Annotated in this window: 54 protein-coding genes, 1 tRNA gene, 2 rRNA genes and 3 pseudogenes (2 of these 60 running past the window's edge); 37 read left to right on the top strand and 23 right to left on the bottom strand. The window is 58.6% G+C overall.

Going from position 1 to position 56,369, the window contains the following annotated elements; translation table 11 throughout:
* On the top strand, positions 1–278 hold the 3' portion of the coding sequence (locus BLU01_RS17920) for an acyl-homoserine-lactone synthase (protein WP_092278039.1). Its footprint begins 370 nt before the window's first position; 278 of the gene's 648 nt are visible here — the last part of the coding sequence; its start codon lies beyond the left edge, outside the window; it ends in the stop codon at positions 276–278.
* A gap of 12 nt (positions 279–290) precedes the next feature.
* Here BLU01_RS17920 and BLU01_RS17915 read toward each other — a convergent pair whose 3' ends face one another.
* The gene (locus BLU01_RS17915; RefSeq protein ID WP_231987093.1) at positions 291–1,019 is read right to left on the bottom strand and encodes a helix-turn-helix transcriptional regulator; all 729 of its coding nucleotides are present in this window, start codon (positions 1,017–1,019) and stop codon (positions 291–293) included.
* A 301-nt stretch (positions 1,020–1,320) separates the two neighbouring features.
* Positions 1,321–1,959 (bottom strand): glutathione S-transferase family protein, encoded by a 639-nt coding sequence (locus tag BLU01_RS17910; RefSeq protein ID WP_092278035.1) that lies wholly within the window; start codon positions 1,957–1,959, stop codon positions 1,321–1,323.
* Positions 1,960–2,064: 105 nt separating this feature from the next.
* On the opposite strand from BLU01_RS17910, the gene BLU01_RS17905 reads away from it, so the two are divergent.
* Positions 2,065–3,201, top strand: coding sequence for a transketolase-like TK C-terminal-containing protein (locus BLU01_RS17905; protein WP_092278033.1), 1,137 nt, complete (start codon positions 2,065–2,067; stop codon positions 3,199–3,201).
* 9 nt (positions 3,202–3,210) lie between these two features.
* On the opposite strand, the gene BLU01_RS17900 is transcribed toward BLU01_RS17905, so the two are convergent.
* Positions 3,211–3,663, bottom strand: coding sequence for a MarR family winged helix-turn-helix transcriptional regulator (locus tag BLU01_RS17900; protein ID WP_092278031.1), 453 nt, complete (start codon positions 3,661–3,663; stop codon positions 3,211–3,213).
* A 172-nt stretch (positions 3,664–3,835) separates the two neighbouring features.
* Here BLU01_RS17900 and aceE point away from each other — a divergent pair, with 172 nt between their 5' ends.
* On the top strand, positions 3,836–6,505 hold the full coding sequence (gene aceE, locus BLU01_RS17895; RefSeq protein ID WP_092278029.1) for a pyruvate dehydrogenase (acetyl-transferring), homodimeric type: 2,670 nt from the start codon (positions 3,836–3,838) through the stop codon (positions 6,503–6,505).
* Positions 6,506–6,595: 90 nt separating this feature from the next.
* Here the strand turns inward: aceE and BLU01_RS28030 are convergent, their stop codons facing one another.
* The 4 genes from BLU01_RS28030 to BLU01_RS17875 form a co-directional block, all read right to left on the bottom strand.
* Positions 6,596–6,718: a hypothetical protein gene (locus tag BLU01_RS28030; protein ID WP_231987171.1), complete on the bottom strand. Its 123-nt coding sequence runs from the start codon at positions 6,716–6,718 to the stop codon at positions 6,596–6,598.
* Between the two features lie 216 nt (positions 6,719–6,934).
* Positions 6,935–7,711, bottom strand: coding sequence for a TSUP family transporter (locus BLU01_RS17885; protein WP_092278027.1), 777 nt, complete (start codon positions 7,709–7,711; stop codon positions 6,935–6,937).
* The gene (locus BLU01_RS17880; protein ID WP_092278025.1) at positions 7,711–7,908 is read right to left on the bottom strand and encodes a hypothetical protein; all 198 of its coding nucleotides are present in this window, start codon (positions 7,906–7,908) and stop codon (positions 7,711–7,713) included. The genes BLU01_RS17885 and BLU01_RS17880 overlap by 1 nt, the downstream gene beginning before the upstream one ends.
* 237 nt (positions 7,909–8,145) lie before the next feature.
* Positions 8,146–9,363 (bottom strand): MFS transporter, encoded by a 1,218-nt coding sequence (locus tag BLU01_RS17875; RefSeq protein WP_092278023.1) that lies wholly within the window; start codon positions 9,361–9,363, stop codon positions 8,146–8,148.
* 333 nt (positions 9,364–9,696) lie between these two features.
* On the opposite strand from BLU01_RS17875, the gene BLU01_RS17870 reads away from it, so the two are divergent.
* From BLU01_RS17870 to BLU01_RS17765, 21 genes are all read left to right on the top strand, one after another.
* Positions 9,697–11,754, top strand: a complete 2,058-nt coding sequence (locus tag BLU01_RS17870) for a methyl-accepting chemotaxis protein (RefSeq protein WP_092278021.1) — start codon at positions 9,697–9,699, stop codon at positions 11,752–11,754.
* A 116-nt stretch (positions 11,755–11,870) separates the two neighbouring features.
* Positions 11,871–11,947, top strand: a tRNA-Met gene (locus BLU01_RS17865).
* 170 nt (positions 11,948–12,117) lie between these two features.
* Positions 12,118–13,359, top strand: coding sequence for a tyrosine-type recombinase/integrase (locus BLU01_RS17860; RefSeq protein WP_092278019.1), 1,242 nt, complete (start codon positions 12,118–12,120; stop codon positions 13,357–13,359).
* A gap of 175 nt (positions 13,360–13,534) precedes the next feature.
* Complete coding sequence (locus BLU01_RS17855; RefSeq protein ID WP_092278017.1) at positions 13,535–14,059, top strand: hypothetical protein; 525 nt, start codon at positions 13,535–13,537, stop codon at positions 14,057–14,059.
* A gap of 104 nt (positions 14,060–14,163) precedes the next feature.
* On the top strand, positions 14,164–14,433 hold the full coding sequence (locus tag BLU01_RS17850) for a helix-turn-helix transcriptional regulator (protein ID WP_092278015.1): 270 nt from the start codon (positions 14,164–14,166) through the stop codon (positions 14,431–14,433).
* Positions 14,433–14,732 (top strand): helix-turn-helix domain-containing protein, encoded by a 300-nt coding sequence (locus BLU01_RS17845; RefSeq protein WP_092278013.1) that lies wholly within the window; start codon positions 14,433–14,435, stop codon positions 14,730–14,732. Before BLU01_RS17850 ends, BLU01_RS17845 begins: the two co-directional genes overlap by 1 nt.
* Complete coding sequence (locus BLU01_RS17840; protein ID WP_092278011.1) at positions 14,729–15,202, top strand: Rha family transcriptional regulator; 474 nt, start codon at positions 14,729–14,731, stop codon at positions 15,200–15,202. Before BLU01_RS17845 ends, BLU01_RS17840 begins: the two co-directional genes overlap by 4 nt.
* A gap of 478 nt (positions 15,203–15,680) precedes the next feature.
* Positions 15,681–15,977, top strand: a complete 297-nt coding sequence (locus tag BLU01_RS17835; RefSeq protein ID WP_092278009.1) for a hypothetical protein — start codon at positions 15,681–15,683, stop codon at positions 15,975–15,977.
* Complete coding sequence (locus tag BLU01_RS17830; RefSeq protein ID WP_092278007.1) at positions 15,974–16,297, top strand: hypothetical protein; 324 nt, start codon at positions 15,974–15,976, stop codon at positions 16,295–16,297. The genes BLU01_RS17835 and BLU01_RS17830 overlap by 4 nt, the downstream gene beginning before the upstream one ends.
* Complete coding sequence (locus BLU01_RS17825) at positions 16,294–16,791, top strand: hypothetical protein (protein ID WP_092278005.1); 498 nt, start codon at positions 16,294–16,296, stop codon at positions 16,789–16,791. The genes BLU01_RS17830 and BLU01_RS17825 overlap by 4 nt, the downstream gene beginning before the upstream one ends.
* 4 nt (positions 16,792–16,795) lie before the next feature.
* Entirely contained in the window at positions 16,796–17,083 is a 288-nt protein-coding gene (locus BLU01_RS17820; RefSeq protein WP_092278003.1) for a hypothetical protein, read from the top strand.
* Complete coding sequence (locus BLU01_RS17815) at positions 17,076–17,303, top strand: hypothetical protein (protein WP_092278001.1); 228 nt, start codon at positions 17,076–17,078, stop codon at positions 17,301–17,303. The genes BLU01_RS17820 and BLU01_RS17815 overlap by 8 nt, the downstream gene beginning before the upstream one ends.
* Positions 17,300–18,181, top strand: coding sequence for a toprim domain-containing protein (locus BLU01_RS17810; RefSeq protein WP_092277999.1), 882 nt, complete (start codon positions 17,300–17,302; stop codon positions 18,179–18,181). The genes BLU01_RS17815 and BLU01_RS17810 overlap by 4 nt, the downstream gene beginning before the upstream one ends.
* On the top strand, positions 18,168–19,970 hold the full coding sequence (locus tag BLU01_RS17805) for a DUF927 domain-containing protein (protein ID WP_092277997.1): 1,803 nt from the start codon (positions 18,168–18,170) through the stop codon (positions 19,968–19,970). Before BLU01_RS17810 ends, BLU01_RS17805 begins: the two co-directional genes overlap by 14 nt.
* 336 nt (positions 19,971–20,306) lie before the next feature.
* Positions 20,307–20,618, top strand: coding sequence for a hypothetical protein (locus BLU01_RS17800; RefSeq protein WP_092277995.1), 312 nt, complete (start codon positions 20,307–20,309; stop codon positions 20,616–20,618).
* A complete protein-coding gene (locus tag BLU01_RS17795; protein WP_092277993.1) occupies positions 20,615–21,220 on the top strand; it encodes a hypothetical protein in 606 nt (201 codons plus the stop codon). The genes BLU01_RS17800 and BLU01_RS17795 overlap by 4 nt, the downstream gene beginning before the upstream one ends.
* 501 nt (positions 21,221–21,721) lie before the next feature.
* Positions 21,722–22,345 (top strand): tail assembly protein, encoded by a 624-nt coding sequence (locus BLU01_RS17785; RefSeq protein ID WP_092277989.1) that lies wholly within the window; start codon positions 21,722–21,724, stop codon positions 22,343–22,345.
* Positions 22,342–22,989, top strand: a complete 648-nt coding sequence (locus BLU01_RS17780) for a tail assembly protein (RefSeq protein ID WP_092277987.1) — start codon at positions 22,342–22,344, stop codon at positions 22,987–22,989. Before BLU01_RS17785 ends, BLU01_RS17780 begins: the two co-directional genes overlap by 4 nt.
* Positions 22,990–23,038: 49 nt before the next feature.
* Positions 23,039–23,395: a hypothetical protein gene (locus BLU01_RS17775; protein ID WP_092277985.1), complete on the top strand. Its 357-nt coding sequence runs from the start codon at positions 23,039–23,041 to the stop codon at positions 23,393–23,395.
* A 170-nt stretch (positions 23,396–23,565) separates the two neighbouring features.
* Entirely contained in the window at positions 23,566–23,952 is a 387-nt protein-coding gene (locus tag BLU01_RS17770; protein ID WP_231987092.1) for a response regulator, read from the top strand.
* An 883-nt stretch (positions 23,953–24,835) separates the two neighbouring features.
* Positions 24,836–26,290 (top strand): TrkH family potassium uptake protein, encoded by a 1,455-nt coding sequence (locus BLU01_RS17765; RefSeq protein WP_092277983.1) that lies wholly within the window; start codon positions 24,836–24,838, stop codon positions 26,288–26,290.
* 707 nt (positions 26,291–26,997) lie between these two features.
* Here the strand turns inward: BLU01_RS17765 and BLU01_RS17760 are convergent.
* Entirely contained in the window at positions 26,998–27,240 is a 243-nt protein-coding gene (locus tag BLU01_RS17760; protein ID WP_157720170.1) for a hypothetical protein, read from the bottom strand.
* Here BLU01_RS17760 and BLU01_RS17755 point away from each other — a divergent pair.
* The 3 genes from BLU01_RS17755 to BLU01_RS17745 all read left to right on the top strand — a co-directional run bounded on the left by BLU01_RS17755 (position 27,239) and on the right by BLU01_RS17745 (position 29,363).
* On the top strand, positions 27,239–27,565 hold the full coding sequence (locus BLU01_RS17755; protein ID WP_157720169.1) for a hypothetical protein: 327 nt from the start codon (positions 27,239–27,241) through the stop codon (positions 27,563–27,565). The two genes, BLU01_RS17760 and BLU01_RS17755, sit on opposite strands and share 2 nt — an antisense overlap.
* 384 nt (positions 27,566–27,949) lie before the next feature.
* Positions 27,950–28,174 (top strand): hypothetical protein, encoded by a 225-nt coding sequence (locus BLU01_RS17750; protein ID WP_092277980.1) that lies wholly within the window; start codon positions 27,950–27,952, stop codon positions 28,172–28,174.
* Between the two features lie 988 nt (positions 28,175–29,162).
* A complete protein-coding gene (locus tag BLU01_RS17745; RefSeq protein ID WP_092281642.1) occupies positions 29,163–29,363 on the top strand; it encodes a hypothetical protein in 201 nt (66 codons plus the stop codon).
* Between the two features lie 222 nt (positions 29,364–29,585).
* Here the strand turns inward: BLU01_RS17745 and BLU01_RS28025 are convergent, their stop codons facing one another.
* A complete protein-coding gene (locus BLU01_RS28025) occupies positions 29,586–29,906 on the bottom strand; it encodes a hypothetical protein (protein ID WP_092277979.1) in 321 nt (106 codons plus the stop codon).
* A gap of 744 nt (positions 29,907–30,650) precedes the next feature.
* On the opposite strand from BLU01_RS28025, the gene ggt reads away from it, so the two are divergent.
* Both ggt and BLU01_RS17730 read left to right on the top strand, forming a co-directional pair.
* A complete protein-coding gene (ggt, locus tag BLU01_RS17735) occupies positions 30,651–32,483 on the top strand; it encodes a gamma-glutamyltransferase (RefSeq protein WP_092277978.1) in 1,833 nt (610 codons plus the stop codon).
* A 186-nt stretch (positions 32,484–32,669) separates the two neighbouring features.
* A pseudogene (locus BLU01_RS17730) lies at positions 32,670–32,849 on the top strand (transcriptional regulator); the annotation flags it as partial.
* A 19-nt stretch (positions 32,850–32,868) separates the two neighbouring features.
* Here the strand turns inward: BLU01_RS17730 and ddlA are convergent.
* On the bottom strand, positions 32,869–33,963 hold the full coding sequence (gene ddlA / locus BLU01_RS17725) for a D-alanine--D-alanine ligase (RefSeq protein WP_092277977.1): 1,095 nt from the start codon (positions 33,961–33,963) through the stop codon (positions 32,869–32,871).
* Positions 33,964–34,114: 151 nt separating this feature from the next.
* On the opposite strand from ddlA, the gene BLU01_RS17720 reads away from it, so the two are divergent.
* Entirely contained in the window at positions 34,115–35,365 is a 1,251-nt protein-coding gene (locus BLU01_RS17720) for an MFS transporter (protein WP_092277976.1), read from the top strand.
* A gap of 383 nt (positions 35,366–35,748) precedes the next feature.
* On the opposite strand, the gene BLU01_RS17715 is transcribed toward BLU01_RS17720, so the two are convergent.
* The 3 genes and pseudogenes from BLU01_RS17715 to BLU01_RS28325 form a co-directional block, all read right to left on the bottom strand.
* Positions 35,749–36,348, bottom strand: a complete 600-nt coding sequence (locus BLU01_RS17715) for a flavin reductase family protein (RefSeq protein WP_092277975.1) — start codon at positions 36,346–36,348, stop codon at positions 35,749–35,751.
* A gap of 55 nt (positions 36,349–36,403) precedes the next feature.
* Positions 36,404–36,832 (bottom strand): annotated as a pseudogene (locus BLU01_RS28330) (methyl-accepting chemotaxis protein); the annotation flags it as partial.
* Between the two features lie 159 nt (positions 36,833–36,991).
* Positions 36,992–37,630: pseudogene (locus BLU01_RS28325) on the bottom strand (PAS domain-containing protein); the annotation flags it as partial.
* Between the two features lie 370 nt (positions 37,631–38,000).
* Here BLU01_RS28325 and BLU01_RS17705 point away from each other — a divergent pair.
* Positions 38,001–39,419: a short-chain fatty acid transporter gene (locus tag BLU01_RS17705; protein WP_092277973.1), complete on the top strand. Its 1,419-nt coding sequence runs from the start codon at positions 38,001–38,003 to the stop codon at positions 39,417–39,419.
* A 37-nt stretch (positions 39,420–39,456) separates the two neighbouring features.
* Here the strand turns inward: BLU01_RS17705 and BLU01_RS17700 are convergent, their stop codons facing one another.
* Both BLU01_RS17700 and BLU01_RS17695 read right to left on the bottom strand, forming a co-directional pair.
* The gene (locus BLU01_RS17700; protein WP_092277972.1) at positions 39,457–39,801 is read right to left on the bottom strand and encodes a HepT-like ribonuclease domain-containing protein; all 345 of its coding nucleotides are present in this window, start codon (positions 39,799–39,801) and stop codon (positions 39,457–39,459) included.
* A complete protein-coding gene (locus BLU01_RS17695; RefSeq protein WP_092277971.1) occupies positions 39,798–40,088 on the bottom strand; it encodes a nucleotidyltransferase family protein in 291 nt (96 codons plus the stop codon). Before BLU01_RS17695 ends, BLU01_RS17700 begins: the two co-directional genes overlap by 4 nt.
* Before the next feature lie 271 nt (positions 40,089–40,359).
* Here BLU01_RS17695 and BLU01_RS17690 point away from each other — a divergent pair, with 271 nt between their 5' ends.
* Together BLU01_RS17690 and BLU01_RS17685 are read left to right on the top strand one after the other, a co-directional pair.
* Complete coding sequence (locus BLU01_RS17690) at positions 40,360–40,680, top strand: hypothetical protein (RefSeq protein WP_092277970.1); 321 nt, start codon at positions 40,360–40,362, stop codon at positions 40,678–40,680.
* A 180-nt stretch (positions 40,681–40,860) separates the two neighbouring features.
* Positions 40,861–42,033: a hypothetical protein gene (locus tag BLU01_RS17685; protein ID WP_092277969.1), complete on the top strand. Its 1,173-nt coding sequence runs from the start codon at positions 40,861–40,863 to the stop codon at positions 42,031–42,033.
* 84 nt (positions 42,034–42,117) lie between these two features.
* Here BLU01_RS17685 and can read toward each other — a convergent pair whose 3' ends face one another.
* Complete coding sequence (gene can, locus BLU01_RS17680) at positions 42,118–42,762, bottom strand: carbonate dehydratase (protein ID WP_092277968.1); 645 nt, start codon at positions 42,760–42,762, stop codon at positions 42,118–42,120.
* A 182-nt stretch (positions 42,763–42,944) separates the two neighbouring features.
* On the opposite strand from can, the gene BLU01_RS17675 reads away from it, so the two are divergent.
* On the top strand, positions 42,945–43,349 hold the full coding sequence (locus BLU01_RS17675; RefSeq protein WP_092277967.1) for a serine kinase/phosphatase: 405 nt from the start codon (positions 42,945–42,947) through the stop codon (positions 43,347–43,349).
* 120 nt (positions 43,350–43,469) lie between these two features.
* Here the strand turns inward: BLU01_RS17675 and rimI are convergent, their stop codons facing one another.
* A complete protein-coding gene (gene rimI / locus BLU01_RS17670; RefSeq protein WP_092277965.1) occupies positions 43,470–43,922 on the bottom strand; it encodes a ribosomal protein S18-alanine N-acetyltransferase in 453 nt (150 codons plus the stop codon).
* Positions 43,915–44,667: a P-loop NTPase family protein gene (locus BLU01_RS17665; RefSeq protein WP_092277963.1), complete on the bottom strand. Its 753-nt coding sequence runs from the start codon at positions 44,665–44,667 to the stop codon at positions 43,915–43,917. Before BLU01_RS17665 ends, rimI begins: the two co-directional genes overlap by 8 nt.
* Before the next feature lie 219 nt (positions 44,668–44,886).
* Here BLU01_RS17665 and mksB point away from each other — a divergent pair, with 219 nt between their 5' ends.
* Genes mksB through mksF form a run of 3 tightly spaced genes read left to right on the top strand, consistent with a single transcriptional unit; the run spans position 44,887 to position 49,692 of the window.
* Entirely contained in the window at positions 44,887–46,164 is a 1,278-nt protein-coding gene (gene mksB / locus BLU01_RS17660) for an Mks condensin complex protein MksB (protein WP_167370435.1), read from the top strand.
* Entirely contained in the window at positions 46,154–46,855 is a 702-nt protein-coding gene (gene mksE / locus BLU01_RS17655) for an Mks condensin complex protein MksE (protein WP_092277959.1), read from the top strand. The genes mksB and mksE overlap by 11 nt, the downstream gene beginning before the upstream one ends.
* On the top strand, positions 46,852–49,692 hold the full coding sequence (mksF, locus tag BLU01_RS17650; protein ID WP_092277957.1) for an Mks condensin complex protein MksF: 2,841 nt from the start codon (positions 46,852–46,854) through the stop codon (positions 49,690–49,692). Before mksE ends, mksF begins: the two co-directional genes overlap by 4 nt.
* A 204-nt stretch (positions 49,693–49,896) precedes the next feature.
* Here mksF and BLU01_RS17645 read toward each other — a convergent pair whose 3' ends face one another.
* From BLU01_RS17645 to BLU01_RS17625, 5 genes are all read right to left on the bottom strand, one after another.
* Positions 49,897–52,200, bottom strand: coding sequence for a PqiB family protein (locus BLU01_RS17645; RefSeq protein WP_092277955.1), 2,304 nt, complete (start codon positions 52,198–52,200; stop codon positions 49,897–49,899).
* On the bottom strand, positions 52,193–52,816 hold the full coding sequence (locus tag BLU01_RS17640; RefSeq protein WP_092277953.1) for a paraquat-inducible protein A: 624 nt from the start codon (positions 52,814–52,816) through the stop codon (positions 52,193–52,195). Before BLU01_RS17640 ends, BLU01_RS17645 begins: the two co-directional genes overlap by 8 nt.
* Complete coding sequence (locus tag BLU01_RS17635; protein WP_092277951.1) at positions 52,803–53,462, bottom strand: paraquat-inducible protein A; 660 nt, start codon at positions 53,460–53,462, stop codon at positions 52,803–52,805. The genes BLU01_RS17640 and BLU01_RS17635 overlap by 14 nt, the downstream gene beginning before the upstream one ends.
* Positions 53,463–53,611: 149 nt before the next feature.
* Positions 53,612–53,727, bottom strand: a 5S ribosomal RNA gene (rrf, locus tag BLU01_RS17630).
* 169 nt (positions 53,728–53,896) lie between these two features.
* Positions 53,897–56,369, bottom strand: a 23S ribosomal RNA gene (locus tag BLU01_RS17625) (it continues 419 nt past the right edge of the window).

Here is a 56,369-nt window from a genome sequence, read left to right as displayed (position 1 = left end):
TGCTCTTGCTGGCGATGCACACCTACGCCGCCCGCGCCGGTCTGGAATCGATCATCACGGTGGTCAGTCAGGCCATGTCGCGCATCGTGCGCAAGGCCGGCTGGCACTACGAAATTCTCGACAGCGGCGAAGCCTCGCCAGGTGAGAAGGTGCTGCTGCTGAATATGCCGGTTTCGCGCGAAAACGATCAGCGCCTCGTCGAGGCGATCGAGGCGAAGAACGGCCAGCCGCTGAGCGCGGTGGTGGACATCAATTGCCAGCCAGCGGCGCCCAGGTAAGCGGCCTGCCGGTCAGACCAGGCCCAGGCTGACGGCCTTGTAGACTGCCTGCTTGGCGTTGCGCACCTGAAGTTTGTGAACCACGTTGGACATGTGAAACTTCACGGTGCGCACGGAAATCGCGTGCATCGCTGCGATCTCTCGATAAGCCTTGCCCATCACCACCCACTTGAGTACGCCCATTTCGCGGTCCGACAGGCTGGTATCCGCCGACGCGGGAAACAGCTCGTTCGGCGCAAAAGTGGCGGTCAGGCTGTTGTGAAACTGGATCAGGGTCATCTGGATTTCTGCCGCGCGCTGCTTCATGACTTGCTCGAAATCGACGCGGCGCTCGGTGTTGCAAATGCTCAGCGCGGCGAACAACCCGTTGGAGTCATGCAGGTTGAAGGTGTAGCCCATCGAGATCTGGTACTTCTGCGACAAGGCGAATACATCATCGCTCTGGGCTGACTCCTTGGCCTCGAGCGCTTCTCGCCAGGAGAACGGCGCCACGCATTTCAGCCCGTGATTGATCACCGGGTCGATCAAATGATAGTTGGCAGCTCTATAAGCCCTGAGCCAACGCTCAGGGTAGTTGGAAATGATTCGCGGTTTGACGTCCAGGCCTTTATGCGTAACAAAATACGCATAGTGACAACCATTGAGAGACTGCAAGTGCTTTTCAAAGGCACAACGCAATTGGTAATCCGGCTCAGACTCGTGCTTGGCCATAACGTCGCAATTTAATAATCGAGTACTCATCAGAAATCCTGTTTTCTTATAGTATTCAGATTCTTGAATCCCCGTTTGGCATCGATTATGTTTCGATATCCAACCCAAGAGTCCTTCTTGTAGTAAAGATAAATGATCACTACCTAATTGCGTTCAAGCGGGATCGCCGCAATAGCATGGTTGCACACTGAACGTATTAACTTCGGGCTGATCATTAATCGAATAAAAGCATACGCTAATTGATTGTGTAAATACTTCAAATAACAGAGCCGCCCTTTCCCGACGGGATAACGCGGCTCTCGGACATCAGGCTCGTGTTGAATGTAGGACGTTAACTTGCGCGCGTTTCCCGCGAGTCAGCCAGCCCGGCCTGCACGGCCGGTCGCGACTCGATGGCCTGCAACCAGCGGTTGACGTGGCTGAACGATGAGATATCCAGCGCGAGCTCTTCGTGGGTGCGCAACCAGGGAAACGCTGCGATGTCGGCAATCGAATAGTTGTCCGAGGCCAGATAGGTGCTTTTCGCCAATTGCTTGTCGACCACGCCATAGATGCGCAACGCCTCGTTGCGATAGCGCGTGATCGCCTGCTCATTCGCCGATGTAGTGCCGTGTAAAAACCACCACAACTGGCCCAGCATCGGGCCAATGGCGCCGACCTGAAAGTACAGCCATTGCTGCACGACAAGCTGCTCTGCGGCGGATTTTGGCTGCAGGCAATCGAACTTCTGCGACAGATAACCGAGGATGGCCGCCGATTCAAAAACCGACACTCCGGCTTCATGATCAACGATTGCCGGGATTTTGCCGTTCGGGTTGATCTGCAGGTATTCCGGCGAATGCTGGCGCCCTTCGGACAGATTGAATTTCACCTGTTCGCAGTCGATGCCGGCCTCTTTGAGGAAAATACTGATCTTCTGCCCATTGGGCGTATCGGCGGTGTAGAGCGTGAGTGGGTAAGACGTATTCATCGGACAAAACTCCGTTTGGCGGCGTTGAATGTCATTGCATTTGCAATCATATTGAGGCGTGCAGTATGGTGCAAGGACGACGGAACGCACGGAGCGAGTTGAAATATGATCGGTTTTTCCAGCTTCAACACCACCCGCGAGACCGGCCTGGCAGCCCAGGCCTGCATCGAAAAAATCCAGGCCCTCGCCGATCAATCCCACGCGCAATGCGCTTCGCCGCTCTACACCATGATCGATATCGCTGACCGTCTGGAACGCGATCCGCAGACTTCAAAGAACGTCTGGGTGGTCCGATCCAACCAGCCACCGGGCGTCGAAAGCAGCCCTGACCAGACCCATACCCACACCCGCATCAGCGCCTGGCCGCTGCGCTTCAGCCCACAAGCCTGCGCCAGCGAAAAACCCTTGTTGTACCTGACCAGCTCGGCGACGTCGGCCGAACTGTGCGCGTTATCGAGCGAAGCGGCGCAACGCGGGATTGTCTGCAATGACATCGAAACACTGTCCAGCGCCTGGCCCAAAGGCGCGCACCCGTGGGTGCCGCTGTGGCTCGCGGCCAACCCGCAATGTCTGCCGTTCGACCCGGCCAGCGGCGCCGAAGCCCGGGCGATTGCGATTGCCGCGTTGCAGAGTCTGTATGTCGAGGGCAGCGACGGGTTTTATTACATGGCGCTGCACGATGAGCCCAACGATTTCACCGGGCCGATGAGCAACCACAGCGCACACCAGGCCTTCAAAGGCATGTACAAAATCAGCGAAACCGTGGGCAACGCCGAGCAGCCGAAAGTGCGCCTGCTTGGCGCCGGACTGGCCTTGCGTTCAGTGATTTCTGCCGCGCAGATGCTGCGCGAGGATTGGGGCGTGGCCAGCGAATTGTGGAGTTGCCCCAGCTACACGCGCCTGGCGCGGGATGCCGATAGCGCGCAACGCTGGAGTCGCGTGCATCCGGACGTGCCCCGGCGCTCTTCGCATCTGCGCGAATGCCTGAACGCCGGGAATTCCCCAGTGATTGCGGTGACCGGTTATGCGCAGCACGTGGTCGATCAGATCGGCGCGCACATTAACGCGCGTTTCGTTGCACTCGGCGCCGACTCGACCGCCTCAATGCCAGCCGAACCGACCCCGGGCCAGACCGTGGATAAACGCTGGATTGTCACCCTGGCCCTGCGCGCCCTGGCCGAGGACGACAAAGTCCCGCAGGTGTATGTCGAGCAAGCAATGCAGCGTTATCAATTGCAATGAACCCAGCGCTTACGCCGGTTTGGAACTGTTGCGCGCGGCCGTCGCTGCGCGCTCCAGCGCATCACTGAAAAAGCGTTGTTGCTGTTCATCGAATTGCGCCAGAAACAACTCATCGACCGCGCCTTCGTAGATCAGCCACATCTTCTTGCGCAGCACTTTGCCGCTTTCGGTGATCGCGGCATACGCGCCACGCCCGTCGTCGCTGGCACGGCTGCGCTCGACCAGGCCTTCGGCCTCCAGACGATCGATCAGACGAGTGAGGTTGTAGCGTTCGATGGCCATGACATCGGCCAGCTCATTCATGCGGCGCGTGCCATTGGGACCGCTTTCCAGCCCCCACAGCGCGTCGTACCAAGCGTAGGCCGGGAGCCCGGCGGCGGCCAGACGACGTTCGATTTCGCGGATCAGACAGCGATGCGCCCTGACGAATCTGAACCAGGTATCCGGCTCGCTTGAAGACATGCTGCACCCTTCCAATGAAATCGATTTAGTTGCAATTGTAACGCGCAGCACGATAAATTCCGCAACTGGTTGCAATTGCAACTACACGCATTCCAAGGGATTGGCGCCTGACAATCCCCTTCGCCAGGTACCGATAAACCGGTGCTGCCGCTGCACTTTCAAGGAGACGACGATGGCACAACAATCAATGTTTCGCGACGAGGATCCACAAGAAACTCGCGAATGGCTCGAATCCATCGAATCGGTTCTGAGCGTCGAAGGCCGCCCTCGAGCCCATTACCTGATCGACCAGTTGTTGGACTTCGATGTCGCCCAACACGGCGATTTCTACGGGCGCGTGACCACGCCCTACGTCAACACCGTGGCAGTGGACCGCCAGCAACCCTACCCCGGCGATCTGGCAGTGGAACGGCGCATCAACGCCTACATCCGTTGGAATGCGCTGGCCATGGTGCTGCGCGCCGGCAAGCATTCGAACGTCGGCGGGCACATCGCCTCCTACGCCTCGGCTGCGGTCCTGTATGACGTCGGTTTCGAACACTTTTTCCGTGGCCGTACCGAGCAGTTCGGCGGCGACATGGTGTACATCCAGGGCCACTCCTCGCCGGGCATCTATGGCCGCGCCTACCTCGAAGGGCGTCTGAGCGAAGAACAACTGGACAACTTCCGCCGCGAGACCGACCGCGATGGTGTGTCGTCCTACCCGCACCCACGGCTGATGCCGGACTTCTGGCAATTCCCCACTGTGTCCATGGGCCTGGGGCCAATCACCGCCGCGTACCAGGCGCGCTTCATGCGCTACCTCGAAGACCGAGGCTTGAAGGAACATCAGGGACGCAAAGTCTGGGCGTTCCTCGGCGATGGCGAGATGGATCAACCGGAATCACTGGCGGCGATTTCCCTTGCCGGCCGCGAGAAACTCGACAACATCATCTTCGTCGTCAACTGCAACTTGCAGCGCCTCGACGGCCCGGTGCGCGGCAACGCCAAAGTCATTCAGGAATTCGAAAGCCTGTACCGCGCGGCTGGCTGGAACGTGATCAAAGTCATCTGGGGCGGTGGCTGGGATGCTTTGCTGGAGAAGGACAAAAGCGGCTTGCTGCGCCAACGCATGATGGAATGCGTGGACGGCGAATATCAGAACTACAAATCGCAGAACGGCGCTTACGTTCGCGAACACTTCTTCGGCAAATACCCCGAACTGCTGGAGCTGGTCAGCGACCTTACCGACGACGAAATCTGGAAGCTCTCGCGCGGCGGTCACGACCCGGAAAAAGTCTACAACGCCTACGCCGCCGCCATGCGCCACACCGGCGGGCCGAGCGTCATCCTCGCGAAAACCGTCAAAGGTTTCGGTATGGGTGAAGCGGGCGAAGGACAGAACATCAATCACCAATTGAAGAAGATGGGTGAAGACGCGATCCGTGCCTTCCGCGACCGTTTCTCGCTGGAAATCACTGACGATCAATTGGCCGACATGCCTTACCTCAAGCCCGCCGAGGACAGCGTCGAAGCGCGTTATCTGCAAGCCCGGCGCGCACAATTGGGCGGTTACATTCCTGCTCGGGTGAGTGTTTCCGAGCCGCTGCAGATCCCGCCGTTGTCGGTCATGGACACGCAACTCAAAGGCACCGGCACCCGCGAAATTTCCACCACCATGGCGTTCGTGCGCATCCTCGGCACGCTGCTCAAGGACCCGAATATCGGCAAGGTGATCGTGCCGATTGTGCCGGATGAATCGCGTACTTTCGGCATGGAAAGCCTGTTCCGCCAGATCGGCATTCATTCCCACGTCGGCCAACTGTATACGCCGCAGGATGCTGGCCAACTGAGCTACTACAAAGAGGCCCGTGACGGCCAGATCATGCAGGAAGGCCTCAACGAATCCGGGGCGGTTTCTTCGTGGATCGCCGCCAGCACGTCGTACAGCAACCACGGCGTGACGATGGTGCCGTTCTACATTTTCTATTCGATGTTCGGTTTCCAGCGCATCGGCGATCTCGCCTGGGCCGCTGGCGATGCGCGCGCCAGAGGCTTTTTGCTCGGCGCAACGTCCGGCCGCACCACGCTGATGGGCGAAGGCCTGCAACACGACGATGGCCACAGCCACGTGTTGTCATCGACCGTGCCGTGCTGCGTTTCCTACGATCCGACCTACGCCTACGAATTGGCCGTGATCATCCAGGACGGCATGCGCCGCATGTATGTCGACAACGAAGACATCTATTACTACATCACCCTGCTCAACGAAAACTACGCCCACCCGAACATGCCCGAAGGTGCCGAGGAAGGCATTCTCAAAGGCATGTATACGCTCTCGGCCAGCGCGTCGCCGAGCGAAGGCAAGCATGTGCAGTTGATGGGTTGCGGTTCGATCCTGCTCGAAGTCAACGCCGCCGCACAGTTGCTGGAAGCCGACTTCGGCGTCACCAGCGACGTGTGGAGCGTCACCAGCCTGACCGAATTGCGCCGCGAAGGTCAGGATGTCGAGCGCTGGAATCTGCTGCACCCGGCAGACACGCAACGTGTCAGCTACGTCGAAAGCTGCCTGCAGGACAAGCAAGGGCCGGTGGTGGTGGCGACGGATTACATGAAGATCTTCGCCGATCAGATCCGCCCATTCGTGCCAAAACGGCGCTTCGTCGCATTGGGCACCGATGGTTTCGGCCAGTCGGACACGCGCGAATCGTTGCGTAAATTCTTCGAAGTTGATCGCCACTTCATCGCGGTCGCCGCGTTGAAAGCGTTGGCCGACGAAGGCACCTTGCCAAGGGAAAAAGTCGCCGAGGCGATTGCGCTGTATGGCATCGATCCGGAGAAGCAAAACCCCGCGAAGGTTTGACGGCGTTCACCCGTGCAAGAAAAAGCCGCGCTTGATGCGCGGCTTTTTTGTGTCATTTGATTGGCCACAAGTCGCGAGACAGGCGCGGCCTCAAAGTTCTATGCAGATGCTCTCGCTCGTCGGGTAAGAGCAACACGTGAGAATAAAACCGCTCTCCCGTTCTCTGGGTGTCAGGGCGAAATCACCGTCACTTCGAACAGTGCCCTCCCGCAGCTTGACCCTGCAACTGCCGGCCGGCCTGAAGAAAAGATTCGCGATTCACTAATGAACTTCGCTTGCGTCAGAAAGATCCTGAGTTCGAACCATGGACTCGACAGTGCAATCGCCAACAGTTCATCCAGATAGTACGCGTAACCCGAAGGTCCTGACCGAAGCCGTATCCTGGGTAACATTCTCACAGCGTAGAAAACTTCTATTGTGCATTTGAGATCAACTGTAGATAGATTTTATTGCCATGCCAATGCAGGCCACGACCACTAACGGCTTGACGAGTTTGACGCCGTTTTTATGTACCAGGTGCGAGCCCAGATAAACACCGATGACCTCGCCCAGAGACATTGCCAAACCCGCGGCCCAGACCATCTTCCCCAAGGCAATAAAAATCATCAGCGAAATGGCATTACTGAAAAGATTCAATACCCTCGAATAAGCGACGGCCTGTGTCATCGCCATACCGCCCAGTGACACCAGGGCCATCAAGTAAAACGTTCCGGCTCCGGGACCAAAGAAGCCGTCGTATATGCCAATACAGGGTATGACAGAGGCCCCCAACATGCTGATCGGCATTATCGCTTTGCCGCCAACATCACTGACACTCGGCGAAAATGCGAAATAGAACGCCATGCCGACCAACATGATGGGGAGCGCTGTCTCCATAAAACCGTTGCCCACGAAATTAACGATCAACGTACCGAACGCCCCGCCGATGACGGAGCCAATAGTCATCTTGCGCAAGACCGTCCATTCGATAATATTTTTATTCAAGTAATAGTGGGTAGAGGCAAGCCCACCCAATGTTCCTTGAAGTTTATTGGCCGCAATAGCCTGGGCAGGGCTGAAACCGGCAAGCAATAGCACAGGAACCGATATCAGCCCTCCGCCACCACAGATCGAATCGATAAAACCGGCGGCGGTAGCGCCGACGATAAGAAACAGAACGATATAGGGAGAGATCCCGACGATCTCTTGAAAATGCAGGATATCCATCAGCCGCTCAACCCGATCCGGTCAATCAACGACTCGACAGAGCTGGTATAGATGTTGATGCCTGCCATCGACTTGGTATCGTCCAGCAGAAGCCAATTTTTGCGAGCAAGCCCCGCAGCTGACGAGCCGCTGGCCGTGCTTCTGCGCAGGTGCCAGCCTGTGCTCTGCCCTTTTAGTAACGCCAATGTCTTGGCCATATCCGTCCTTAGAAGTCACCTTGGAATGTGTCACCGGTGCGGCGCCCACCAGATGGGTGACAATTGACACCGCAGCACGCATGACACTTAAAACTATATATGACAAATTGTGTCATTGGCAATCAAAAAGAACCTTCTACAATCTAATTCATGACTCTAATTGATTGAAAACACTAGAAAAAAACGCAGGAGCTGCGTCGCGCAGCCCTGCCAATATCATTGAAGCCTGGCGATGCATCAGGCCTTTTTGGTACGCGGCAGGAAGATCGCCAGCACCCCGAACAGCGGCAGGAACGAGCACAGGAAGTACACGTATTCGATCCCGTGAACATCCGCCAGGTGCCCCAGCAACGCCGCGCCAATCCCGCCGAAACCAAACATCAAACCGAAGAATACCCCGGCGATCATTCCGACATTGCCCGGCACCAATTCCTGCGCGTACACCACAATCGCCGAGAACGCCGAGGCGAGGATGAAGCCAATGACCACGCTGAGGATGCTGGTCCAGAACAGATCGACGTGCGGCAGAATCAGCGTGAACGGCGCAACGCCGAGAATCGAAAACCAGATCACCGCTTTACGCCCGATCTTGTCGCCAATCGGCCCGCCGAAGAACGTCCCCGCCGCCACCGCGCCCAAAAACAGAAACAGGTGCAGTTGCGAACTGGCCACCGACAGGTCGAATTTCTCGATCAGGTAAAAGGTGAAATAACTGGTGAAACTCGCCATGTAGAAATACTTGGAGAACACCAGCAAACCGAGCACCACCAACGCGCTGATCACCCGATTTTTCGACAAGCCGTGCGTTGCAGCCTGGCCCTGTTTGAGCTTGAACAGGTTCAGGTGATTGGCGTACCAGCGGCTGATGCGATAGAGCACAAACAGCGCAAACACCGCGAACAGTCCGAACCACGCCACATGGCCCTGGCCGAACGGAATAATGATCGCCGCCGCCAGCAAAGGACCAAACGCCGAACCGGCATTGCCGCCGACCTGAAACGTCGATTGCGCCAAACCGTAGCGGCCGCCCGAAGCCAGTCGCGCCACGCGGGAGGCTTCCGGGTGAAAGGTCGACGAACCAATGCCGATCAGCCCCGCCGCCAGCAGAATCATCGGGAAACTGCCGACCACCGACATCATCAAAATACCTATCAGCGTGCACACCGTACCGGCCGGCAGCAGCCACGGTTTCGGATGTCGATCAGTGTGATAACCGACCCACGGCTGCAGCAGCGACGCTGTCAGCTGGAACGTCAGGGTGATCAAACCGACCTGGGTAAAGGTCAGGCCATAGTTGGCTTTGAGCATCGGGTAAATCGATGGCAGCACTGACTGAATCAGGTCGTTGATCAAATGCGCCAGCGCCACCGCGCCGATGATGCGCATGACCAGCGGGCTGCTTTGCGGTGTCGCAGGTGCCGGCGTAGCACCGGCTTGGACGTTGGTGAGAGCCATGAGAGTTTCCATACAGCAGATGGGTGCACGCGGGCAGGTTCGCCAATGTGCCATTTTTAAGTGCAGCAGCGCCATCCCCTTAGCGAGCTAACGACTTGCACTTTCGTCGATCAGCGGGTGATAGCGCAACGCCATGGTCTGAATCTTGCCTTGCTTCTCCGCTTCAACGCGGCCGCCTTACAAAGGCAGTCGAGAATGGGAAGTTTCGCTACAGAGCCGGCCTACAGAGCTGGCGAGGGTGAACTTTCGAGGCCTTTTAAAAGGGCACAAGTCGCGGTCGCAACGACCTCGGCGCACGCCAATGGTGCGTGGTGCTCACAGGAGTCATGGGGCATGCAGGCTTTTTTATCACCGGGGATCGGGCTGCTGGGGCGTTTTGGCTTCGCGCGCAAATTTCAGTTGCTGTTTCTGCTGTTCATCCTGCCGCTGGCCGGCAGCTTGTGGATGATCGGCCTGGATTATCGGGACAAACTGCAGCTTATTTCCGGCGAACGTGCTGGCGTTCGGCAACTGCTTGCGCTGGATGCGCTGGACAACCTGCTCGCCGCGCAACGTGATCGCGCCGCTCGTTGGCGCGCCACCGAAACCAATCGTCAGCCAACCCCGGCGACCATCGCCGCGATGGGCGCGTTCGATGCAGTGCAGCCTGCCGTCGCCCAAGCCACCACCGACCTGGGCAACGCGCTGAATAATGAAGGCGCCGAAGCGCAAACGCTGGCGCGTTTTCAAGCCCTGCAAACCGCGCTGAATGGCCTCGACTCGAAAAGCCTCAGCAGCGTCGGCTGGTGGCCGGACGGTTACGATCGTTTCACTAATGCCCTGAGCGCCCTGCAAGCGTTGCGCGAACAGATCGCCCTGGACAATCGCCTGACGCTGGCGCCGTGGCTGGAAACCTATTTGCTCACGCAGATCTCGACCCAGCATGCGCCGGACCTGATTGAACGCGTCGGCCGCCTCGCCGCCGTCGGCCAGGCGTCGGTGGTGTCGGGGCAATTCACTTTGCAAAGCCGTCTGCAATTGCGCGATTTGCGTGGCCGCATCGGTGACGCCCGCGAGCAACTGGTGAAAACTGCTGGCCTGCTCGAAGCGCGATTGCCGAGCGCGCTGCAAACCTGGGCCGGGCAATATCACGACAGCCTGCAACATCTGGATGCCAGCCTCAAAGTGCTCGATGACGGCGTGTTCGGCGGCAGCATCAACCTCAAACCTGAAGACTTCGAGCGCAATCTCGATTCGCTGCTCGGCGACCTCGCGTCGCTGCGTCAACAATCGCTGACGTCGCTGGATCAACGCCTGGATTACTACCACAACTCGGCGATCCGCCAATTCATCCTTGTTGCGAGCGTGCTCGGTTGCCTGCTGCTGGCGGCGCTGTATCTGTTTGTGTGTCTGCAAGCGTCGATCCGCCGCAGCGCCAGCGGCATCACCGTGCTCGCCGAAGCGCTGCGTGACGGCAATTTGAGCGTGCAAGTGCCGGTGCAGGGACGCGATGAATTGGCGGCGATCAGCACCGCGCTCAACGTTGCCGTGGTGCAACTGCGCAACAGTTTGCTCGGCGTCGATCACGAGACGCTGCAACTGAGCAACGCGGTGCGCACGCTCAACGATCATTCCAGCGGCGCCCTCGGCGAAGTCGAGGCGCAACAGATTCAGATCAGCCAGATCGCCGCCGCTGCCACGCAATTGGCCGCGACCTCGCAAGGCGTCGCCCACAGTTGCGAACAGGCGTCCGGCAGCGCGCAGCATACGCAACGCATCGCCGCCGACAGCAGCCGCGACAGCCAACGCACGACGGCAAGCATTCAGCAGCTCAATCAGCGCCTCAACGACACCGCCGCCGCGTTGGGCCGAGTCAGTGAGCAAGGGCAACAGATTCAATTGGTGGTCGACACCATTCGTGGCGTCGCCGAGCAGACCAACCTGCTGGCGCTCAACGCCGCCATCGAAGCGGCGCGCGCCGGTGAACAAGGTCGCGGCTTTGCGGTGGTCGCCGACGAAGTGCGCAGTTTGTCCCAGCGCACGCAATCGTCCACCGCGCAAATCGCCGGCACGGTCGACAGCCTGCGCAACACGGTCAACGAAGCAGTCAGTTTGATGGAAGCGGCGTGCGGCCAGGCGCAGTCCGATGCGGAAGCCGTCACCGGCCTCGGCGAACGCCTGGGCGAAATCGCCAGCGCTGTGCAAAGCGTCACCGACACCCTCGCGCAAATCGCCACCGCCGTCGAAGAACAGGCCAGCACCGCCGACGAAGTCAGCGGCAACATTCAACAAGTCGATCAGGCTGCGGTGAGATTGCTCGAAGGCGCACGCGCCGTGAACCTCGCCGCCGACACGTTGAGCCAGGGCAGCAAGGCGTTAAGCGCCAATACCGGGAGATTTCAGCTGAGTTGAGCCGCCGTTTCGCCCCGTATTTTCAGGCCAGGAGGATAAGCGGTTGAAAGTGTAGAGAAATATTTTAGATTTACGCTTGACGCATCTGCATTCCAGGTGAATAATGCGCGCCACTTGGCTACATAGCTCAGTTGGTTAGAGCATAGCATTCATAATGCTGGGGTCCGGGGTTCAAGTCCCTGTGTAGCCACCAAGTACCTGTTTACAGATGTCTCCATGAGTCTCTAAACAACCTCAAGAAGCCCGCCTAGTGCGGGCTTTCTTGTTTCTGGCTATCTCTCCTTGTATCCCCCTATATCTTCCCTCCGTGTATCCCCCTGTGTATCCTCGACAAATAATTGAACCGAGGGGATACAAGCCCAAATGAAGCGATCCGAGATAAAACGCCGCCCCCTTTCCGATACCGCATTGGCCGGCCTGGAGCCTGATGCCAACGAGTATCGCGAGCTGGACGGGAGCGGCCTTTATTTCCGCGTGAAGCCTGATGGCCAAAAGTCCTGGCAGCTTCGCTACAAGAAGCCCGACGGCAAATGGTCATGGCTTGGGCTTGGCGGTTACCCCGAGGTGAGCGGATTGGTTGCCAGGCAGAAAGCTGCCGAATTGCGCACCGACGCCGCCGACGGCAAAAATCCGATCGTCACCAAACAAGCCCGCAAGAAAGCGGAGAGGGATATCGCCGGCGAAACATTCGAGCCACTGGCGCGAGAGTGGTACGCCTCACGCCTCACCAACTGGGACGCGGGCACCGCAAAGCGAATCATTGGCGCCCTGGAACGTCACGTCTTCCCGGTGTTCGGCAAGCGTTCCTATGCCGACATCACCCCCCTTGAGTGGATGGAGTTTCTGCGCGGCATGGAACAACAGGGAATTCTTGAGCAAATGAGCCGGGTGCGCTCGTACTGCCGAGATGCCTATGACTTGGCCAGGGTAACTGGCCGGGCAACCCATAACCCGCTTGAGGGGCTGCAAAAATACCTCCAGTCAGGCAAGGCCGAGAACTATGCACACGTATCACCCGATGAACTTCCCGGCCTGATCCGTGCCATCGCTGCTTATCCACACGCCCACGATGTACGCCTCGGTCTGCGCCTTCTGAGTTTGTTCGCCGTGCGCCCTAGCGAGCTACGCGAGGCAAAGTGGTCGGAGTTCGACCTCGACAAAAAGGTCTGGACCGTCCCGGTGAATCGCAAGGGACGGAAAAAGGGACTGGAGCATCTGGTGCCTCTCTCCACGCAGGCGATCGAGGCCTTGGAAGAATTGCGCCACTACACCGGCGGTAATCCACTCCTATTCCCTGGGCGCAGTGATCGCACCAAGCCCCGTAGCGACACCGTGTTCCTGATGGCGCTGCGCCGGATGGGCTATGAGGGGCGTCAGACCGGGCACGGGTTCCGACACATCGCGTCGACGGTGCTCAACGAAAACGGATTCGACGAGAACCACGTCGAGGCCCAGCTATCACACAAAAAGCCTGGGGTCGCCGGCGTCTACAACAAGGCTCAGTACCTGCCGCAGCGCACAACGATGATGCAATGGTATGCGAACTACCTCGACGGCATCGCCGGTGGCGTCGTCATTCAGGGTGACTTCGGCAAGCGTGCTTGACCTTGCGCTTCCCTCTTGCTTGTAGACCGATATAGACTGAAAGCCACTACTGTTCGGATAGCCAGTATCCGAACAGGAAAAGGTTTTGGCTGGCCTAGCTCGACGGAGCGAAAAGCGGACTTTCCTTCCGCCTGACCGGCCGATCTATTCAATGGGACGCATGGGAACGGCGACGATGAAGAGAGACTATTTAAACCGAGAGCTAGGCCTTTTTATGATCGGGGCGATTGCTGGAATGTCAGAAATCGTCGTTTTCCTAGCATTGAAAAAATCCGGTTACGAAACGCTAAGTTGGGTGATCATGGCATCGTCGGCGGGGATGATTGCTGCTGCTTACGCAATGTCTAGAATGCTGAAAGACATTCACGCTTTAGACGAGGAGGAGCAATTATCAACAGATTCACTTTTATATAAATCTCCAAATCTTCCAGCCTCGCCATCTAGCTACATTCCCCCGGTTATCGATGATCCGCTGATTGAGTCGATGACCTTTCCTTATGCGACAAAGGCCCTAGAAGCCGCAAGACAGGCTACTTTGAAGTTCTGGATTGACTACGACCCGGAGCGCCCTCCATTGCAGAAAAGCGTTCAAAGCTTCATCGCGGAGCGGGGAATTCCGGCCCGACAAGCGGCTGAACTGGCCAGCGCCATCAAGCCTGACAATGTGTCAGACCGACCTGACACGTCGCCCGGGAAGTGACAAGCCGGCATGACGTGTCGACACGTCGGCATGTCATGTATTCCCGACACTAAGCAGCCCGCTCCAATGTGTTTCCTGTCTACATCAGTATCGGGAAACGTAAAATGCACACAATTCACGCACCGCACCAATCATCTACCGCGTCGGCGCAGAACTTCGACCCAGCAATCACCCTGATTCGCATGCCGGATCTCGAAGCCATCACCGGCCTCGCCCGTCCCACCGTCTACAAACGCCTAAAAGACGATCCGACCTTCCCCCGCCCTGTGCCGCTGAGCAACAGCAAGTCGCGTGGTTCGCCGGTAGGTTTTGTCCTGGCCGAAGTACACGCATGGGTGCGCCAACGTATTGCACTGCGCGAGGTGGCCGCCTAATGAACAAAAAAAAGGCCGACCAACAGGCCAGCCACAAAAATACTCGAGTCGAGAATACCAGCGGAACCGCACAACGCGCTCGCCTTTTGGAGCGCCTGCAAGCTGGCCCGATTGATACCTTCACCGCCATCCGCGAACTGAATATCGTCCGCCCTGGTGCGCGCATTAATGAACTGCGCGGCCTGGGCCACAAGATCCTGACCCACCGCCTCACCCTGACCGACGATCAAGGGCGCACTCATCAGGGCATGGCGCTCTACTACCTCAGCACCAACCCGCCAGCGCAGGTGACAGCATGAATGCAATCACGCTGACCCACACCGGGAACGAACCACGCGTGGATAGCCGCCAGCTCGCGAAGCAACTGGGAACCAAGCACAAAAACCCAATGGCGCTGATTGAGCGCTACCTGGCGAAATTTGAAGAGTTCGGGGTTGTTCCTTTTCAAACGGAGAAACCCTTGGCCGGAACTGCTGGTGGTAGGCCGGAGCGCTTCGCCCTGCTGAACGAAGATCAAGCGTTCTTCCTGCTGTCGTTGTCCCGCAATACCGACCGCGTTGTGGAGCTTAAAGCGAGCCTCATCATGGCGTTTCGCGAGGCTCGTTACGGGCACGCTTGCCAGACGCTGGAGGCCCGAAAGAATGACGCTAGCAACAGCGGCCGGCGCCTTGCGCACTGGCGCTACGACAAGCCAGGCGTGTACGCGCACGTCGCCCATTTGAGGGAGCAACTGAAGCTGCCAATCGATTCTGAGGACTTTTGCCCATGACAGCGATGCTCATGATCAGCGATAAACGGTCGATAAGTTTTCTTGCAAGCAGTCGTGCTCGTCGGTATGGTTTGCCAGTCGCTGCAAATTCAGCGACCGACCTTGGCGGGTCGCTCAGTAAACGGCGCAACAGCGCCCCCATTACGATTGCAGGCGCTTTTTTTGTGCCCGCATTCTCGTGTTATGGCGGGTTGCGCAGGAGCACCCTTGGGTGCGCCGGGTTCCGTTTACCCCGGTCCGCCAATCCTGTGCAACTCGCCACCCTTATCTGCTTGGCGGCAGACCGGAGTGGCTCCAATGAAGTAAACGGAGCTCCACCCATGAAACACGCCCTAATTCCGTCCGCAATTCGCGCATTTGCTCACCGCCGCATGGCCTTGAGCGCCCTCCGCGCAAACTCTTCCCTGTCCGTTCGCCTCGCCCGTTACAACGCCCATATGGCCATCGTTCGCTCGCTGGAATCTCCGGAGAGTGCCCAATGAGCCGCAATCTGTTCGACGTCGCCTATGCATCCCTCGATGACCTGTACGAGATACAGGACGCGTTCAAACAGATGGATGCTGTGTTTGAAGTTCTCGCCTCGAAGTACCCGGCCGGTAGCCTTGCCAATGACCTCGCGCAGTTGGGACAGGCCGTCAACAATGACTGGGCCACAAAAGCGGCTCAGTGGGCTGAGTGCTTGGATGATGAACTGGACGGCTTCCCGGTAGAAGCCCAAGCCTACATTCAGAAGAGCCTGCGCCGTGAAGTGCTGCGCGCTGGGAGTACCCAATGAAAACTGCGAATTGGAAAGACCTACTCATCAGCGGCCAAGAGATGAAGCAAATGCCTCTGGGCGACCTCGATGCGATCAGCGGCGCCGGCGACAGCTATCTCCACTCCATTGCACAAGGCATTTCTGGCATAGGCAACCTGCTGGCTTGTACGGCATCGAATGGCGTCTCCGGCCTCGATCCGGAGGCGGTTACGAAAATCGGCTGGATGCTTGACGCGCTGGGCGGCCTCATCAGCAACCTTTCCGACGTGGCGGCCGAGGCGGATAACCTGGTGTGCGATCAAGAAACGACCGGCGTGCGCAAGGGAGGTGCCCAATGATCCAGCCAATGAAGTTCAAGCCGCGCAAAACACATCCGCTTCACCGCCTCCCCTACGTCGGCTGCGAAAACTATGTCGACCGCTACGGCCGCATCGGCTATTGGGATGTGCCTCTGGCTGGCGGATATAACGGCGGATGGCAGACCGGTCGGGCGCTCGGGAACATCGCGATCAAGCACATGAGCCAGCACGATCACGACGGCGATGGTGGCCACCTCAAAAGCATCGCCTCCGCCTGGCTCCAACGGGCCAGCACTGCAACACCCGATGAGCTCGACACTCTGCAGGGGCAGGTGCTGGGGTTCATGACAGTCATTGGCATCTGGACACATTCCGCAGCGGCTCAATCGAGCTGCAAACTGGCCGATTGCGACGAGAAGACCGAACTCAAAACAGCCAACGCGGGCATTGGATTCCCAGCATCCGGAGCGAGTCGAGGCAGTGCCGTTAAACAAAGAACACGCAGTTCGAACGCTGATTCGATAAAGGGTTAAGACCATGAAAATTCAAAACGGCGCATCTGCGTCGACGGGATCGGCTTGCCTGAAGAAAGCCACCGAGCTGTTTTACGTCACGCACCCAAAGGTGCCCAAGGCATTGCTGGGACCGTTCTTGACCGAGGCCGACGCCGAGTGTGGGCGCGTTGTTATGCGTAGCGCTGGCGCCCAGGTGACGGCCTGCTTGGTTGACGCAATTGACGACATTACCCGCTGGCACGGAGTGAACAACGGTCAAGTTTGCCGGGCCTTTGCTGGCGCTGATCGCCGGGAGGTCAGCCATGGGTGACGTGACCCCAATCAAGCGCAAGGGCAGTGACGGCCCACCCGCTGCTGGCGCCCACATCGACAGCGCCAGCTATGTGCTGCTGGTGGAAACACTGGTCGGCTTCTTGGAACTGCGCATCTCGGAAGGCGACCAAGGCCGCCAGTGCGATGAATTGGAGCGCCTGACTCAGAAACTGGAGAACTTGGCCAAGCGGCTTACCCCGCCAAAGGGGGCCGCATGACTGACGCAACGATCCTATTCCGTGATGCGCTCCAGGCAGTCTATGGCCCTCTCGACTGGCTACCAGAGCCCGACGGTGCAATCCACCGGTTCCGTGTGCCGGAGGATAAGCCTGGCTCGCTCAACGGCTGGTATGTGCTGTACCTGGACGGCATTGCCTCCGGCGCTTTCGGCAGTTGGAAAACCGGTGGCGCCAGCACTTGGTGTAGTCGTGAGCCGGTGGACGCTCGCGAAGCGGCCCAGATCCGCGAGCGGGTTGACCAGGCCCGGCGCCAGCGCGAAGCCGAGCAACACCGGCGCCAGCAGCAGGCCGCCGAGAAGGCTAATCACTGGTGGCGCAATGCGCGCCGCGCCTCACCCGACCACCCGTATCTGGTAGCCAAGGCGGTTCGCTCCTACGGCCTGCGCCAGCGTGGCACTGACCTGCTGATCCCGCTGTACCTAGATGGGCGCTTGGTCAACCTGCAACGAATTGCTCCCGACGGCGACAAGCGCTTCCTGTTCGGCGGCCGTATCAAGGGCACGTATTCGCCGCTGGGCATCATCGAGCCCGGTTCTGTGCTTTGCATCTGCGAAGGGTGGGCGACGGCCGCAAGCCTCCACCAGCACGGCGGCTACGTCGTTGCCGCTGCCATGAACGCGGGCAACTTGATCCCGGCGGCGATGGCCCTTTGCGCTCGCTACCCGGGCCAGCCAATCGTCATCGCCGGCGACGACGACCGGCTTACCGATGGCAACCCGGGGCGCGCAGCGGCAAACGCAGCGGCGGCGGCAGTGGGTGGCCAAGTGGCTTTCCCCGAGTGGCCAGAGGGCGCTCCCGATGACCTCACCGACTTCAACGACCTCGCACAGTGGAAACTCGCCAATGGCCAAGCCTGACACCAACGTGATCAACCTTCGGCCAGAAGCCGCCACCATCGCTCCGGCTCGGCCGTGCTGGGCGGTGTACGAGCACTGGGTGACCAACGAGAACGGCCGCAAGCTGCGCCCCGGCGTGTACTGGCACAGCTTCAAGCGCACCGCCGCTGATCAGGACGACGCTGAGAACGATGCCACGGACCGACCGATCACCGATGAATGGATCTCCAGCCCCGTCACGGTCGTGGCCCGCACCACCAACAGCGACGACGGCAGCGAGGGGCGACTGCTCCGCCTGGTCACGGAAGGCGGCATCAAGGAATGGATCATCGCCATGGAAGTGTTCGGAGGCAGCGGCGAGGACGCCCGACGCGCCCTGTTCGGGATGGGCGTTATTATCGCCCTCAAGAAACGCGGCACGTTCATGGAGTACCTGCTCGACCAGCATCCTGCAGAGGTGTTCGCCACTACCTGCCGGCCGGGCTGGCATGAGTCGGGCGCATTCGTGCTGCCTGGGCGAACCATCGGCAGCGCTAATGTGCGGTACCAGGCCAGCAACAAGGCTCAGGTACTTTTCAGCCGGCGCGGCGAGCTGGCGCTGTGGCAATCGGAGGTGGCCGCCAAGTGCGCGGGCAACCCGGTGCTTACACTGGCGATCGGCTGCTCACTGGCTGGCCCATTGCTGAGTTTGGTGGGCGTACTGGGCGGTGGTGTTCACCTGGTGGGCGATAGCTCGAGCGGCAAGTCGCTGGCGCAACTGATCGGCTCGTCGGTATGGGGCGACCCTGGCGTATTCGCCGCCAGCTGGGATATGACCAAGGGCGGGCTTGAGATCGAGGCGTCGAGCCGTAACGACACCATCCTGCCGCTGGACGAGATCAAGCGCGCCGACCCGAAGCGGGTACAGGAAATGGCCTACTCCCTCGCCAACGGTCAGGGCAAAGGCACCATGACCCGAGAACGTGAAGGCCGGGCGAAACTGAGCTGGCGCCTCCTCACGCTCTCCAGCGGCGAGCGGTCGCTGTCCGAGCACGCCGCCATATCCGGTAACGCTGCTCACGCTGGCGCCGAACTGCGCATGGTCGACGTGAACGCCGGCACCCGCACCCATCGCGCCTTCGATGAATTGCACGGCCTTGAAGGCGCGGACTTCCACCGGCAGCTGACCGTCGCGGTCGGCGCACACCACGGACATCTCGGCCCGGCATTCGTCGAGCATCTGGTCGCGGCCGATGACAAGCCTGGCCTGCTCAGTGACTTTGACGGCATCCGCGCGCAGTTCGTCGAGGACAATGCCCAGGCCGGCCGGGTGGCTGACCGGTTCGCCGTGATCGCGCTGGCGGGCGAGATGGCCATCGCCTTCGGATTGCTCCCGTGGGAGCCCGGCACCGCCCTCGCCGACTGCCGCCTGCTCTATGGCGAATGGCTCTCCCGTGTCGGCGGAGGGAATGCCGAAGACCGCCAGATCCTGGCCGGCATCATCGACTTTATCGACAAGCACGGCAGCAGCCGCTTCTCGGACGTGGACGCACCGGAGGCCGACGCCAAGGTGTTCAACCGTGCCGGGTACTGGGAGGTAGTCGCCAACAAGCGACTGTTCCTATTCAACAAGTCCGCACTCATCGAAGCCGCCCACGGTTTCGGCCTTACCCGCGTCATCAAGGCGCTGGAGGTTGGCGGCGCCCTGGCCAAGCGCGACACCGATCGGGATAGCCGCAAGACGAAAAAGTACCGCATCCCCGCCGGCGGATCTGCTCGGCTGTACGTCATCGACCCTGAAGCTCTGGACGGCGAAGGCGGTGCCGTATGACCTCCACCAACACCAGAGACGAATGCCCAACTTCACAGGAACCTACAAACGTGGGGAACAGGGGGAACGGGGGAACAGCCAGCAAAGACGCGGCCTGTAGCCGTTCCCCCTTATTTGGTGTTTGGGGAACAGGGGGAACACAAACATGTTTTTGAATATAAGCGAACAGCGCTTTATTGATGTTTGGTTATCACTGTTCCCCACAAAAAAACGTGGGGTACAGAACCCCCCTCTGAAAGCCCCGGAATCATTGGTTGTTCCCACTGTTCCCCCGTTCCCCCGTTTTTTTTTCACAGACACATTTGGGCAATGGGGCAAATCAGGCCAGGTGAAGCCATGAGCCTACTTTCCAACCTGCTCGATCAGGTGCCGCCGACCATCGCGAGTACCACCACGGAGGAAGCCCGCCGCCCTGCGCCCCGTCCGTCGCTGGCGCTGGACACCAACGCGGAACGCCGCCCCCGGTTTGTGACTGAGCCTCACGCAAGCGCCGCCACAGCCACGCCTGAATGGCGGCTGGCGCGCGACGCCTACCTAAACCACGTTATGGCCTGCCCATCGTGCTACGCGCCCACCAGTCGCTATTGCCCCGCTGGCGCCGAGCTGCGCGCCGAGTACGACCGCACGCCCATGGAGACGCAGCCTTGAAGACCAATGTCGTTATCGCCCTGCTGGAAATCGCACAGAAGCCAGGCGCCAGCATGAGTACGAGCCTGATCACTACGCGCCGGATCTGCCGCATCTTCGGGCAGCGGGCAGACGCCATACGAAGCGAGCGTCGAGCCATACGTCGTGAGGCCAGCAAACTGCGCCACTACCTCCCGTTCACCGCCAACAAGATTTACGAGATTCAACAGCAGTCCACGGACCATCGGCGCGCCGAGTGGGATGACTTGCGCAAGGTGCTGGGGGCGTTCGGCCGGTCGCTCATGCTGGACACCGAAGGGCTGATGGATGGCCTGGGCTTCGACCGGGTGTGCGATCTGCTCGCGGTGAACACCGTGGAGCGTGAGGCGGCGAGGAAAGACGGCGTGAACGGTTTGGCGGAGCTGGTGTTCGCCCATTCCATGGAGGACAGCGCCGCACGCCGAGGGCAGGAATGGAATGACGCGCCGTTGTTCAACGCCTGTCAGATCGCGACCGCCAACTTCATCAGGGACTGCCCAGCGCATTTACGACCAGACCCTTTTGCACCTGGCGCACCGTTTGGACCAAAGCTCCCGCCCACCCTGAGCATCGTCGGCAAGTAGAAACCCAATTACGCGACACGTTTTGTGAATCACGAAAACGTGTCGCGACACGGAGCAACACGACCGGGTATCAGCCCATAACGAGCGCCAGTGGCGCACCAGAGGTACATATGACGGAACAGGACAGCAACGCAGCTAGCCAACCGCCGACACATCGGGATCGCTTCGAGGAGGCATGCAAAACCAATCGGTTTGAGTCGCACCCTCTGAGTCAGGGACCAGATTCCGGCTATTTGGTTTGGGATGTTCAGCATGTCCGCGATGGCATGAAGGTGACCATCGACGGACCGTTTTTTACTGAGGAGGAGGCGCGAGTTTCGGCGGACCTGCTGCGAGGAACGTTTCGTGGAGCCAGAGCTTACAAGGCTATCTACGACAGGATTTGGAACTACGACCCTCAGCGAGAGCAGGTGACATTCGACCAAGCGCGTATGTCGCGATCGCTACTCGCCATCCGCCTCGGCGTATCCATGCCAGCTACCAACACTTAGGAGAAAGACCATGGCCGCAACAGCAGCGCACTACAAACCACGGACAACGATCCAGCTCAGCAGCATATTGGGGAGAAAGTTTTTCCGGCAGAAGGATTACCTGCTCGAAACCGGCAACGCATGGGAAGTGTTCAGGGCGTTGAGGGCAACGGTCGAAGGGTTCACTGAGGAGGTCGCCCGCCTTCAACGTCTGGGTATGAGGTTCGCCATTATCCGCAACGGCAAGAATGTTGGTGAGAAGGGTTTCGAGCTGGGCGGCATAAGGACGCTGAAAATCGTCCCGGTGATTAGTGGGAGTAAGCGCGCAGGAAGCCTGCAAACGATCATCGGTGTTGTGATGATCATCGCGGCGACGATCGCGACAGGCGGGGCGGGTGGGTTTGCTGCTGGTGGAGCGTGGGGGGCTGTGGGTGCTGCGGGCGCCTCCGCAGTCATCGGCGGCGTCATACAAATGACTAGCCCTCAACAGCGCGGGCTTCAGTCAAGCTCGGCCCCTGAAAACCGGCCGAGCTACGCGTTCGGCTCGGCTCGGAACACCACGGCGAGCGGCAACCCTGTGCCGATCTGCATCGGCGACCGCCGGTGGGGCGGCATGATCATCTCGGCATCGATCTTTGCAGAGGACAAGGTATGAGTGAATTCAATTCCGTCCCGAATGATCGCATCAGGGAGATACGTCTGGACGGCGCGCTAGGAAAGCGTTTTGGGAAACAGCATTTCCTCGCGGTGGCCAACATTGCGGAAGGTATACGTGCGCTGGGCGTGCTGGAAAAGGGCTTTACTCAGTACCTGAACGAATCAAGGGAAAAAAGAATCGTATTTGCCGTTTACTACGGCGATCGGAACATTGGACCTGGTGAGTTACGCGACCCGCCGGGCAGCGGGGTCATGCGAATCACCCCGGTCGTTGAGGGAAGCAAAAACAGTGGTGGCCTCCAGACGATAGTTGGTATTGCGCTCGTCGTGGCCGCCAGCTACTTTTCTGGCGGCTTGGCTGCTGGTGCCGGTGGTTCTACAGCATTGTTTGGTGCGGGTAGTGCCTGGGGCGTTGTCGGCACGGTCGGTATCTCGCTTGCCCTTGGCGGTGTCGCTCAGATGGTCGCCGGTACCGCGCCGGGCATTGATAGTTCGGAAGCCGCAGATAACCAGCCCAGCTACAACTTCAGCGGCATCAAAAACACAGTGACCCAAGGAAACCCCGTGCCGCTCTGTTACGGCGAGATGGTGGTGGGCTCCGCTTGCGTATCGCTCGGCGTCGTCGCGGAAGATCAGCAGTAGCAGAGGCCTGCCGATGGTAGGCTGCGCATTCACTTCAAGGAGTAGGCAAATGAAATTACGGATTCTCGCGATGGTCTGCGTTGTCGCGCTGAGTGGATGCGCAACTTCCATTCAGGAGATGAGGGATCGAGGCCCGCAGAAGAGTTTCACCTCCACAAAACCAGAGCAGGAAGTGGCGGAATGCATTCTGTATGCCTGGCAAAACGAATCATTGGCGGGCGTTCACTATGATGTGAGTCTCCAGCCAAGGCCGGGCGGCGGAAAGTCTGTCGTTAACGCTGGCAATAGGGAGATGACAGATGTAATCGGCAGCAAGGCAAAAACAAAAGTCGAGTTTTTTACCAATGGCGGGGGCATGAGCTGGATATCAGACCGCCGAGCAGCAAGTATCAAACCCTGTTTGTAACGCGTCCGAGAGAGCCCATATGATCCCAGTGGGACCATATGGTCTGTTTCACGCAGCGTGGTAACCACTGCCGGTAACCACCAAAAGTAACCACGGCGCACAGCCTATTTCTGAGAATGCGCTTACACTCGACACTCAAACCCACGGGCACCCCGTAGAAGGAACCTAGCGTGATCGGTAGTCGAGATGCAATTGGCACCGCCCTCGGACACATAATCGTCATTGAAGACGAACCGGTTGTAAGAATGCTTTTGGAGGAAGCGTTGGCAGAAATTGGATTCAGCTCAGCCGCCTTCGACAACACCACTGAAGCGCTGGCGCATCTCATAAGTTTGAAGGGGGTTTGTTCACTGATCATCGTGGACCAGGGACTTCCTAGAGGAATCCAGGGAATAGAGCTAATCCACATAGCAAATGAAAGGTGGCCAGTGATCCCTTCCATCCTCACATCTGGCGACTTGGTCGACGAGCAGGTCATACCGCCGTCAGCGACCTACCTACAAAAGCCTTATAACCTGGACCAGCTAGAGCAAGCCATTACAGCGGTAATGCAATAGCGCGCCCACTCTTCAACTGAGGGTTACTTTTCAAAATTTTTCAGGTTCGCCCCCCAGGGCGATGTTAAGTTTTGCTAAGTCCCTGCCTTCCGCCAACTGATAGTTCACCTACGATTTCGGCCATCCCGGCAGGCAGCGATCAGACCACCCTGGTAGCCGCCCCCGATGAGCATCGCCGCACCTTTGCAGCTTCGCTAGCAGCTCTCTTAATGCGAGCATTCGTTCCCTGAATATCTCCTCTTGTTCCTCCAAGCGCAGTCGCCCAATACGGGCCTCAGCGATTAGGTCACGGGCCAGTGCCCGCTGATCGGCAGAATAGGCAACTAGAAGACGTACACCACAGGCGGGCGACTGAGTTGTTCCAAGGAGTGAGCGTGGATGAAGGAGAGAAGACATAGCGCACCGAATTCTTTGCTGTTTCTAGGGAGACACATGGAACAAACAACATTCCCAGCTCATTAGACGATCGGTCGCGACGGATGACATGGATCGATCGGTATCCACGTTGGTAAACACGGTATGGGCTGGATGCAGCGATCGATTACCAGCCTGGTTAATATACTTTTGATTGAGTCAGGCCGCACAAGCCGAAAAATCCATCCACTAGGAACTGACCTTACTGCCTAGGGTGTAACAGGGATTGGGGAAGTTTCACCCGGGGTTTCGCCACGTACGTCACGCCCGCTCCAACCTTAACAATTGTTAACAGGTTGTCCGATCAGCACCAGCCCGCACCATAACTTTTGATAACAGGCTGGCCGGTGGCTACTAGCAGCAGTGATGATCGGGCTCGCTCTTTTCGAGTGGATGAAACCAAATATTCAGTGGTAGGCAGCGCGATGTAACTGGTAATTTGCTGCGCTTCTCTATCAGAGCATTGTCTATGTTCATCGCAGCTCTGCGGCTTATCGGATTTATCCTAGGTATTTTTTTGATCGCCTTGGCAATCAGCATGATGATTCCCCTGGTGACGCTGGTGGGCTATGACCGCAGCGATGATCTGCATGCGTTTCTCTGGTCGAGCCTAATCACCTTCGCGAGCGGTGTGGCACTGATTAGTCGCGGTCGTCCGGAGCTTGCCCAACTTCGACCCAGAGATATGTACTTGTTAACCACAGCCAGCTGGGTGGTCGTGTGCTCGTTCGCAGCCTTGCCCATGGTGTTCATAAGCAATATCACCTACACCGACGCTTTCTTCGAAACGATGTCCGGCATCACTACGACTGGATCAACAATTCTTACGGGGCTGGATACGGCGTCCCCAGGCTTACTGATCTGGCGCTCGATGCTCCATTGGTTGGGGGGGATCGGTTTCATTGGTATGGCCGTAGCGATCTTGCCTCTGCTGAGAGTCGGCGGTATGCGCTTGTTCCAAACAGAATCTTCAGACTGGTCGGAAAAGGTAACGCCTCGCTCACATGTAGCGGCCACATACATTCTCTGGCTGTATATCGCCCTTACGGGAATTGCCACGCTGGCACTGTGGGCGGCGGGGATGACGCTATTCGAAGCGATTAATCACGCAATGTCGTTAATTTCGACCGGGGGATTCTCGACTTCGGATGCCTCCTTGGCGCACTGGCCTCAACCGGCTATCCATTGGGTGGCCGTGGTGGTCATGATCCTCGGCAGTCTACCTTTCACCCTGTATGTCGCCACCGCAAGGGGCAACAAAAGTGCGCTAATCAAAGACCAGCAAGTAAGGGGGTTTCTCGGCTTTTTGGTGATTACCTGGTTACTATTCGGCACATGGTTGTGCTTCAACAGCGATTACAGTTGGTGGGAGTCTTTTCGAATTGTGGCTGTCAATGTGACCTCGGTTGTGACCACGACGGGGGTCGCCCTAGGGGACTACACCTTATGGGGTAGCTTCGCGGTGATGCTGTTCTTTTATTTGACCTTCGTGGGAGGTTGCTCCGGATCTACAGCAGGGGGCCTTAAAATATTCCGTTTTCAAGTGGCCTTTTCACTACTGTCGGGCAGCCTCAATAAACTGATACATCCCCGCTCGGTGATCCGTAAGAAATACAACGGCCATCTCATTGACGAAGACATCGCACGATCCCTTCTGACCTTCACATTTTTTTTCAGCACTACCATCGGCGTCATCGCCCTGGGTTTAGCCCTACTCGGTCTTGATTGGACGACCGCTTTGACCGGAGCCGCCACAGCGGTGTGTAACGTTGGTCCCGGTCTAGGCCCGATAATTGGACCGGCTGGCAACTTCTCAAGCTTGCCCGACGCGGCAAAATGGCTGCTGACCATTGGCATGCTTCTGGGGAGGCTGGAAATTCTGACGGCTCTGGTACTTTTCACACCAGCCTTTTGGAGATATTAATTTTTTCACGGGCGGGGATTCACCATTTGCCCTGCCACCGCTCCGAGGACTGGTTGAGGCCATCCGTGTACGCCTCAAACTGCTATTACGTAGCAGTTTCAATGTCAGGTTTTGTCAGGTTTTCGGGCAGTCCAATGTTAAGTTTTGATAAGTCGCTCGATGACAGGTTTTGACAGGTTCCCGCCTCGAAAAAAGGTTAAGTTTTGTTAGGTCGCTAGCGCTGACCAGATCGGCCGGTATCCATGCTGGTATCCACGGTTTAGCGCTGATTCAGGCGGTGACCAGGCGCGGTGACCACCATCAGTGACCACATTTCACTGGTCACCAGCCATCGAACCCTTGCCTGCGAAAACCAACCCCATGAATGACAGGCGTCAAGCGCGGCCCAGAGGTTTTCGCGCAGTACTTCGCGCACGAACGTCGCGCACCCGGCCAATGCGCGACGTCCTCCCCAGCGAGGTTCCACGCAGAATTCACGCAGCATATTCACGCACTGGAGCCGTGTAACAGTCGGTGTAACAGCAGAACCCGCTGTTACAGATCGGGACCGCGTAATGCCCAAGCCAACATAAAGCCGCTCCAGCGCCAGCGAAGGTCCATCGCATGGGTGCGCAGTGATCGCGCAAATTGCGCACACCAAGTACGCAGTTAGGTACGCACGATCGGTACGCACTCTGGGGTGCATATCGGCAGCAGGTTCACAGTTGTTAGCTCTCCGCAGTCTCTATGAAAGCTTTCTTTTTGGCATGAGCCCCTAGTGCGGCGAACCGATGCCAGAAGCTTTGCGGGGTTCCTTTGCCAAGTTGCCCTAGCTCATAAAGTGTTTGAAGCCCTTCCAGCGCCTGATCCTTAGTGAATGTCGAACCAAGTGCCTCTAATGCTAATCGTGCGTTGCGTCGAAAGCCGTAATTCAATTCGTGTCCAGCTTGAGTCAGGCGATACATCGACATGTTTGCGACCTCCCATTCATATCCGTTATCCATGATAGCCCTCGAGCTTGCGCCTGCCGCGAACCTGCGCACCCGAGGTTCGCACTTCTGGTTCGCCCCCTTCTACGCGATGCTGGCGCAAACCTGGCTCGTGGTTACCAGCGCGGTTACCACTGATGGTTACCAGTTCGCACGCTTTACCGAAGTCGACTCCATGTCAGGTTTTGTCAGGTCCGAGCGTGTGAAAAACGACACTCTGTGTAGGAATCAACACGGTTTCGAGCGCGCAAAGGTGATGGGCTATGCCTATGCCCTGGCGCCAGCTTTTACTTTGACCCCACTTTGACGGAATGCGAGACCGGCATGAGACGGAATCCAGGCCAGTGGGCGTCTGAGGCTTATTGCGTGGCCAACCCGTCAAACAAGCGCGCCACGGCCACTGATACCCCTGACAGACCCCAGACGAATACGGCGCTTTCGACCCTCCTACTTTTACCTGGCCTTTACCGAATCGCTGGCCAATGTGAGACAGGCATGAGACGGATGCGGCGAGCGTGGCCGCCTGAGAACCCGCAGCGGCCCCAGCGGGCGGGGCTCACGCATTAGATGCGGGGAAATCCCGTATCACATCGCCAGGGCACTTTTCCGCCGGCAGACGCAGACCACGTAAAGGTGATCCCGGGCATTCACGCCGCCGGTGGTACGCTCTGTCGAAACACGGAGAGCTACCATGACGAATACCACACTGATTGCCAGCCTGTTCGACCGCCTCAATCAAAATCAACTCGCCCTGAGCGCCGCGGTGGAGGAGCTTTCAAACTGGGTCGAGCAGCGCGGATCGGCGGGCATTGCCAACAACGTGCGCGGCGTGCTGGAAACTCTCGACGAGAACCTGGTGTACATTCGCCAGGGCATTGCTGAGCTGACCGTCGCCGGCAGCCTGGGGCAGTCGTGACGCTGGGTAGGATTCTGGACAGTTCTGGACGGATCGCGGCGCGGCACGCAACCTGACTCAGGCCGGGAGCCTCAGCGATCAAGGGCTCCGACAGATCGGCTTAGCAGGTCGGATAGTCACCACGTCCAGAATTAGGGGTGTGTCCCGCCTCGGGCGGTACCGAGAGCCACCTCAGAAGTCCAGAGATGGAAATATGGCCCTCAAATCCTTGACCATCCTTGACGGAGCCTTGACCAAATTCTTGACAGGTCTTGACGGATTTATCCGGCACTACCAACGGCTTGAACGCTGAAAGCCAAGCAGGTCAAGGCTTTGCGAGCATTTTGGCAGCCTGGCCAGCACCAGCCTCGTCTAAAAATCGAGAGGCGGCCGTCAAGGTGACTGCGCGATCAATATCAAGCCCCTGCTGGCGGGATGGGGTGGTGAAATACCGGGTCAGATAATCCTTAGCGCGCCAAGCAATATTAGACAGGCTCTAGACGGATTTTCGCCGACAGACCAGAGCTAAACTGCCCGCAGCCCAAGCAATACGTCGCTGACAGCCTGATAGGTGGTGTGCTGGTGCTTGATACTGGTCAAGTATTTACGGGGGGCTTACGGCGACCTAGCAGCAGGTCGCGGACGATCAAAGCCTAGCTTGATTACCTTGGCCGTAGGCCGTCCAGTTCGTCCCAAGGGTTTGCCCCAGATCTCAACTGAGCGCACTGCGGCTTATGAGGAAACGCAACCTCTCGATTTGACTCTGGCTGCTTTGCATTGCAATTTTTGCAAGTGATCGTGGCCTGGTAAATCGACCAATTTGAATGCCATGCGAAAAGCTTTTCGGAGGGAGTCATGTGCTTGCATTCCAAAAAATCAGGCGAAATCTGTAACGATGTTTATAAATGACCCTTGGCAGACTTCGAAGTTTCCAATTAGCCCAAGGTACGACCATCTGCGCATTAACAGCCGCTAGCACATGACTGAGCGCACATTCGAGGATAGAGCCGTGTCCGTTATTGACTGTGTTTATCTACCCGCCGACAAAGTTGTGTTTCCGCCCGAACTGGCGCTGCTGATTGTCAGAAAGGCCAGCGCAATGGCGGCAGCATTCGAGGAGCAGGCGCTTGACCAACTGACCAAGGATGCGCGCCGTGCTTTGAAGCATGGTTCAGACCCGCGGCGCGTCATCAGGGCAATGCGCCTGTAGGCGGGAAAAGGAACTGCCGGGATCTCGGTATTTTTCCAGTACCTGCCATACCGAAATGGGAGCCCAGACTAATTACGGAGAATCCAGGACAATACCCTTTCGCGAAACACCTCATGAATGACCACTAGCCTGATCCGGGGTTGTCGGGCGTGACGACTGCGCGTTCTGCTGTTACATCGGCTGTTACACCCTGCCTTAAAGTGCCCTGCTGGGCGCACAGCCTTAAACTTTTCGGTAGACGCCTAGTCGCGCCGTAGATGAAAGTGGCATCAGCTTTGTCGCTGTGAGAATGATTGCCCGAGCCACACCGAAGGCTAGCGCAGCGCTCATAGATTCTCCCGGCCGCTCCTTGTAGTACTCCTCGAAAAGCATTGATCCCTTCCCGTCATAGGCTCCGACAAATAGCTGAACCGCACCAGCGCGGGAGGTTCGTACTTGCACATCAATCTGTCCACCGTCTGATAGCAAGCCATCGTGACATCGATTGTGAAGCTCGCTATCCGACCATTCCCAAAAAACCCGTCTTCGTTGTTTCAGATACATCTGCCGTGGCCTTCGAGAAGTTTGGTCTCTTTTACTCTCTATTTAGTCTGGCGAGTAAATAACCTTACGAATTAATGAACTTTCACCAAGCCACGGAGTACCCCCGCCTCTTTCTGATAACAGCCTGCCGATGAGCGAAGCGCACCCGCTTGAAAAAACTCATTACCATTACCGCTCGGATCATCCGCTACCATCGTGCCTTGGTTCCGGCGTGCGCCTTGGGTGCTACCACATTTCCCACCGCACACCATTACGTCGAAGCGACCCCGGCGGTGATGCTTTCGCTTTATCTGGATAGGGTTCTTTACCGCTCGTCGGCAACAGTGGGCAGCCTTGGGCGTAACTTTCGTTCGGTATGGAGATGGCCGAAAATTGCCCAGCAGACGGCGCCGTGTATCCCCATGTGTATCCCTTGAAAATACGAACAAACAAATAACCAACAAAAACAGCGAGTTAAATAACGGGTTCAAATGTCTGTGTAGCCACCAAGTACTAAAAACGGCTTACCGAAAGGTAGGCCGTTTTTTTATGCCTCGAAAAAAGTCTCGTAAATCAAAGCGTTGGGCACGCATCGCAGCCAGCGCCGGGAAGAGTTGATTTTCTGACGGCGCGGTGGCCTTCGCCCCTACAGAAAATCCACCGGTTGATGGAGGACAAAAGCACTGTCGCGCTCGGCGCTGGTTTGCGTCCTGCCCGGTCGGCCGATACAGTCGCCAGACCTTTCCCACGGACGGAGTGCCTCACGTGTTCTCAGCCTTCCACCTCAGTCGCTATCGCCTGTCAGCGATTTCGTTGATCGCCACCGCGCTGACCCTCGCCGCATGCAACGCCCCACCCACCGCTACTCTGCCCCTCGCCCCGGAAGCCGCTTCGGGTTTTCGCACTGATCTGCAAACTCGTCACGCCTCGAAACACATGGCGGCGGCAGCCAATCCACTGGCGGCCGAGGCCGGGCGGGCGATGTTGCGTCAGGGCGGTTCGGCGATTGATGCGGCAATTGCCATGCAAGCGGTGTTGACCCTGGTGGAACCGCAATCCTCAGGCATCGGCGGCGGTGCGTTGATTGTGTTGTGGGACGGCAAGGCTGTGCGCACGTATGACGGCCGCGAGACCGCTCCGTCCGGCGCCACCGAGAAACTTTTCCTGCAGGCCGATGGCCAACCGATGCCGTTCACTCAGGCGCAAATCGGTGGTCGTTCGGTGGGTACGCCGGGGGTGCTGCGCGCGCTGGAACTGGCGCATCAGCAACACGGGCGCCTGCCGTGGGCGACGCTGTTCGAACCAGCGATCAAACTCGCGGAGCAAGGCTTTGCGATCTCGCCGCGCTTGCATCAACTGATCGCTTCCGACTCGTCGATGCGCCGTTCGCCGGACATGATGGCGTACTTTCTCAACGCCGACGGCAGCCCGAAAGCCACCGGCACATTGCTGAAGAATCCGCCCCTCGCGGCCGCGCTGAAACGGATCGCCAAAGAAGGTCCCGACGCGTTGTACAAAGGGCCGATTGCCGAAGAAATTGTCGCCAAAGTCCAGGGCCATCAAAACCCCGGCAGTTTGTCGCTGAACGATCTTCAGGGTTATCAGGCCAAGGAACGCGCGCCGCTGTGCACCGATTACAAGCGCTGGCAAGTTTGCGGCATGCCGCCGCCCTCCTCCGGCGGGATCGCCATCGCGCAGATTCTCGGCACGTTGCAAGCACTGGAAACCCGCGACCCGCGCTTCGCGCTCGCGCCGCTGAAACCAGTGAAAACCAACAAACCCGCCGGCATCGAACCGACGCCTGAAGCGGTGCATCTGATCTCCGAAGCCGAACGCCAGGCCTACGCCGACCGCGCGCAATATGTCGCCGACAGCGACTTCGTGCCGGTGCCGGTCAAAGGCCTGATCGACCCGAACTACCTCGCCAGCCGCGCCGCGCTGATCGGCGAGCGGAGCACGGGCACGGCCAAACCCGGCACGCCACCGGGCATTCAAGTGGCCTACGCGCCCGACCGTTCGCCGCTGCGCATTTCCACCTCGCAAGTGGTCGCGGTCGATGATCTGGGCGGCGCGGTGTCGATGACCACCACCGTCGAATCGGCGTTCGGCTCGCACCTGATGGTCCAAGGCTTCCTGCTCAATAATCAGATGACCGACTTCTCGTTCATCCCCGAAGAAAACGGGCAGAAAGTCGCCAACCGCGTCGAACCCGGCAAGCGCCCACGCTCGTCGATGGCGCCAACCCTGATTTTCGACCGCCAGAGCGGCGAATTCCTCGCCACGCTCGGTTCCCCCGGCGGCTCGCAGATCATCGAATACGTCGCCAAATCCGCCATCGGCCTGCTCGACTGGAACCTCGACCCGCAAACCGCAATCAACCTGCCCAACTTCGGCAGCCGCAACGGCCCGACCGAACTCGAACAAGGACAATTCAGCCCGGCGCTGATCCAGGCGCTGCGGGACAAGGGACACGCGGTGAACGAAATCGACATGACCAGCGGCACCCAAGCGATCGTTCGGGTCAAGGACGCGCAGGGAAAATCTGCACTGGCCGGCGGGGCCGACCCGCGACGTGAGGGAGAAGCATTGGGGGATTGATTCTTACGCTGGCAGGAGAAAAGGCTTACCGCGAGGTAAGCCTTTTTTGGTGGAAGATGTTCCCGATCCTGCCGGCAAGCGCAGCGTTTTCCTACACGCAACTTGAAGACACGCACGTAAAATTCGGTCCACATTCCCGGTAATCCAAAAATCATCGGCGCTGATAACGTCGAGATGGAGTCATTCATGAACAGCGATATCCATCCGATTAACACCGACGCCCAATACCGCGCGGTGTTACGGACCGTGTCCGCTCTCTTCGACAACGAGCCTGAGCCAGGAACGCTGGAAGGTGTCTACTTTGAAGCCATGATCACCCTCATCGAGGCATTTGAGTCGATGCATGTTCAGATAGAGCCGACGAACTCGGGGCGCAAACAATCCGCTACCGACTAATCTTCAACCCCTTGCGCACCTCATGCCTCTGCACCGCCAAATCAATCAGGCGGCTCACCAGTTCGCTATAGCTCATGCCCGTCGCCTGCCAAAGTTTGGGGTACATGCTGATGCGGGTGAAGCCGGGCAGTGAGTTGATTTCGTTGATCAGCACTTCGCCGCTATCGGTCAGGAACACGTCGACCCGCGCCAGCCCGGAGCAGCCGAGCAACTGGAACGCTTCTACCGCCAAGGTGCGGATGCGTTCGCTGGACTCGGCGCTGATGTTGGCCGGGACCACGACTTCGGCGGCCTGGTCGTCGATGTATTTGCTGTCGTAGGAATAGAAGCCGCTGCGCACCACGATCTCGCCGCAGCCGCTGGCAATCGGTTGGTCATTGCCGAGCACCGCGCATTCGATTTCGCGACCGATAACGGCGGATTCGACCAGGACTTTTTCGTCGAAGCCCAGCGCCAGTTCGACTGCTGCCGCGTATTCGGTTTCATGGGTGACTTTGCTGACGCCGACCGAAGAACCCTGATTCGCCGGTTTGACGAACAGCGGCAAGCCGAGTTTGCCTTGCACCTCGGCGAAGTCGATACGCGCAGCACTGGCGCGGTTGAGGGTGATGAAAGGCGCGACGGCGATTCCGGCATCACGCAGCAGGCGCTTGGTGATGTCCTTGTCCATGCACACTGCCGAACCGAGCACATCGGAACCGACGAACGGCAAATCGGCCATGCGCAACAGTCCTTGCAGGCAACCGTCTTCGCCAAGGGTGCCGTGGACAATCGGGAAGATCACATCGACGTGGCCGAGCAGTTCCTGACTGGAGGTTTCGACCAGTTGCTGACTGGCCTTGCCCGGCACCACCGCCAACTCGCGATTGGATTGATTGAGGGCGATCAGCGCCGGGTTTTCCTGGTTGAGCAGGAAGTTCGAGGGATCGTTGAGGTGCCAGTGGCCCTGCTTGTCGATGCCGATCAGCACCGGTTCGAAGCGTGAGCGATCCAGCGCATCGACGATGTTTTTCGCCGATTGCAGCGACACCTCATGCTCGGCCGAGCGGCCGCCAAAAATAATCCCAACGCGTAACTTGCTCATTGCCTGGCCTCATCGTGAACGTGCTGCTTCATAACACGGCGGCACCGATGATTTAAAGCGACTGCAACTTCGCGCTGCGGTCGGCGGTCATTGCTGAAGAGTCTTTGTGAATGCGCAGCACGCGCCTGCGCCCCGTCCTGTGAGGCCGCCCTTGAACGCTTCGACCGATCGTCGCAACGCCCTCTCACTCGACGGGCTGAATTTCTTTCTCGCCGACGTGCGCGACGGCCTCGGGCCGTACCTGGCGATTTATCTGTTGGCGGTGCACAACTGGGACCCGGCGAGTATCGGCCTGGTGATGACCGTTGCCGGCATCGCCGCGCTGCTGACGCAAACCCCGGCGGGCGCGCTGATCGACCGCACCCGGCGCAAACGCACAGTCGTGATCGCCGCCGCGCTGCTGGTGACGGTGAGTTGTCTGCTGCTGCCCTTCATCACTTCTTTCACTTGGGTGGCGCTGACCCAAGCATTGAGCGCGGTCGCCGCATCGGCGTTTGCCCCGGCTATTTCCGCGATTTCGCTGGGCATTACCGGGCCGCGCGCCTTCACCCGCCGCACCGGACGCAATGAAACCTTCAACCACGCCGGCAACGCGGCTGCGGCGTTGTTGGCGGGGGGATTTGCCTACCTGTTCGGGCCGGTGGCGGTGTTTTATTTGATGGCGGTGATGGCGCTGGCCAGCGTGATTGCGATCAGTTTTATCGCGCCGCACGCCATCGACCATGACGTCGCCCGAGGCTTCGATCCGCAAGGCCCGGCGCACGGCGAACAGCCTTCCGGGCTCAACGTGCTGCTGCACAATCGGCCGCTGCTGATTTTTGCGATCTGCTGCGGACTGTTTCATCTGGCAAATGCCGCCATGCTGCCGCTGGTCAGTCAGAAGTTGTCCTTGGTCAATCTGCAAATGGCCACGCCGCTGACGTCTGCCTGCATCGTCGCTGCGCAGTTGGTGATGGTGCCGGTGGCGTTGCTGGTGGGCTGGAAAGCTGATGTGTGGGGACGCAAACCGTTGCTGCTCGCCGGTTTCCTGATTCTGCCGTTGCGCGGCGTGCTCTATACGCTGTCGGACGACCCGTACTGGCTGGTCGCCGTGCAATTGCTCGACGGCGTCGGCGCGGGAATCTTCGGCGCGTTGTTTCCCGTGGTGATCAAGGACCTGACCCAAGGCACCGGGCGCTTCAATGTCAGCCTCGGCGCGTTGTCGACGGTATTTGGCCTCGGCGCCGCGCTGAGCAACGGCTTGGCTGGTCTGGTGGTTCAGCAAGCGGGTTACAGCGCGGCGTTCCTGACATTGGCGGCGGTCGCAGCGGCCGCGTTGGTATTGCTGCTGGTGGCGATGCCGGAAACGCTGGACCGGCAGGCTGCGGTGGTGGATAAACCGGCAGTTGCCGCGCTGAATTGATCAGCGATTGGCCAGCAGATCCCTGTAGGAGCGAGCCTGCTCGCGATTGTGGTGTGTCAGGCGCCATCAATGTCACCTGACATTCCGCCATCGCGAGCAAGCTCGCTCCCACAAGGGTTTTGGGTGTTCGGGATTACGAGGTTAACGCCTGGCCGCCCAGCGGATCACCAATTTCCACGGCGAACCCTGTGAATTTAAACCACCACTCCTACAGGGTTTTGGGTGTTTGGGATTACTGGTTGATGCCTGGCCATCCAGCGGATCGCCGGTCTCCCTGTGGGAGCGAGCTTGCTCGCGATGGCGGTGGGTCAGGCGATATTGATGGTGGCTGACACTCCGGTATCGCGAGCAGGCTCACTCCTACAGGTGGTTTTGCGTTTGGCTTATTTCACCAGCGTCTTGCCGTCCAGCGGATCGCCAATCTTCAGGAAGTGCCCGCCGGCGACGTGGTGCAAGGTGCGCAAATCATCGTGCCCTTCGAAGTGCCAGCGCCCTTCGCTGAACACGCGGTCGTCCGCTTGCGCGGCGATGACTTCGGCGAGGAACAGGTCGTATTGCTGATGATTGTGCGGTTCGGGCAGCAGTCGGCATTCGAGCCACGCAACGCAGCCTTCGAGCATCGGCGCGTCGATCAATTCGCCGCTGAAAGTCTGCAAGTCGTAAGCCTGAAACTTGTCCTCGCCGTGCTGTTGATTCAGCGCCAGGCCCGACGTCGAGCCGACGGTCTGGACGATATCGGCTTGTGCGGCGCACGGCACGTTCAATACGAATGTGCCCGACGCTTCGAGCAGTTGCCGGGTCCAGGTGGACTTGTCGAGCACTACCGCGACTTTCGGCGGTTCGAAGTCCAGCGGCATCGCCCATGCGGCGGCCATGATGTTGCGCTGGCCATCGTGGGCGGCGCTGACCAGCACGGTCGGGCCGTGATTGAGCAGGCGATAGGCCTTGGATAACGGCACCGGACGGCGATGGGAAACGGTCATGGATGTCTGCTCCAAGGATAAAGCGGCGATTGTAACGGCAACCGCCCGCCGCGCATCAAGTCGCCAGTTGATTGGCGAACTGGCCGACCGCATTCACCACTTTCTGCGCGCCGTCCTGAATCTCGACGATCACCGTGCCCGCCTCCGCCGCCAGCGCCAAACCTTGCTCGGCTTGCAGTTTGCCGCCGCTCATCAGGCTCACGGCGTTGCGCGCCATGTCTTGGTTCTGCCGCACCACGCTGACAATTTCCTCGGTGGCCTGGCTGGTGCGCGAGGCCAGTTGCCGCACTTCGTCGGCGACCACGGCAAAGCCGCGTCCCTGTTCACCCGCGCGCGCTGCTTCGATGGCGGCGTTGAGCGCAAGCAAATTGGTCTGTTCGGCGATGCCGCTGATGGTTTTGACGATATTGCCGATCACCTGCGATTGCTCGTTCAGCGCTTCGATGCCTTCCCCGGCGGTTTGCATATGCTTGGCCAAATCACGCATTACGCTGACCGCTTGCGTGACCACCGCCGTGCCGCGCTGGGCGCTGCTGTCGGTCTGGATCGACGTGCTGTAGGCAATGTTCGCGGCCTCGGCAACGGCTTGTTCCTGATTGACCTGATCGGTAATCACCGTGGCGAATTTCACCACTTTGTAGAGCTTGTTATTGGCGTCGACCACCGGGTTGTAGGACGCCTCCAGCCACACCACGCGGCCATGGCTGTCGACGCGCTTGAAACGATCAGCGACAAACTCGCCGTTGTTCAAGCGCCGCCAGAAGTTCTGATACTCGGCGCTGTTGTATTCCTGCGGCTCACAGAACGTGCGGTGATGTTTGCCCTGGATCTGCGCCAGGCTGTAACCCATGCCATTAAGGAAGCGATCATTGGCCATCAGCACATTGCCATCGAGGTCGAACTCGATCACCGCCGTCGAACGCACCAGCGCGCCGATCAGGTTTTCGTGTTCGCGGGACGCTTCGATGGTGCGGGTCAGGTCGCTGGAAAAAATCGAGAAATGCCGAATCCGCCCGTCAGAAGAACGCACCGGTTGCAGGATCGAACGCAGCCACGCCTCGTTACCGTTGCCGCGCAGCAGCCGCACGGCGCCGGCAAAGTGTTCGCCACGGGTCAGCGCTGATTTGAAGCGGTGATGGAATTCATCGGATTTCACGTGCGCCGGCACGATGTCTTCGAGTGGCCGCCCGACCAGATCACTGCTTTTGTAGAGCATCTCGTCGAGGAAATTCTGGTTGATCGATTGAATCCGCCCATCGGGTTCGAGGGTCAGAACCAGCATCTCGCTTTCCAGGCTTTGCTTCACTTGCAGGAGGCTGGAGAGTTCTTCGCGAAGAGCCGAGAGCTCCTGCTTCAAGCGTTTGTTGAACATGAGGAAAGCACCGATGGGCAGGAAATTGTGCGGGATGCAGCCTAGCCATCGGCCCTGTGGATATTTTCTGAAGAGTGCGCGCGGGGGTTGGCCAAAAATAATGACGACCGGCGCGCGCGCGACTTCGCCGATACAACCGTGCCTCAGGCCTTAGACCAAAGTCCGATTTGGCCAAAACACCCTCACAACAATCGGTCGATTGTTTTACTGTTGGCACCTGACCCGCCGGGCACTTGCGGCCCGGAACATCACAATAATCATAAGAATCCGAGGTAGTCCCGTGGCCGCTGATATCGACGATAGCCGCTATGCCCGTTTTGCCCTGCGCTGCTCCAGTTTTGCCGAACGCTGGTTTCCCGATTCGTGGGTGTTTGCCGCGCTCGCGGTGATCATTGTTGCCGTGGCGACGATGGCCATGGGCGCCAAACCGACCGACGCCGCCATGGCGTTCGGCGACGGTTTCTGGAGTTTGATTCCGTTCACCATGCAGATGGCGTTCGTGGTGATCGGCGGTTATGTGGTGGCCAGTTCGCCGCCGGCCGTGAAGCTGATTGACCGCTTGGCGCGGATTCCGAAAAACGGTCGTTCCGCCGTGGCATGGGTGGCGTTGATTTCGATGGTCGCCTCGTTGCTGAACTGGGGATTGTCGCTGGTATTCGGCGGTTTGCTGGTGCGCGCGCTCGCCCGCCGCGTCGACCTGAAAATGGATTATCGCGCCGCCGGTGCCGCCGCGTATCTGGGCCTCGGCGCTGTGTGGGCGCTGGGCCTGTCGTCGTCCGCCGCGCAATTGCAGGCGAACCCGGCGAGCCTGCCGCCGTCGATTCTGTCGATCACCGGCGTTATTCCGTTCACCGAAACGATCTTTCTATGGCAATCCGGCGTGCTGTTGCTGGCGCTGATTGTGGTCTCGCTGATCATCGCCTACGCCACCGCGCCCGGCCCGAACACTGCGCGTGACGCCGCTGCGTGCGGGGTCGATCCGAGCTTCAATCTGCCGCCGCTGCAACCGCGCACGCGTCCCGGCGAGTGGCTGGAGCACAGCCCGCTGCTGACGATTTTGCTGGTATTGCTGGCGGCAGGCTGGCTGTTTCACGAGTTCTCGACCAAACCGGCAATCAGCGCGATCTCCGGTTTGAACACGTACAACTTTCTGTTCCTGATGCTCGGCGCGCTGCTGCACTGGCGCCCGCGCAGTTTCCTCGATGCGGTGTCCCGCGCGGTGCCGACCACCACCGGCGTGCTGATCCAGTTTCCGCTGTACGGCTCGATTGCCGCGCTGATGACCACCGTCAAAGGCACCGACGCGCAGACGTTGGCCCACCACATCTCAACCTTTTTCGTACAGATCGCGTCCCACGATACCTACGCGCTGTTGATGGGCGTGTACTCGGCGATCCTCGGTTTCTTCATCCCGTCCGGCGGCGGCAAATGGATCATTGAAGCGCCGTACGTCATGCAAGTGGCCAACGATCTGAACTATCACCTCGGCTGGTCCGTGCAAATCTACAACGCCGCCGAAGCCCTGCCGAACCTGATCAACCCGTTCTACATGCTGCCGCTGCTCGGCGTACTCGGCCTCAAGGCGCGCGACTTGATCGGGTTCTCGTTCGTGCAATTGCTGGTGCATACGCCGCTGGTGTTGCTGCTGCTGTGGGCGTTGGGGACGACGCTGGTTTATACGGCGCCGGTGATGCCTTGAGGGTGATGACCGCATCTGCGTGGAGAAGCGGATGCGGTCAGGTTGGGTCGGTGGGCAACACTTTCAACAGTTCCGGCAAAGCTGTCTGGACCGTGTCCCATACCACTTCAAGATTGATATCGAAGTAGCCGTGAGCGATACGGTTGCGCATACCGCGCATGCTGCGCCACGGCACGTGGGGATTCTGCGTTGCGAACTCAGCATGACGGTCCATGATCTTGGTTGCCGCCTCGCCGATAATAATGAGGCTCATGACGACGGCTTGCTGCGTACGCTTGTCGTCGAAGAACTCATCTCTATTGAGCCCTTCGACAAAAATCAGCGCATCGCTCGCCGCTTGGCGCATGTGGTCAAGGTAATCATCGAGCCGATTTTCGGTCATACGGGCCGAGCCTGCTCAAGCACCTGTTGCCGAAACTTCAAGGGAAGATCACCTGGGGTCAGCAGGTCAACACTGACCCCCAGCAAGTCTTCCAACTCGACCTGAAGTTCGCCGAGATCAAACAGTGTGGCTCCGGGAAGCGCGTCCACCAACAGGTCAAGATCACTGCCCTCTTCGTCCGTCCCGAGCAGAGCCGAACCGAATACCCGCGGGTTGGACGTGCGGAATCGGCCGACGGTTTCGCGGACGGCTGCACGTTTCAGGTCAAGCGCTGTAGAAGGTTTCATGAATCACCATTGGCCAGAAGCGGCATAGAGCGAGTCTAGCAGCGTTAGAGAATGGTAGACATCGGCCGCTGTGGCTACTCAAAGGAGCGCGAATCATCGGGCATTGCTATTGGACTCTTCCTACAGATACCTCTGCCATCACCTGACATAAATCTCGGCCCCTTCCTATCTCTTATCCACAGACCGCTGAATTAGACTCTGGCGGCGCATTGCTGTGCGCAGAAATGGAATCTTCAACTACTTGCCGCTTTATCCAAGGACGACCTGAACAATGCCTGCAATATCCAAATCGCTGGAAGAAATGATCAATGAGATGTACCAGGACGGCCGAATTTCATTGGTTGAATACCAGACGCTTCGTGACGACGCCGACCGGCGCATGGACGCAGTGATCTGTGAGTTTGGCCAGCACAACAATCTGACCGCGTTTCAAAAATCCATGGATGTCTCCATGCAGTTGCTGCAACTGGCGGTGATCGATGCGAAGAAAGCCAAGTTGACCGATACCGGCGAAGCCATCGTCAGAGACGCCGTGATTGCCCAAGTCGAATACCTGCGCGTGGGAAGTCATCTCGCGTTGCACTTGCTGTAAATCGCCAACAGTCGGCGGCCCTCAGTCCAATGAACTGGGGGCCTTTCGCGGGTTGACGGGAAACAGCGAAGACTCGGCATGGCGCAAAAATACTCTTTCCAACCACTTCTTTGTCGAGTTCTGCTGATCCAGTATGGCGCTCACCCCGCAAGAGGGGCTCACGCTGAAAAGGATCTGAGCATGTTCAAACTCGCAGGACTTACCCTCGCCGCGCTCACGCTGAGCGCCGCTGCCCACGCCGATGTCGATCTGAAACTGGGCAGTACTGAACGCGTCACCCGGCTCTTCGCGTATCCCAACAATTGCAACGTGATCTGCTTTCGCAACTGGACGCTGGAGCAGACCGTTGAGCATTACCTGACCCAAAGCGTGCAGCGCGACGGTTACAGTGCGGCGAAGGTCCTGGTAAAAACCGACAACGATCAGCTTTACGTCGAAATCAGCGGCGTGCCCAAGGGTTATGAAAAACCGCTGGCGGCGCTGCTCGATGCCGGCGACCTGGCCTACACCGGCGCCAGCAAGCTGAATGCCGATGGCAAATGGGCGTATAGCTGGTATTTGTTCCTGCCGTTGGGCATGGCCCTGGAGAATCGCAAAAGTGTCGAATTGCTGCACTTTCCACCGGATTATTCGCTGACCCAGGCGCAGGATTATCTGCGATCCGCGACCACCGATCGCTGGGCGACGCTGCTCACCGACAATGGCATTGCGCCCGAGCAGACGCCGGGTTACCAGACCATCATCGATATCGCGCCGATTGCCGCGCCGTCCAGCGCCGGCAAGGATCTGGAAGGCGTCTACGACTACTTCAAGGATTATCAGACGACCATGGTCAAGGACGTCAGCCAGAATGCCAAAGGCGTGGCGTTGCCAATGGTTGCGTTCGGCGCGCCAGTACGCAACTGGATCAAGCAGCAATACGGCGCGACCGTCGGCGTGCTGGGCCTGGCGAGCATCAGCCCGAGCGCCGGGGTGAAGGTGCCGGTGCTGGGTTCCAATCATCCAAGTTACATCTGGTACGCCGCTGACCCGGCGACCTACACCGGCCCCGACGCCGAGGCGAAAGCTGATGCCGCCGGCCTGAAGGTCATGGGCCAGGATTTGAGCGCCGCGTGCTGGCAGGCCGGGATGGGCAGTAAACCGGGGAGCGACGCAGCGGTTCAGCTGAAAAGCTGCACGCAGACGTGGCAAGTGACCCAGAAAGAAAAGACCTGTGAGCTGTTTTACACCTCGATCCGCGATTTGAGCCCGGCAGACGCAGCGACCAAATGCGCGACCCCACCGGTCAAATCCGAACTCAAACTATTGCAAGCGCCGGCACCGACGCCGGCCATTCCCGCACCCCAGCTCTAAGCTCTAAAACGCAAAACGCCTTCGCGGATGAACCAGGGTTCACACGCGAAGGCGCTTAGGTTGCCAGTTGCAGATAGCCGAGCGTTAGGAATCGCCGGCCGGACGCAAACGATATTGCGGCGGCAGTTGCTCGAAACCGCTGATCGTCGCGTTCAGGCTTTTCCAGCGACCATCCTTGATGCCATAGATGCAGCCATGGATCGACAGGTTCTGCCCGCGATGCCAAGCATTTTGCACAATGCTGGTGTGGCCGACGTTGGCCACTTGCTGGATCACGTTGAGCTCGCAGAGACGGTCGACGCGCTCTTCCTCGGTCGGCAACTTGGCCAGCTCTTCGCGTTTCTCGTAATAGAGATCACGAATCGAGCGCAACCAGCCGTCGATCAAACCCAACTGCCGATCCTGCATCGATGCGCGCACGCCGCCGCAGCCGTAGTGGCCGGTGACCAGGATGTGTTTGACCTTGAGCACGTCCACCGCGTACTGAATCACCGACAGGCAATTGAGGTCGGTGTGCAGCACCACGTTGGCCACGTTGCGGTGGACAAACAGGTCGCCGGGCAGCATGCCAACGATCTCGTTCGCCGGCACGCGCGCGTCGGAACAGCCGATCCACAGGTATTCCGGGGTCTGCTGGCGGGCCAGTTTGGCGAAGAAATCAGGATCTTCTTTGGTGATCGCGTCAGCCCAGCGCTCGTTGTTATCAATCAGATCTTGTAATTCGTTCATGCATTGAAGCCTCAAGAATGATGCGCACCTTTGACAGACGGCCGCCCGTCGAGGTCACGCGCGCGATGCAGATAGCCCTGATGCCCTGAAATCGGTCACAGCCAACCGGCGCTGCATGTCGGTGGAATTCTCGGCCACACAGCGGGTCCACCTTAGTAAGGCCCACAGTATGAGGAATTGCCATGACTGATTCACGACGTCCGTACGATGCGGTGCAACCCGAGCCGATCGATGATAACGAAGATCGCATGGGTTCGATGCACGAGCTGGACTTTGACGACGAAGAGCCCAGCGCCAAGATCGGCGACGAACTGCCGGAAAACGAACGCGAACGCCTGATGCCCAGCGAACGCGTACGCGAAGCCGGCATGACCGGCGCCTCCAGCGATGACCATGAACCTACCGACGATGACATGAGCCCGGAAACGCTGATCCGTGAAGACGGCGCGCGCGACGCGTCTGAAGCGGGTGAAGCTGATCAGGCGGATTGGGATTTGAGCATCGTCGATGAAGACGAGATTGGCGGCGGCAATGGACTGGATGAAGCGGAGTTGGCCCAGCGGGATCCGCTGGACGGCAATCGTTGATCCGTAGCGCCTGATAGATCGCCATCGCGAGCAAGTTCGCCCCACAGGTTTCATGTACGAAACAAATACCCTGTAGGAGCGAGGCTTGCCCGCGAAGCTTTTAAATGAAGCTTTTAAAATTCAGTCAACCAATGTGCAAGCCATGACCACGGCGTCTTCACGCCCGCCCACCGCCGGATAATAATCCCGACGCCGGCCAATCTCGTTAAACCCGTAACGCTCATACAAGCGAAACGCGCCGCGATTGCTGTCGCGCACTTCCAGGAAACATTCCCGCGCCTCGGCCGCATACGCCCGCGACATCAAATGCTCAAGCAGCGTCAAACCCAGGCCTCGGCCCTGATTCTCCGGTTTGACCGTGATGTTCAGCAGATGCGCCTCATCAAGAATGATCTGCACCACGCCGTGGCCGACTTGCTGCGAGCCTTCGAACATCAGCCAGATCTGGTATTTGCCGAGGCCATCGAGAAAAATCCCGCGCGTCCACGGATGGCTATACGCCGCGTATTCGATCTTCAGTACAGCGTCGAGGTCCGCCTCGGTCATCGGGCGGAACGATACAGCGTCACTCATTTGATTCTTTCCAACGCGCCATCAGCCGACGCATGGCTTGCCAGACATCAGCCTTACGCTGTGGCTCTTCCATTAAGAGTTCCAGACCCGGCAGGGCCCAGACCGAGCCCAGGCCTTCGACCTGGAGTTCACGGTTGAAGGATTCGGCGTTCGCTTCGCCGGCAAAACGCACCGCCGGCAGACCAATCAGCCACAGGCAGACGCACGGCGCGTCCTCGATCCTCGCTGAGAGAAAACCCTGCACGAAGTCGCGCGCGGCCTCCGGGCCTTGGTCCATGGTGCCGCGCACCAGCAATGGCCAGCGCACCGGTTCGCCGACGATTTGCGGGCTGTCCGGCAGACCGGCGGCACGCAGCATGTCCTTGAGCAACATGTAGGCCGGGTCGCGAGTCTGGAACGGTTCGCCTGTGGGTAACTCGACCAGCAGCAAGCAGCGCCCGGCGCGCAATAACTGCAGGGCAAAGCGCGGCGGCGGCACCACCGGCGCCTTGGCCACGGCCGGCGCCGCCTCTTCTTCGACCTTGGCGCCCGAACGGGTGCTGGCCAATGACGGACGCGGCACTTCGATCTTGACCCGCTCGCTCGGCTTGATCACCGGTTCTGCGGGCGCTTCGGCAACCGGCGCGGCTACTGACACCGGCAGCAGCGGCGCAACGACCAACGGCTCGGGCATCTCCAGCAGTTCGGGACGCGAGGGCGCGGCAAAGGGCAATTCGGTGCGCGGCAGCCAGTTGACCACCTGCATGGCGGTCAAATAAGCGCGGCGACGGGACTCGATAAGCAAAGGTCGGCCACTTGTGGATAACTGAAAGTGCGCTGATTCTACCGCCCTTCGCCGAAGATCGCCCGCGCTTGATCGATCTCTTGAACCTGCAAACAACGACTGCCCGTCCCGAGAGTGAATCGCAACGGGCGCGATGCAGTACAATCGCCGCTTTTATTCGACAACCAGCCGGCCATCCCGATGATCGAACCCAAGCGCGTCTTGCGCGCCCTCGCTGAACACTGGGCACTTCTGGAGCCACTGTGCGAGCACTTCGACCAAGGCACTTTGAGCCTCAACGAACTGCGTTCACAGTTGGCCGCCCAGCAACTGGACAGTACCCCGCAGGACATCACCAGCCTGCTGGACGTGTGGATCCGCCTCGACATTCTGGTGCCCGTGGCGAAAAGCCCGAACCGTTTCGAGCTGAACGCGCAGATCCACGATTTCCTCGCCTACCTGCGCCGTGAGCACCGCTTGGGCCTGTGCCTGGAAATCGAAGCGTATCTGCGTCACCTCGAACGTCTGGCCGGCTACATCCAGGACGCTTTCGACATCCGCGACGGCCACGATCTGGCGCGCCAATTGCGCCTGCTCGACATGCGCGTGCGCGATGTGCTGAAGAAACTCGCCAACGATGAACAGGCGCTGGTCGCGGTCGCCGAGCGCGCGAAGACCAGCGATCGACAGATTCCGCTGCGTCAGCGTTACGCCGAAGTGCTGGCGACCTGGGACGAATACGTCGAGCCGATGATTCAACTGGTGAACGCCGACGGTGCGTTCGAGCAAGGCGTGCGCAAGGTCGAAAACGTTCTGCTGAAGATGCTCACCGAGCAGCAGCGCCTCGGTCATCTGGTTGATGACGACATGTTGCTGCGCACCCACGCGCGCATCCTCGAAATGCAGACCAGCGCCCAACTGACGTTGCGTCACGCCCGGGAACTGCTGCTGCCGCTGCGTGAAGAAGCGCGCCGCCACAACGCCGTCACCCGTGGCGCCGCGCTGGCCTTGTCGGCGATTCGTCGCAAAGGCATCGATGCAGTGCCGCAAGCCGCCATGCCGATGTTCACTCGCCCGCAAAGCACCTTCCTCGGCAGCGCCAGTCAGGTTGAAGCCTACGTGTATGCGCTGGCGCGTTTCGAGCCGAAACCGGCGCGTTTCCCCAAAGCGCATAAAACCCAGAAAGGTGAAGCGCCGCGCGCCCCGCGCACGGTCCGGGAAATGCTCGAACGCTGCGAAGACGCGCTGCCGATGCCGGACCTGATGACCTGGCTGCTGGAGCAGGAACCGGACGGCGCGACCGACGAATTGCTTTACTGGTTCTCGCGCCTGTCGCGGGAAAAACGCTTCAAACGCGAACGTCTGGAACGCCGCGATTACCACACTCATGAGCATCAGGTCAGCCTGCGCTCCTTCGCCCTGCTCTCGGCCCGCGACAGCGCCGCCGAGGATTCTGCGAGCATCCCCAATGCATCTTGATCTATCCGAACTGTCTCAGCTGGCGCCGATTTTTCGCGAGCTGTTCAAGGGCTACCACGTCAGCCGCCGCGATCCGGAGCTGTACGCGCAACTGTCGAACTTCCAGGACCAGTACCGCACGCTGTTTCGCGCGCTGGGTTTTGAATTGGTCTGCGACACCCGTGGCTTTTATTACTTCGTCCCGGAACTCGCTGCCGCAGCGGTGAATAAAACCGCGCAACGCCTGGCGCTGTTCACCTTCATCCTCGTCGAGCATCTGGCCGATCAGGGCCGCGACCCGGTCGCCGTGCTCGACGGTGGCAGCCTCGGACGCGATGAATTGCCGTCGCTGCTGGAGAAGTACCGCGACCTGTTCATTCAGGCCGAAGTACAGACCGTCGAAGAACTCGAAGAAAAAATCATGCGCCGCATGACGCAACTCGGTTTCGCCGGCGAAGAAAACGGCATCTACCGCTTTCTGCCGCCGATGCACCGTTTCCTCGATGTCTGCCTGTCGGTTCAGCAGGACCGCGATCTGGCGGCCAGTCTGCACAGCGTGTTGCCGCTGCCGGTGCCAGTGTTGATCGATGACGACAGTGACGAAAAACTGCTGGAAACCGATGACCCGCTCGATCTCAGCGACTTCGCTGAAGAAAGCGAAGAAGACGCCATGGCCCGCGCCATTGCCGAAGAACAGGAGACCGACGCATGAGCAAGGAACGCTACGGCATTCGCCGCTTCGCCCTGTTGAACACCGCCGGTTACAGCCTCGGCCTGTTTCCGCTGGAAGAACCGTTGTCAGTCTACGGCGCGAACAACCTCGGCAAATCGGCGTCGATCAACGCTTTGCAGTTTCCGATTCTGGCGCGCATGTCGGACATGAGTTTCGGCAAGTACAGCCTTGAGCAATCGCGACGTTTCTACTTCGCCTCTGACACTAGTTACATCCTCGTCGAAGTTTCGCTGCCTCACGGCCCACACGTGATCGGCGTGGTCGGGCGCGGCCCGGGCGGTGGTTTCGGTCACCAGTTCTTTGCCTACGCCGGCAAGCTGGACCTGGCGCATTACCAGAAGAACGACACCTGCCTGCGCCAGAAAGAACTGTTCACCAACCTTGAGCGCGAAGGCCTGAAAGCCTACGAACTGAAGCCTGATGAATTGCGCCGTTTGCTGGTGGGCGGCCACACGTCGGTGCCGCTGGACCTGACGCTGATTCCGCTGCGTTCCACCAGCGAGCAGAGCCTGAAGACCTTCCGCGCGTTGTTCATCAACTTGCTGCACATGCGCGAAATCACCGCGGCCAAGCTCAAGCAATTGTTCCTCGATGCCTTCGAGCACAGCTTGCGTTCCGGTAGCGTCGATTACATCGCCGCGTGCGAAGAAGCCTTCCGCGATGTACGACGCATGGAACAGGACTACAACTCGCTGGTTACCGCCGGCCCGTTGGTTGAAGCGCTGGCGTCGGGCGTGGCCCAGCGCAACATCCTGCGCGGCAAGCTGCATCGCATCTCGCCGCTGCTCGATTCGTTGCTCGGCACTTGGTCGGACTACGCCAGTGCGCGCAAGGAAGAGCTGACGATTCAGGCCGAACATTACCGCAACGAGCAGGACGCGCTGCAAAACGATCAGCGCGGCGGCACTCAGGAACTGATGCGCCTGGAGCGCGAAATCACCGGCATCCAGCGCTGGCTCGGCGAATTGTCGGTGCTCAAGCATCGTTTTGCCCTGGTCACTGACGTCAAGGTTCTGGAGCAACAACTGCTCGCGGCCAAGGATGCGCACGACGAATTGGCCGGTGCGCTGGCGCAGTCGCGGCAGTTCAGCGCCGAAGACCTCGAAGAGCGTTTGCGCGAACTGGAAAAACGCCTGAAGTCGGTGAAACAGCAACTCGATCATGCCGACAACAACAGCTACGCACGTCTGCGCGAAGAGTTTTCACAGCAAGACGTCGAGCGCCTTATGCGTCTGTTCAACAGCGCGCTGTTCAGCCTGCCGTTGGGCGAACACGGGATTACCCTCGATGAAGACGGCCAGTGGGTGAAATCGCTGGAGCTGATTCTCGATGGCTTCAAAGGTGAGCGTTTCGAAGTGCCGGGGCTGTCGATCGACATCTCGCACATCGAGCCGCCGGCCCTGCAAGCCCTGGCGGACCGCGCCGCGTTGCGGGACCAGAAAGAACGCCTGGACAAAGAACTCAAGCAACTGAAAACCCAGCAAGCCGTGGCAGCCGACCGCGCGGCGAGCAAGACTCAGACTGAAGCGCTGTACCAGCAAGTGCTGGACGCGCAGAAAGCGCTGGAAGATTTCCGCCGCGCGCAAACCCTGAGCGCCGAGGAAGACGACAAGCTTGAGCAACTGGCGCAGATGGAAGCCGCGCAGGAAGAGTTGAAGCGTTCCAGTGATGCCTTCACCGAACGCGTCCAGCAACTGTCGGCCAAGCTGCAATTGGTCGGGCGGCAGATCGGCGACATGGAGGCCAAGCAACGCACCCTCGACGACGCCCTGCGCCGCCGCCAGTTGTTGCCGGCCGACTTGCCGTTCGGCACGCCGTTCATGGACCCGATCGACGATTCCATGGATAACCTGTTGCCGCTGCTCAACGACTATCAGGACAGTTGGCAGGGTTTGCAGCGCAGCGACGGGCAGATCGAAGCGTTGTACGCGCAGGTTCGCCTCAAGGGCGTGGCCAAGTTCGACAGCGAAGACGACATGGAGCGGCGTCTGCAATTGCTGATCAACGCCTATGCGCACCGCACCGACGAAGCGCTGACCCTCGGCAAGGCGCGCCGTGCGGCGGTTACCGATATCGCGCGGACCTTGCGCAATATTCGCAGCGACTACGACAGCCTCGAGCATCAACTGGCGCTGTTCAACCGTGAGATCAACAAGCGTCAGGTCTCCAACCTGCAGAGCTTCCGCATCGTCCTCGCGCCGAACAAAGAAGCGCTCAAGCACATCGACCAGATCATCCACAGCGCTGGCCAGTATGAAGAAGGCGAAACGCTGTCGGTGTTCGACCTGAGCCGAAGCGCCGATCAGGACAACAAGAACGAAGAAGCCAAGGAATACCTGGCGCGGCTGGTGGCGGCGAACCACAACCAGCTCGGGCTCAAAGATTTGTTCGAATTGGCGTTCGAGATCACCAAGGTCAACGGCCAACCGGTGATTCACACCGACATCGACGGCGCGGCATCGAACGGCACGACGATGACGATCAAGGCGCTGACCAACATGTATTTGTTGCTGCACTTGATGGACCGCGACCAGGCCGGTCGCGTGCGCCTGCCGTACTACCTCGACGAGGCGGCAGATATCGACGAGAAGAACCAGGCAGCGCTGCTGGAAACCAGTCTGCAACTGGGCTTCGTGCCGATTCTGGCGAGTGTGAAACCGCAGGTTTGCGCCAGTGTGGCGATCGACCTGGAAGGTGGCAGCGGGCCAAACGGCATCTACATTGATGAGTCGGACTGGAAGTACATCCGTCGCCACGATGAGGTGAAGGCGCCGGTGAACGTGGGAGCGGATGAGCCGGAGCTGGACGCGGTTTGATCGGCTTTAACTGAAAGGCCAAAAAAAGGGCCGCGATCTGTTTGGATCGCGGCCCTTTTTTATGGCTTGGGATTTGTTGTGAGTTTCAGGGCCTCATCGCGAGCAGGCTCGCTCCCACAGGTGACCGCGTTTATTTCATGAGAATGCGATCAAACTGTGGGAGCGAGCTTGCTCGCGATAGCGGCAGCACAACCACCACAAACCCTACTTGCCGAGTGAAATCTTCGGCGCCCAGGTCAGCCACTCATCCTCAAACTTGTCGAACAACGGGAAAGTCTGCTCAGGTCGCGCCGGGTTGCCCATGCGCTCGCCGTCCGGCGTGGCAAAAGCGATGCCGCCCTGAATCAGGGTTTCCAGCGATTCGGTGCGCATCGTCGCGCCTTTGAACAAGCCGTAATCGAAGCCAAATCCACTGCTGTTCCAGAAACGCGTGCCGCTGCGCACCAGTGGCGCATATTTCGGCTCGATCAGGATGTGCACCAACACGCGATCCGCGGTTTGGCCCAGTTCATAACCGGTCACTTTGCCCACGGTGATTTCGCGGTATGTCACCGGCACCCCGGTTTTCAGCGAGCCGCGACGCGCCGCGCTCAAGACCAGGCTCAAACCGGCCTCGGCTTTGGTCAGCTCTGGAGGATTGGCCAACGCCACGAAGTTCTTCTGCGGCCCCTGGTTTTTCGCCGCCGGTTGCACTTCGATGTATTGACCGGTGACCAGCGTTTCCAGGTTCGAGGTCTTGATCAACCCAAGCTCGGGTTTGACCACCCAGAACTGACTGCCAACCCGCGCAATGCGCTCCGGCACTTCGGTGATTCGCGCCGTGAGTATCACTGACTGCAAATCGTCCGTGAGGTCGACGTCCTCGATCTTGCCGACGTCCAGACCCTTGAAGCGGATCGGCGTGCCGGTGCGCAAGCCGTCTGCACGATCAACTTTGATGGTGACCACAGCGCCTTTCTGGTTCGCTTCGTCGTGACTCGGGAACAGACGGAAACGCGGGATCTTCTTTTGCAGCGGCGCTTTGGCTTCCGGGGTTTCGAAAGCGATACCGCCAGCCATCAGGCTTTGCAACGATTCACTTTTGACCTGAATGCCGCCGGTCAAACCACCGCTGAGCGTGACGCCGCTGGCGTTCCAGAAGCGCGTCGAGGCGTTGACCAGTCCTTCGTATTCCTTCTCGATGTGCACACCGATGATCAATTGTTTCTTGGTCTTGGAGAACTGATAGCTCTGCACCGAACCGACTTTGACCTGCTTGTAGAGAATCGGGCTGCCGACTTCCAGCGAACCCAGGCTTTCGGTGAACAGCACCAGGTGCAAGCCCGGCGAACGCAGGTCGAGCGGCGGCGCCTTGGGTCGCGCGACGAACTCGCGCTGCGGCTCGCCGCCCTTGTCGCCGGGACGAATGGCGATGTAGTTGCCCTTCACCAGCGCTTCCAGTCCGGTGATGCCGGCCAGCGAAATCGACGGCTTGACCACCCAAAACTGCGTGCCCGCGACCAGGTAATCCTCGGCCAGCGGATCAAGGGTCAATTCGGCAGTGGCAGCGGACAGGTCCGGATCAATCTTCAGCGCTTTCAAGTTACCGACTTGAATGCCTTTGTACATAACCGGCGTGCGGCCAGCCTGCAGGCCTTCGAAATCACTCAGTTTGACCTTGACCCGAATCCCCGCTGCCGCCGCATCGAAGTCTTCATAGAGCCGGAATGGCAGGCTCGGATCGGTGGCCGGGCTGTCCTTGCGATTCTCCGGTGTGGCGAACGCGATGCCGCCGGCAACGATGCTGGCCAGGGATTCGCTGCGGATTTTCACGCCGGACAGGTTGGCGTCAATGCTGATGCCACTGGAGTTCCAGAACCGCGTATGTTTGCGCACGAGGCTGGCGTAAGTCGGCTCGATAAAGACCTTGAGCTCGACCGTGCTCTGATCCTCGGACAACAGGTAGCTTTTGACCTGGCCGACTTTGATCTGTTTGTAGAACACCGGGCTGCCGCGATTCAGCGAACCGAGACGATCAGCCTTGATGGTGAGGTGCAGACCGGGCTTGGAGTCCGACAGCGGCGGTTCTTCGGCCAGCGCCTTGAACTTGCGCGTCGGCTCGCCTTCACCGGGACTGATGGCCACGTAGTTACCCGACACGAGTGTTTCCAGGCCAGTGATACCGGCCAGACTGACGCTCGGCTTGACCAGCCAGAAACGCGTGCTGGTCTTGAGGTATTGCTCGACGTCCTTGTTCATTTCGACAGTGGCGATCACCCCTTTGGAGCTGCCTTCGTCGTCGAGTTTGAGAGTCTTCACCTTACCGACCGACATGCCTTTGTAGACCACTTCGGTCTTGTTGGCCTGGATGCCCTCGCCGCTTTCGAAGCGCACTTGAATCTCGATCCCGGTTTCGTTGTAGGCACGCCAGCCGAGCCAGCCGCCGATGATCAGGGCGATCAATGGCAGGACCCAGATTGCAGACCAGTTGGAGGCCGGTCGGGTTTTAGCGGTAGGCAAATCAGTCATGGTCGTCGTCCGACTCCGTGTTATCCCAAATCAGTCGGGGATCGAAAGTAACTGCGGCAAGCATGGTCAAAATCACCACACTGGCGAAGGCGATGGCGCCGAGGTTGGCTTCGACGCTGGCAAGCCGTCCGAAATTCACGACCGCCACCAGGATGGCGATCACGAAGATGTCGAGCATGGACCAGCGGCCGATGAATTCGATAAAGCGGTACATCACGATGCGCTGGCGTGCCGACAGAGGCTGGCGACGTTGCACCGAAAACAGCAGCAACGCGATGCCGACGAGTTTGAAGGTGGGCACCAGGATGCTGGCGATAAATACCACGGCAGCAATCGGAATCATGCCGTGCTGAACCAGCTGAATCACGCCGGACATGATGGTGCTCGGATCGCCTTTGCCCAGCGAGCTGACGGTCATGATCGGCAACATATTCGCCGGGATGTAGAGAATCGCGGCGGTGACCAGTAATGCCCAGGTGCGCTTCAAGCTGTTTGGCCGACGGGCATGCACTTGCGCACCGCAACGGGTGCAGATCTGCTCGTCGATGTCCGGTTGCTGCTTGTTCAACTCATGGCATTCGATACACATCAGAATGCCTGCATCAATCGCCCGCATGGGCATCCTCTCCTGACAAAGCCTGCCAGATCTGGTGAGGCGACATCACTACCTCCAACCACACCTGGACCAACAACAAACTGATGAAGCACGCCAAGCCAAGACTGACGGTGATGGCTGCCATATCGGCCAACTTGACGATCGCGACCAGCACGCCCATGAGGTAAACCTCGAGCATTCCCCAATCCCGAAGGTGGTGATAAATGCGATAGAGCAATAAGCCGTAACTGCGCCCGACATTAAAGCGAATGCTCAGGAGCACGGCCAACTGACAGACCAACTTCAGTAATGGAATGCCCATGCTGCACAGGAACACGACCACTGCAACGCCTTGCATGCCGGTATTGAACAGGCCGAGGACGCCAGACCAGACAGTGTCTTGCGACGTTTGCCCGAGTAGATTGAGCTGCATGATCGGTAAAAAGTTCGCCGGGATGTATAACAACAGTGCGGCGATGACCAAGGCGAGGCTGCGCTGAATGACATTGTGCCGATGCGCATAGAGCTCATAACCGCAGCGTGGACAGAGCGCTTTCTCGCCATGGGCGAGTTCGGGCTTGCGCATCAGCAGGTCGCACTCATGACACGCTATCAAGTCGTCCAGCGGTAAGTCTGACAGCCTTGGGGCGTCAACCGGATCTGGCATATGAGACTCTTGTTCCGAAAAAGGTGGGCCTATTCTAGTGGCCTGAACCGAAAATAACTGTGCAAATTTGTGAGGAAGGATTCAGGTACTTTTCCACCGGACAAACAAAACCCCTACCTGCATACGCAGATAGGGGTTTCGGAATTTAATCTTGACGATGACCTACTCTCACATGGGGAAACCCCACACTACCATCGGCGATGCATCGTTTCACTACTGAGTTCGGGATGGGATCAGGTGGTTCCAAGGCTCTATGGTCGTCAAGAAATTCGGGTACCAAATCGTGGCCAGAGGGCCGCGCTTCAGCAAATTGGGTATGTGACAGCTGTCGGTATTTGCGTGTGGCTTTGTGCACAGTCGAACTTTCGGTTCATTGCGTCTTCACACACCGCAATCTGATGCTCTTTCGAGTAGTCAAATTGCTTGGGTGTTATATGGTCAAGCCTCACGGGCAATTAGTATTGGTTAGCTCAACGCCTCACAGCGCTTACACACCCAACCTATCAACGTCGTAGTCTTCGACGGCCCTTCAGGGGACTCAAGGTCCCAGTGAGATCTCATCTTGAGGCTAGTTTCCCGCTTAGATGCTTTCAGCGGTTATCTATTCCGAACATAGCTACCCGGCAATGCCACTGGCGTGACAACCGGAACACCAGAGGTTCGTCCACTCCGGTCCTCTCGTACTAGGAGCAGCCCCTCTCAAATCTCAAACGTCCACGGCAGATAGGGACCGAACTGTCTCACGACGTTCTAAACCCAGCTCGCGTACCACTTTAAATGGCGAACAGCCATACCCTTGGGACCGGCTTCAGCCCCAGGATGTGATGAGCCGACATCGAGGTGCCAAACACCGCCGTCGATATGAACTCTTGGGCGGTATCAGCCTGTTATCCCCGGAGTACCTTTTATCCGTTGAGCGATGGCCCTTCCATACAGAACCACCGGATCACTAAGACCTACTTTCGTACCTGCTCGACGTGTCTGTCTCGCAGTCAAGCGCGCTTTTGCCTTTATACTCTACGACCGATTTCCGACCGGTCTGAGCGCACCTTCGTACTCCTCCGTTACTCTTTAGGAGGAGACCGCCCCAGTCAAACTACCCACCATACACTGTCCTCGATCCGGATAACGGACCTGAGTTAGAACCTCAAAGTTGCCAGGGTGGTATTTCAAGGTTGGCTCCACGCGAACTGGCGTCCACGCTTCAAAGCCTCCCACCTATCCTACACAAGCAAATTCAAAGTCCAGTGCAAAGCTATAGTAAAGGTTCACGGGGTCTTTCCGTCTAGCCGCGGATACACTGCATCTTCACAGCGATTTCAATTTCACTGAGTCTCGGGTGGAGACAGCGCCGCCATCGTTACGCCATTCGTGCAGGTCGGAACTTACCCGACAAGGAATTTCGCTACCTTAGGACCGTTATAGTTACGGCCGCCGTTTACCGGGGCTTCGATCAAGAGCTTCGCGTTAGCTAACCCCATCAATTAACCTTCCGGCACCGGGCAGGCGTCACACCCTATACGTCCACTTTCGTGTTTGCAGAGTGCTGTGTTTTTAATAAACAGTCGCAGCGGCCTGGTATCTTCGACCGGCATGAGCTTACGGAGCAAGTCCTTCACCCTCACCGGCGCACCTTCTCCCGAAGTTACGGTGCCATTTTGCCTAGTTCCTTCACCCGAGTTCTCTCAAGCGCCTTGGTATTCTCTACCCAACCACCTGTGTCGGTTTGGGGTACGGTTCCTGGTTACCTGAAGCTTAGAAGCTTTTCTTGGAAGCATGGCATCAACCACTTCGTGTTCTAAAAGAACACTCGTCATCAGCTCTCGGCCTTAGAATCCCGGATTTACCTAAGATTCCAGCCTACCACCTTAAACTTGGACAACCAACGCCAAGCTGGCCTAGCCTTCTCCGTCCCTCCATCGCAATAACCAGAAGTACAGGAATATTAACCTGTTTTCCATCGACTACGCTTTTCAGCCTCGCCTTAGGGACCGACTAACCCTGCGTCGATTAACGTTGCGCAGGAAACCTTGGTCTTTCGGCGTGGGTGTTTTTCACACCCATTGTCGTTACTCATGTCAGCATTCGCACTTCTGATACCTCCAGCAAGCTTCTCAACTCACCTTCACAGGCTTACAGAACGCTCCTCTACCGCATCACCTAAGTGATACCCGTAGCTTCGGTGTATGGTTTGAGCCCCGTTACATCTTCCGCGCAGGCCGACTCGACTAGTGAGCTATTACGCTTTCTTTAAAGGGTGGCTGCTTCTAAGCCAACCTCCTAGCTGTCTAAGCCTTCCCACATCGTTTCCCACTTAACCATAACTTTGGGACCTTAGCTGACGGTCTGGGTTGTTTCCCTTTTCACGACGGACGTTAGCACCCGCCGTGTGTCTCCCATGCTCGGCACTTGTAGGTATTCGGAGTTTGCATCGGTTTGGTAAGTCGGGATGACCCCCTAGCCGAAACAGTGCTCTACCCCCTACAGTGATACATGAGGCGCTACCTAAATAGCTTTCGAGGAGAACCAGCTATCTCCGAGCTTGATTAGCCTTTCACTCCGATCCACAGGTCATCCGCTAACTTTTCAACGGTAGTCGGTTCGGTCCTCCAGTTAGTGTTACCCAACCTTCAACCTGCCCATGGATAGATCGCCCGGTTTCGGGTCTATTCCCAGCGACTAGACGCCCTATTAAGACTCGCTTTCGCTACGCCTCCCCTATTCGGTTAAGCTCGCCACTGAAAATAAGTCGCTGACCCATTATACAAAAGGTACGCAGTCACCCAACAAAGTGGGCTCCCACTGCTTGTACGCATACGGTTTCAGGATCTATTTCACTCCCCTCTCCGGGGTTCTTTTCGCCTTTCCCTCACGGTACTAGTTCACTATCGGTCAGTCAGTAGTATT

The sequence above is a fragment of the Pseudomonas prosekii genome, from assembly GCF_900105155.1.
Taxonomy (GTDB): domain Bacteria; phylum Pseudomonadota; class Gammaproteobacteria; order Pseudomonadales; family Pseudomonadaceae; genus Aquipseudomonas; species Aquipseudomonas prosekii.
The sequence above is the reverse complement of the archived record's forward strand: the minus strand, read 5'-3'. Positions and strand labels throughout refer to the sequence as shown.

Excerpts from the sequence above, each read along its gene's own strand:
- BLU01_RS17635 (WP_092277951.1), bottom strand. The coding sequence starts at position 53,462 with ATGCCAGATCCGGTTGACGCCCCAAGGCTGTCAGACTTACCGCTGGAC.
- BLU01_RS17665 (WP_092277963.1), bottom strand. The coding sequence starts at position 44,667 with ATGCAGGTGGTCAACTGGCTGCCGCGCACCGAATTGCCCTTTGCCGCG.
- BLU01_RS17685 (WP_092277969.1), top strand. The coding sequence starts at position 40,861 with ATGTTCAAACTCGCAGGACTTACCCTCGCCGCGCTCACGCTGAGCGCC.
- can (WP_092277968.1), bottom strand. The coding sequence starts at position 42,762 with ATGAACGAATTACAAGATCTGATTGATAACAACGAGCGCTGGGCTGAC.
- ddlA (WP_092277977.1), bottom strand. The coding sequence starts at position 33,963 with ATGAGCAAGTTACGCGTTGGGATTATTTTTGGCGGCCGCTCGGCCGAG.
- BLU01_RS17695 (WP_092277971.1), bottom strand. The coding sequence starts at position 40,088 with ATGAAACCTTCTACAGCGCTTGACCTGAAACGTGCAGCCGTCCGCGAA.
- BLU01_RS17645 (WP_092277955.1), bottom strand. The coding sequence starts at position 52,200 with ATGACTGATTTGCCTACCGCTAAAACCCGACCGGCCTCCAACTGGTCT.
- BLU01_RS28025 (WP_092277979.1), bottom strand. The coding sequence starts at position 29,906 with ATGTATCTGAAACAACGAAGACGGGTTTTTTGGGAATGGTCGGATAGC.
- BLU01_RS17750 (WP_092277980.1), top strand. The coding sequence starts at position 27,950 with ATGACGAATACCACACTGATTGCCAGCCTGTTCGACCGCCTCAATCAA.
- BLU01_RS17830 (WP_092278007.1), top strand. The coding sequence starts at position 15,974 with ATGAAAACTGCGAATTGGAAAGACCTACTCATCAGCGGCCAAGAGATG.
- BLU01_RS17780 (WP_092277987.1), top strand. The coding sequence starts at position 22,342 with ATGAGTGAATTCAATTCCGTCCCGAATGATCGCATCAGGGAGATACGT.
- BLU01_RS17800 (WP_092277995.1), top strand. The coding sequence starts at position 20,307 with ATGAGCCTACTTTCCAACCTGCTCGATCAGGTGCCGCCGACCATCGCG.
- BLU01_RS17855 (WP_092278017.1), top strand. The coding sequence starts at position 13,535 with ATGAAGAGAGACTATTTAAACCGAGAGCTAGGCCTTTTTATGATCGGG.
- mksF (WP_092277957.1), top strand. The coding sequence starts at position 46,852 with ATGAGCAAGGAACGCTACGGCATTCGCCGCTTCGCCCTGTTGAACACC.
- BLU01_RS17810 (WP_092277999.1), top strand. The coding sequence starts at position 17,300 with ATGACTGACGCAACGATCCTATTCCGTGATGCGCTCCAGGCAGTCTAT.
- BLU01_RS17845 (WP_092278013.1), top strand. The coding sequence starts at position 14,433 with ATGAACAAAAAAAAGGCCGACCAACAGGCCAGCCACAAAAATACTCGA.
- BLU01_RS17755 (WP_157720169.1), top strand. The coding sequence starts at position 27,239 with ATGTTTGCGACCTCCCATTCATATCCGTTATCCATGATAGCCCTCGAG.
- BLU01_RS17905 (WP_092278033.1), top strand. The coding sequence starts at position 2,065 with ATGATCGGTTTTTCCAGCTTCAACACCACCCGCGAGACCGGCCTGGCA.
- BLU01_RS17785 (WP_092277989.1), top strand. The coding sequence starts at position 21,722 with ATGGCCGCAACAGCAGCGCACTACAAACCACGGACAACGATCCAGCTC.
- BLU01_RS17900 (WP_092278031.1), bottom strand. The coding sequence starts at position 3,663 with ATGTCTTCAAGCGAGCCGGATACCTGGTTCAGATTCGTCAGGGCGCAT.
- BLU01_RS17760 (WP_157720170.1), bottom strand. The coding sequence starts at position 27,240 with ATGTCGATGTATCGCCTGACTCAAGCTGGACACGAATTGAATTACGGC.
- BLU01_RS17765 (WP_092277983.1), top strand. The coding sequence starts at position 24,836 with ATGTTCATCGCAGCTCTGCGGCTTATCGGATTTATCCTAGGTATTTTT.
- BLU01_RS17715 (WP_092277975.1), bottom strand. The coding sequence starts at position 36,348 with ATGACCGTTTCCCATCGCCGTCCGGTGCCGTTATCCAAGGCCTATCGC.
- BLU01_RS17850 (WP_092278015.1), top strand. The coding sequence starts at position 14,164 with ATGCACACAATTCACGCACCGCACCAATCATCTACCGCGTCGGCGCAG.
- BLU01_RS17875 (WP_092278023.1), bottom strand. The coding sequence starts at position 9,363 with ATGGCTCTCACCAACGTCCAAGCCGGTGCTACGCCGGCACCTGCGACA.
- BLU01_RS17915 (WP_231987093.1), bottom strand. The coding sequence starts at position 1,019 with ATGAGTACTCGATTATTAAATTGCGACGTTATGGCCAAGCACGAGTCT.
- aceE (WP_092278029.1), top strand. The coding sequence starts at position 3,836 with ATGGCACAACAATCAATGTTTCGCGACGAGGATCCACAAGAAACTCGC.
- BLU01_RS17805 (WP_092277997.1), top strand. The coding sequence starts at position 18,168 with ATGGCCAAGCCTGACACCAACGTGATCAACCTTCGGCCAGAAGCCGCC.
- BLU01_RS17775 (WP_092277985.1), top strand. The coding sequence starts at position 23,039 with ATGAAATTACGGATTCTCGCGATGGTCTGCGTTGTCGCGCTGAGTGGA.
- BLU01_RS17885 (WP_092278027.1), bottom strand. The coding sequence starts at position 7,711 with ATGGATATCCTGCATTTTCAAGAGATCGTCGGGATCTCTCCCTATATC.
- BLU01_RS17675 (WP_092277967.1), top strand. The coding sequence starts at position 42,945 with ATGACTGATTCACGACGTCCGTACGATGCGGTGCAACCCGAGCCGATC.
- BLU01_RS17815 (WP_092278001.1), top strand. The coding sequence starts at position 17,076 with ATGGGTGACGTGACCCCAATCAAGCGCAAGGGCAGTGACGGCCCACCC.
- BLU01_RS17690 (WP_092277970.1), top strand. The coding sequence starts at position 40,360 with ATGCCTGCAATATCCAAATCGCTGGAAGAAATGATCAATGAGATGTAC.
- BLU01_RS17840 (WP_092278011.1), top strand. The coding sequence starts at position 14,729 with ATGAATGCAATCACGCTGACCCACACCGGGAACGAACCACGCGTGGAT.
- BLU01_RS17910 (WP_092278035.1), bottom strand. The coding sequence starts at position 1,959 with ATGAATACGTCTTACCCACTCACGCTCTACACCGCCGATACGCCCAAT.
- BLU01_RS17835 (WP_092278009.1), top strand. The coding sequence starts at position 15,681 with ATGAGCCGCAATCTGTTCGACGTCGCCTATGCATCCCTCGATGACCTG.
- BLU01_RS17700 (WP_092277972.1), bottom strand. The coding sequence starts at position 39,801 with ATGACCGAAAATCGGCTCGATGATTACCTTGACCACATGCGCCAAGCG.
- mksE (WP_092277959.1), top strand. The coding sequence starts at position 46,154 with ATGCATCTTGATCTATCCGAACTGTCTCAGCTGGCGCCGATTTTTCGC.
- BLU01_RS17825 (WP_092278005.1), top strand. The coding sequence starts at position 16,294 with ATGATCCAGCCAATGAAGTTCAAGCCGCGCAAAACACATCCGCTTCAC.
- rimI (WP_092277965.1), bottom strand. The coding sequence starts at position 43,922 with ATGAGTGACGCTGTATCGTTCCGCCCGATGACCGAGGCGGACCTCGAC.
- BLU01_RS17640 (WP_092277953.1), bottom strand. The coding sequence starts at position 52,816 with ATGCGGGCGATTGATGCAGGCATTCTGATGTGTATCGAATGCCATGAG.
- BLU01_RS17880 (WP_092278025.1), bottom strand. The coding sequence starts at position 7,908 with ATGGCCAAGACATTGGCGTTACTAAAAGGGCAGAGCACAGGCTGGCAC.
- BLU01_RS17860 (WP_092278019.1), top strand. The coding sequence starts at position 12,118 with ATGAAGCGATCCGAGATAAAACGCCGCCCCCTTTCCGATACCGCATTG.
- BLU01_RS17820 (WP_092278003.1), top strand. The coding sequence starts at position 16,796 with ATGAAAATTCAAAACGGCGCATCTGCGTCGACGGGATCGGCTTGCCTG.
- BLU01_RS17870 (WP_092278021.1), top strand. The coding sequence starts at position 9,697 with ATGCAGGCTTTTTTATCACCGGGGATCGGGCTGCTGGGGCGTTTTGGC.
- mksB (WP_167370435.1), top strand. The coding sequence starts at position 44,887 with ATGATCGAACCCAAGCGCGTCTTGCGCGCCCTCGCTGAACACTGGGCA.